This is a genomic window from Scandinavium sp., assembly GCF_032012665.1.
Taxonomy (GTDB): domain Bacteria; phylum Pseudomonadota; class Gammaproteobacteria; order Enterobacterales; family Enterobacteriaceae; genus Scandinavium.
The window spans coordinates 1-42,270 of record NZ_DALZVG010000033.1 but is presented as its reverse complement, the minus strand read 5'-3'; the positions used below and the strand labels follow the sequence as shown (position 1 = coordinate 42,270).

General features: G+C 57.0%; 31 protein-coding genes. 12 read left to right on the top strand and 19 right to left on the bottom strand.

The annotated features are described in order from the left end of the window. Positions 1-28 precede the first annotated feature (28 nt). Both livH and livK read right to left on the bottom strand, forming a co-directional pair. Positions 29-955 (bottom strand): high-affinity branched-chain amino acid ABC transporter permease LivH, encoded by a 927-nt coding sequence (gene livH, locus RTU33_RS19790; RefSeq protein ID WP_312629650.1) that lies wholly within the window; start codon positions 953-955, stop codon positions 29-31. Positions 956-1,139: 184 nt separating this feature from the next. Then, positions 1,140-2,249: a high-affinity branched-chain amino acid ABC transporter substrate-binding protein LivK gene (livK, locus tag RTU33_RS19785; protein ID WP_312629655.1), complete on the bottom strand. Its 1,110-nt coding sequence runs from the start codon at positions 2,247-2,249 to the stop codon at positions 1,140-1,142. Positions 2,250-2,671: 422 nt separating this feature from the next. Between livK and panM the strand changes: the two genes are divergently transcribed. Further along, on the top strand, positions 2,672-3,055 hold the full coding sequence (gene panM, locus RTU33_RS19780; protein ID WP_312629648.1) for an aspartate 1-decarboxylase autocleavage activator PanM: 384 nt from the start codon (positions 2,672-2,674) through the stop codon (positions 3,053-3,055). 186 nt (positions 3,056-3,241) lie between these two features. On the opposite strand, the gene RTU33_RS19775 is transcribed toward panM, so the two are convergent. Next, positions 3,242-4,339 carry a branched-chain amino acid ABC transporter substrate-binding protein gene (locus RTU33_RS19775; protein ID WP_312629646.1) on the bottom strand — a complete coding sequence of 366 codons (1,098 nt, stop codon included), beginning with the start codon at positions 4,337-4,339 and terminating at the stop codon, positions 3,242-3,244. A 205-nt stretch (positions 4,340-4,544) separates the two neighbouring features. Beyond that, entirely contained in the window at positions 4,545-5,810 is a 1,266-nt protein-coding gene (locus tag RTU33_RS19770; RefSeq protein WP_312629645.1) for a 4-aminobutyrate--2-oxoglutarate transaminase, read from the bottom strand. Between the two features lie 114 nt (positions 5,811-5,924). On the opposite strand from RTU33_RS19770, the gene RTU33_RS19765 reads away from it, so the two are divergent. Next, complete coding sequence (locus tag RTU33_RS19765) at positions 5,925-7,406, top strand: PLP-dependent aminotransferase family protein (protein ID WP_312629644.1); 1,482 nt, start codon at positions 5,925-5,927, stop codon at positions 7,404-7,406. Positions 7,407-7,474: 68 nt separating this feature from the next. On the opposite strand, the gene envZ is transcribed toward RTU33_RS19765, so the two are convergent. After that, positions 7,475-8,827 (bottom strand): two-component system sensor histidine kinase EnvZ, encoded by a 1,353-nt coding sequence (envZ, locus tag RTU33_RS19760; protein ID WP_312629642.1) that lies wholly within the window; start codon positions 8,825-8,827, stop codon positions 7,475-7,477. Continuing rightward, positions 8,824-9,543: a two-component system response regulator OmpR gene (gene ompR / locus RTU33_RS19755; RefSeq protein ID WP_001157751.1), complete on the bottom strand. Its 720-nt coding sequence runs from the start codon at positions 9,541-9,543 to the stop codon at positions 8,824-8,826. Before ompR ends, envZ begins: the two co-directional genes overlap by 4 nt. Before the next feature lie 226 nt (positions 9,544-9,769). Between ompR and greB the strand changes: the two genes are divergently transcribed. The 5 genes from greB to feoC all read left to right on the top strand — a co-directional run bounded on the left by greB (position 9,770) and on the right by feoC (position 15,852). Further along, the gene (gene greB / locus RTU33_RS19750) at positions 9,770-10,243 is read left to right on the top strand and encodes a transcription elongation factor GreB (RefSeq protein WP_097163422.1); all 474 of its coding nucleotides are present in this window, start codon (positions 9,770-9,772) and stop codon (positions 10,241-10,243) included. Between the two features lie 100 nt (positions 10,244-10,343). After that, entirely contained in the window at positions 10,344-12,674 is a 2,331-nt protein-coding gene (locus RTU33_RS19745) for a Tex family protein (protein WP_312629641.1), read from the top strand. Between the two features lie 352 nt (positions 12,675-13,026). Continuing rightward, positions 13,027-13,254: a ferrous iron transporter A gene (feoA, locus tag RTU33_RS19740; RefSeq protein WP_312629639.1), complete on the top strand. Its 228-nt coding sequence runs from the start codon at positions 13,027-13,029 to the stop codon at positions 13,252-13,254. 29 nt (positions 13,255-13,283) lie between these two features. Further along, the gene (gene feoB / locus RTU33_RS19735; protein ID WP_312629638.1) at positions 13,284-15,605 is read left to right on the top strand and encodes a Fe(2+) transporter permease subunit FeoB; all 2,322 of its coding nucleotides are present in this window, start codon (positions 13,284-13,286) and stop codon (positions 15,603-15,605) included. A 10-nt stretch (positions 15,606-15,615) separates the two neighbouring features. Then, a complete protein-coding gene (gene feoC, locus RTU33_RS19730) occupies positions 15,616-15,852 on the top strand; it encodes a [Fe-S]-dependent transcriptional repressor FeoC (protein WP_312629637.1) in 237 nt (78 codons plus the stop codon). Between the two features lie 57 nt (positions 15,853-15,909). On the opposite strand, the gene RTU33_RS19725 is transcribed toward feoC, so the two are convergent. Together RTU33_RS19725 and bioH are read right to left on the bottom strand one after the other, a co-directional pair. Then, positions 15,910-16,179 (bottom strand): YdgH/BhsA/McbA-like domain containing protein, encoded by a 270-nt coding sequence (locus RTU33_RS19725; RefSeq protein ID WP_312629653.1) that lies wholly within the window; start codon positions 16,177-16,179, stop codon positions 15,910-15,912. Between the two features lie 133 nt (positions 16,180-16,312). Continuing rightward, complete coding sequence (gene bioH, locus RTU33_RS19720) at positions 16,313-17,077, bottom strand: pimeloyl-ACP methyl ester esterase BioH (RefSeq protein WP_312629636.1); 765 nt, start codon at positions 17,075-17,077, stop codon at positions 16,313-16,315. 38 nt (positions 17,078-17,115) lie between these two features. Between bioH and gntX the strand changes: the two genes are divergently transcribed. From gntX to gntT, 3 genes are all read left to right on the top strand, one after another. Continuing rightward, positions 17,116-17,790: a DNA utilization protein GntX gene (gene gntX / locus RTU33_RS19715; RefSeq protein WP_312629635.1), complete on the top strand. Its 675-nt coding sequence runs from the start codon at positions 17,116-17,118 to the stop codon at positions 17,788-17,790. Positions 17,791-17,848: 58 nt separating this feature from the next. Then, positions 17,849-18,424 (top strand): Fe-S biogenesis protein NfuA, encoded by a 576-nt coding sequence (nfuA, locus tag RTU33_RS19710; RefSeq protein ID WP_312629633.1) that lies wholly within the window; start codon positions 17,849-17,851, stop codon positions 18,422-18,424. A gap of 335 nt (positions 18,425-18,759) precedes the next feature. Further along, the gene (gntT, locus tag RTU33_RS19705; protein ID WP_312629631.1) at positions 18,760-20,076 is read left to right on the top strand and encodes a gluconate transporter; all 1,317 of its coding nucleotides are present in this window, start codon (positions 18,760-18,762) and stop codon (positions 20,074-20,076) included. Between the two features lie 152 nt (positions 20,077-20,228). On the opposite strand, the gene malQ is transcribed toward gntT, so the two are convergent. Both malQ and malP read right to left on the bottom strand, forming a co-directional pair. Continuing rightward, on the bottom strand, positions 20,229-22,310 hold the full coding sequence (gene malQ, locus RTU33_RS19700; RefSeq protein ID WP_312629629.1) for a 4-alpha-glucanotransferase: 2,082 nt from the start codon (positions 22,308-22,310) through the stop codon (positions 20,229-20,231). A gap of 9 nt (positions 22,311-22,319) precedes the next feature. Further along, a complete protein-coding gene (gene malP / locus RTU33_RS19695; RefSeq protein ID WP_312629627.1) occupies positions 22,320-24,710 on the bottom strand; it encodes a maltodextrin phosphorylase in 2,391 nt (796 codons plus the stop codon). 570 nt (positions 24,711-25,280) lie between these two features. On the opposite strand from malP, the gene malT reads away from it, so the two are divergent. Further along, a complete protein-coding gene (malT, locus tag RTU33_RS19690) occupies positions 25,281-27,986 on the top strand; it encodes an HTH-type transcriptional regulator MalT (protein WP_312629625.1) in 2,706 nt (901 codons plus the stop codon). Positions 27,987-28,076: 90 nt separating this feature from the next. On the opposite strand, the gene RTU33_RS19685 is transcribed toward malT, so the two are convergent. The 3 genes from RTU33_RS19685 to glpE are packed head-to-tail and all read right to left on the bottom strand — an operon-like array spanning position 28,077 to position 30,068. Continuing rightward, positions 28,077-28,835: a DeoR/GlpR family transcriptional regulator gene (locus RTU33_RS19685; RefSeq protein ID WP_312629623.1), complete on the bottom strand. Its 759-nt coding sequence runs from the start codon at positions 28,833-28,835 to the stop codon at positions 28,077-28,079. A 31-nt stretch (positions 28,836-28,866) separates the two neighbouring features. Beyond that, complete coding sequence (gene glpG / locus RTU33_RS19680; protein ID WP_312629621.1) at positions 28,867-29,697, bottom strand: rhomboid family intramembrane serine protease GlpG; 831 nt, start codon at positions 29,695-29,697, stop codon at positions 28,867-28,869. Positions 29,698-29,741: 44 nt separating this feature from the next. Then, positions 29,742-30,068, bottom strand: coding sequence for a thiosulfate sulfurtransferase GlpE (gene glpE, locus RTU33_RS19675; protein ID WP_312629619.1), 327 nt, complete (start codon positions 30,066-30,068; stop codon positions 29,742-29,744). 233 nt (positions 30,069-30,301) lie between these two features. On the opposite strand from glpE, the gene glpD reads away from it, so the two are divergent. Continuing rightward, positions 30,302-31,810, top strand: a complete 1,509-nt coding sequence (glpD, locus tag RTU33_RS19670; RefSeq protein WP_312629651.1) for a glycerol-3-phosphate dehydrogenase — start codon at positions 30,302-30,304, stop codon at positions 31,808-31,810. 111 nt (positions 31,811-31,921) lie between these two features. Here glpD and glgP read toward each other — a convergent pair whose 3' ends face one another. From glgP to asd, 6 genes are all read right to left on the bottom strand, one after another. Further along, positions 31,922-34,369: a glycogen phosphorylase gene (gene glgP / locus RTU33_RS19665; protein ID WP_312629617.1), complete on the bottom strand. Its 2,448-nt coding sequence runs from the start codon at positions 34,367-34,369 to the stop codon at positions 31,922-31,924. A gap of 17 nt (positions 34,370-34,386) precedes the next feature. Continuing rightward, the gene (gene glgA, locus RTU33_RS19660) at positions 34,387-35,820 is read right to left on the bottom strand and encodes a glycogen synthase GlgA (RefSeq protein WP_312629615.1); all 1,434 of its coding nucleotides are present in this window, start codon (positions 35,818-35,820) and stop codon (positions 34,387-34,389) included. An 11-nt stretch (positions 35,821-35,831) separates the two neighbouring features. Further along, positions 35,832-37,115, bottom strand: a complete 1,284-nt coding sequence (gene glgC / locus RTU33_RS19655; RefSeq protein ID WP_312629613.1) for a glucose-1-phosphate adenylyltransferase — start codon at positions 37,113-37,115, stop codon at positions 35,832-35,834. Between the two features lie 22 nt (positions 37,116-37,137). Further along, on the bottom strand, positions 37,138-39,126 hold the full coding sequence (gene glgX, locus RTU33_RS19650; protein ID WP_312629611.1) for a glycogen debranching protein GlgX: 1,989 nt from the start codon (positions 39,124-39,126) through the stop codon (positions 37,138-37,140). Then, entirely contained in the window at positions 39,123-41,309 is a 2,187-nt protein-coding gene (gene glgB, locus RTU33_RS19645) for a 1,4-alpha-glucan branching enzyme (protein ID WP_312629609.1), read from the bottom strand. The genes glgX and glgB overlap by 4 nt, the downstream gene beginning before the upstream one ends. Positions 41,310-41,557: 248 nt before the next feature. Continuing rightward, on the bottom strand, positions 41,558-42,270 hold a 713-nt coding region (gene asd / locus RTU33_RS19640), incomplete at its 5' end, for an aspartate-semialdehyde dehydrogenase (RefSeq protein ID WP_312629607.1).

The window sequence follows — 42,270 nt, the reverse complement described above, 5'->3', positions numbered from 1 at the left end:
AGCAGCGCCATCGCAAAATGCATCGGTTTCATACTTTCTCTACCTCCGGACGACCCAGGATCCCGGTCGGCATCACCAGCAGCACCACGATCAGCAGCGCGAACGACACCACGTCTTTGTATTCGGTACTCAGGTAAGCGGAGGACAGCGCTTCGGCGACGCCCAGAATCAGGCCGCCAATCATCGCACCAGGAATGCTGCCGATACCGCCAAGAACCGCGGCGGTGAAGGCTTTCATCCCGGCCATAAAGCCGATGTACGGATTAATCACGCCATAGAACTGACCGAGCAGCACGCCCGCGACCGCCGCCATTGCCGCACCGATAACAAACGTCAGGGCGATAACGCGGTCGGTGTTGATGCCGAGCAGGCTCGCCATTTTCAGATCTTCAGCACAGGCGCGGCACGCGCGGCCCATGCGGGAGTAGCGGATAAACAGCGTCAGCGCCAGCATCGCCACGAAGGTGACAATCCAGATAACCAGCTGCATGGTGGTAATAGAAGCCGAGAAGTTATCGCTCGCGCCCACAATCCACTGGCCGTTGAAGAGGCTCGGCAGTGCGATGTCGCGCGAACCTTCCGTCAGGCTGACGTAGTTTTGCAGGAAGATGGACATCCCGATGGCGGAGATCAGAGCAATCAGGCGCTTGGAGCTGCGCACCGGGCGATAGGCTACCCGTTCGATGCTCCAGCCGTAGGCGCTGGCGATGACAATCGCGCCCACGAACCCGGCGCCGACCAGCAGCCAGCTGGTGTCGATGCCCATCATCATTAAGGCGGCGATGATCATGAACGACACGTAGCTGCCAATCATATACACCTCGCCATGGGCGAAGTTGATCATCCCGATAATGCCGTAAACCATGGTGTAGCCAATGGCAATCAGCGCGTAGGTGCTGCCCAGCGTGACGCCGTTGAACATCTGCTGGAGAAAATAAAGAAACTGCTCTGACATAAGGTAACCTTTTCATATCCACCCGGCAGGTAATCGGGCGGAGGGATTAGCCGTTATTCTTCAAGCCACAGATGCGTTGGCTGCGTGAGCTCACCCCAGTCACTTACTGTGGTAAGCTCCTGAGGACTCACTCTCTTGCCGCCTTTCTGCGACTCGAATTATTTAGGCTAAACTCGTCTTCTTCTTATTTAGCCACGGTGGACGAACCGTCCGCGTGCCACTGGAAGACACCAAACTCAAATCCCTTCAGATCGCCTTTCTCATCCCAGTTCAGCGGCCCAATCACGGTTTTTGCTCCGTGTTCTTTCAAATCTTTGATCAGCGCCAGTGGATCCTGGCTGCCGGTGCGGTCCATAGCGGTCGCCAGAGACTGCACGGCGGCATAGGTGATCCACACGTACGGGCCGCTCGGATCTTTCTTCTCGGCTTTCAGCGCATCGACGATGCCTTTGTTTGCCGGATCCTGGTCATAGCGTTTCGGCATTGTCACCAGCATGCCTTCACCCGCTGCGCCCGCGATGTTGGAGAGTGACGCATTACCCACGCCTTCCGGACCCATAAACTGGGTTTTCAGGCCAACGGAACGAGCCTGACGCAGGATCTGCCCCATTTCCGGGTAGTAGCCGCCGTAGTAAACGAAGTCGATATTTTCTTTTTGCAGACGCGCCACCAGCGCGGAGAAGTCTTTCTCCCCGGCGGTAATGCCGTCGAAGAACACCACGTTGGCGCCTGCTTTCTTCAGGTTGTCCTGAACGGAGCGCGCCAGGCCTTCGCCGTACTGCTGTTTGTCATGGATGATAGCGATGCGCTGTGGCTTCACTTTATCGAGGATGTATTTCGCAGCAGTCGGCCCCTGGGAGGAGTCGAGGCCCGCGGTACGCATGATGTACTGGTAGCCGCGCTGGGTCAGCTCTGGGTTGGTTGCGCCCGGCGTGATCATCAGAATGCCTTCATCTTCGTAGATGTCAGAAGCAGGCTGCGTTGAGGAAGAGCAGAGGTGGCCGATCACGTATTTAATGCCGTTATTAACCACTTTGTTGGCAACCGCCACGGCCTGTTTTGGATCGCAGGCGTCGTCATATTCCACGGCAACCAGCTTGTCGCCTTTGATCCCACCTTTGGCGTTGATGTCCTTGATCGCCTGGCGCGCGCCGTTGAATTCCATGTCGCCCCACTGTGCGACCGGGCCGGACATCGCGCCAATCACCGCAACCTTAATGTCTTTTGCGAAAGCAGACTGCGTCATTGCCAACGCAACCATTCCCGCAATCAATGTTTTTGCATTCCGTTTCATCATTCAGTCCCCACTCGTGATGTAATTTGTATAAATTTTGTATTTTTCTGGTTAAAAAGCATTCTGTACTTTTATCGCACTTCGCTATTTTTGCCAGTCTCTTTAATGGTTTAGCGATGCTTTTTGCCATCAATCTGACTAAAATCTCTATTTTTCAGTCGATTAAGCAAAGATAATATTCTGTATTTTGTCGGAGATAAACAAAAATAAGCGCGGTTTTTAGCATAAAATAAGGGTACAAAGAGCCGAATAAATCACTACCTTTCAGGGTAAAATCCTGCCTGTTTTTCGATCCCTGATGCATTGCTCTGCTACCGTTTGGCGATGAAAACGAATCCCCTGTCATTCAGCATGAAAATAGAAATCGGTTGATCGAGAAATTCGATAAACTCAGGGCAAAATATTTTTAAGGATGGCTTCACATGAAACTGACGATCATCAGACTGACGGCACTCAGCGAACAGGACATTATCGATCTGGGTAAGATCTGGCCGGAGTACACCGCCGCGTCTTTGCAGATGGATGAGGAACACCGGATCTACGCCGCACGCTTTAACGAAAGGCTGCTGGGCGCGGTACGCGTCACGATGAAAGAAAATCAGGGCGCACTGGATTCCCTGCGCATTCGGGATATTACGCGCCGCCGTGGCGTTGGGCAGTATCTGATAGAAGAAGTGCTCCGGACAAACCCTGACATCAGCAGCTGGTGGATGGCGGACGTCGGCGTTGAAGACCGCAACGCGATGGCGGCTTTTATGCAGGCGATCGGCTTTACGGCCCGGGGAAATGGATGGGAAAAGCGGTAAAAAATGCCGGATGGCGCTGACGCTTATCCGGCCTACATGTCCAGGGGGAATACCTAATCAGCTCCGCCCGGTTCCCTCTCCCTGCGGGAGAGGGGTTCTGAGTTGTCTGATGCCCTCACCCCGGCCCTCTCCCACAGGGAGAGGGTGCAAACACTAAAACGGCAACCAGAGGTTGCCGTTTGCTGTTTATTTCGCGTCGGTCGCGGTGCCGTTGGCATGCCAGGTAAACACGCCGAACTCAAAGCCCTTCAGGTCGCCTTTCTTATCCCAGGTCAGCGGCCCCATGACGGTGTCGACTTTATTCGCCTTCAGCCACTCGGCGATTTTCGCCGGATCGTCGCTCTGGTTCAGACCGGCAGACAGTGACTGCAGCGCCGCATAGGTGGTCCATACGAACGCACCGCTTGGATCCTGTTTCTTCGCCTTAATCGCATCCACAACAGGTTTGTTCGCCGGAACCTGATCGTAGTTCTTCGGCTTGGTCACCAGCAGACCTTCGGCAGAATCACCCGCGATGTTAGACAACGATACGTTCGCCACGCCTTCCGGGCCCATGAACTGGGTTTTCAGGCCTGCTGCACGAGACTGGCGCAGGATCTGACCCATTTCCGGGTGATAACCACCGTAGTAAACGAAATCGATGTTCTCTTTTTTCAGGCGCGCCACCAGCGTGGAGAAATCTTTCTCACCCGCGGTGATACCGTCAAAGAACACCACGTTGGCTTTGCCCTTCAGCGCATCCTGAACGGAGCGGGCCAGGCCTTCGCCGTACTGCTGTTTGTCATGAATAATCGCGATGCGCTTCGGCTTCACGGTATTCAGAATGTATTTCGCGGCGGTTGGGCCCTGGTCGGAGTCCAGACCGGTGGTGCGCAGGATCAGGTTGTAGCCGCGGGCGGTCAGCTCTGGCGCCGTCGCCGCCGGGGTGATCATCAGAATGCCTTCGTCTTCGTAGATGTCAGACGCAGGCTGGGTGGAGGAGGAGCACAGGTGGCCGATCACGTATTTGATACCGTCGTTAACCACTTTGTTCGCTACCGCTACCGCCTGTTTCGGGTCGCAGGCATCGTCATATTTTACGATCTGGATTTTTTCGCCTTTGATGCCACCCTTAGCATTAATATCGGCGACGGCCTGTTCAGCCCCGGTGAATTCCTGATCGCCATACTGCGCTACCGGACCGGACATTGCGCCGACAACGGCCACTTTAATGTCGGCCTGTGCCATTGAGCTGAACGCCAGCGCAATACATCCTGCCAGTAATGCTTTACCCTTCATTTTCATCCTGAGATTCCCCATTGTTATGGTGAGTGCTTTTGTTGTGATGTTGTTATATAGCGCTTTATGTCAGTTTTCGGTCTGCTGTGCGCGCCATGGCAGCATACTCTGCTAAAAACATACCCGATTTTTTTGCTTTTGGAACCAGAAATTTGAGGGCTATGTAACAGATTCGTGACAAAAAAAAGGCGCTCCGAAGAGCGCCGAGCCATTAGCGGCTGAGGGAGTGTCGAATAATCTCCAGCGCCTTACGGAACTGGGCTTCAGGGATGGTCAGAGGGTAAAGGAAGCGGATAACGTTGCCGTAGACGCCACAGCTCAGCAGCAGCAGGCCTTCTTTCAGGGCTTTCTCCTGCACCTGTTTGGTAAACTCCGGCGACGGCGCGCCGGTCTGCGGATCGTTAAACTCCACCGCCACCATCGAGCCCTGAGCGCGTACGTCAACGATATAAGGGCAATCAGCTTTAGCGTTGTTCAGCACTTCCACCAGGTGGTGACCCAGTTCGGATGCGCGGGAACAGAGTTTTTCTTCGTCAATGATGTCGAGCACCGCGTGCGCAGAAGCGACCGCCAGCGGGTTCCCCGCGTAGGTGCCACCCAGGCCACCCGGGGCTGGCGCATCCATCACTTCCGCACGGCCCGCGACGGCAGAAAGCGGCATTCCGCCCGCCAGGCTTTTCGCCATGGTCATCAGGTCTGGCTTCACATCGTAATGCTCCATCGCAAACAGCTTGCCGGTACGGGCAAAACCGGTCTGCACTTCGTCAGCAATCAGCAGAATGCCGTGGGTATCGCACAGCTTACGCAGGCCCTGCATGAAATCGGCAGGTGCGACGTTGAAGCCGCCTTCACCCTGTACGGGCTCGAGAATAATGGCCGCAACCTGATCCGGTGCGATGTCCGCTTTAAAGATACGATCCAGGCTTTTCAGCGCGTCTTCCGTGGTCACGCCATGGGCCGCATTCGGATACTGGCCGTGATACACAGAACCCGGGAAAGGACCAAAGCCGATTTTGTACGGCGCCACTTTGCCGGTCAGCGCCATCGTCATAAAGGTACGACCGTGGAAGCCGCCGCCGAAGGTGATGAGCCCCGGGCGTTTGGTGTATGCGCGGGCAATCTTCACCGCGTTTTCAACGGCTTCCGCACCCGTTGAGAAGAATGCTGTTTTCGCCGGGCCGTTCACTGGCACACGATCGTTAATGCGCTCGGCCAGCGAGACGTAGCTTTCGTAAGGGACAATCTGGTAGGCCGTGTGGGTAAACGCCCGCAGCTGCTTTTCAATCGCGGAGACGATTTTTGGATGGCGATGACCGGTGTTCAGCACCGCGATCCCGGCCGCGAAATCAATCACTTCGTTGCCTTCCACATCCCACAGCGTGGCGTTTTCCGCTTTCTCGGCATAGAAGCCACACATGACGCCAATACCACGCGGTGTCGCCTGTAAACGGCGCTGATTCAGTTCATTGTTTTTCATCGACCTTACCCCATCACAGATTCGTTTGTGTTAACAACTTTGAAACATGCAATAGTTTTACTGCCTGAGCGGTCCTATAATCGAGTACCAGTTTTGAATAATTGAGGGATCCAATTGCGCTCTTTAGTGTGCGATCTCCTGCAGTTGCGTCTGGATGAACAACCCGACGATAAATTGCACAAGAAGTTGTATAACGCCGTGCGCCTGTCAATCCTGGACGGCAGCCTGCCGCCGCAAAGTCGACTGCCGCCATCGCGCGATCTCGCCAGCCAGCTGCGGATGTCTCGCAACACGGTGCTGACGGTGTATGAGCAGCTGCTGGCGGAAGGCTACATTGTTTCACGCTCCGGCAGCGGCACCTTTGTGGCGAAAACCGTGCCGGATGCCCTGCTTTTCGCCACCGGCATGCATGAAGAGCACCGCAGCGCCCCGGCCAGCGCCAGCTTCTCTGAACGGGGTCAGGCGCTTCTGGCGCACAGCAGCGCCAGCCCTCGCCAGTGGGGCGCATTTTTACCGGGCGTGCCGGACGTCAACGAGTTTCCCCACGCGCTGCTGCGCAAAATCCACACCCGCGTCAGCCGTAAACCTCAGGCGATGCAGCTCTCCTATAGCCCTTCCGGCGGCAGCCTGGCGCTGCAACAGGCGCTGATGGAGTACCTTCGCGTGGCCCGCTCGGTGCGATGCAGCCCGGATCAAATCCTCATCACCGAAGGGATCCATCAGGCTATCGATCTGGTGTCGCGGATGCTGTGCAACCCCGGCGACAGCGCCTGGATTGAGGAACCCGCCTACTGGGGAATTCGCAACGTATTGCAGATGAACGGCGTGAATTTGCGGGCGATCGATGTCGATCTCAGCGGTATGAATCCGCCCGAGCCCGGCGACAACCCGCCGCGCCTGATGTTCGTCACGCCGTCGCACCAGTACCCGCTCGGCTGCGTGATGAGCCTCGAGCGTCGCCAGCGCCTGCTGGCCCTCGCCCGCCAGACAGGCAGCTGGATTGTGGAAGACGATTACGACAGTGAGTTTCGCTTCTCCGGCCAGCCGATTCCGGCGTTGCAGGGGCTGGTGGAAGATGCGCCGGTGATTTACATCGGCACCTTCAGCAAAACCATGTGGCCAGGCATGCGCCTGGGATACGTCGTTCTCCCGCGTCCGCTGGCGCAGGCATTGCGCACCGCCCATGCCGAGCTCTATCGCAGCGGGAGGTTGCTCGATCAGGAGGCGCTGGCGCTGTTTATCCGCGAAGGGCATTACACCGCGCACATCCGCCGCATGCGGTTGCTCTACGCCCGGCGGCGTCAGCGGCTGGCGGGGCTCATCACGGATTATCTCGGCAAGGAAGCGCTCAGCGAATTTAATGATAACGCCGGGCTACATCTGGTGCTGAAGCTCGCCGTTGACTGTGACGACGTGGCGCTGGCAAAAAAGGCAAATGAAAAAGGCGTGCTGGTAAGGCCTTTGTCACGCTATTACCTGAACGCAGCCACCCAGCGCGGGCTGTTAATGGGCTTTGCCGCAATGCGTGAAGAGGAGATGGAAGGCGCATTCAAAGTGCTGATGGCATGTATAAAAGACGAAAGCCCGACGGAATAAATGGTCGGGCTTTCCTTTACGTGTCGGGCGGCGGCGATACCTTACCCGACTTACAGTTCGGCAGGGCGTTAACTCTCTTTAGTGCTACCGGACGTCCGCATCACCGGTACAGGCAGCCATGCGCGAATCAACAACCCGCCGCGCTTGCTGGTATCAATCTCCAGCAGGCCGTTATGGTTGTCGATAATACGCTGCACGATGGCCAGCCCCAGCCCGGTGCCGCTGGTGCTGCGCGCGCTGTCGCCGCGCACAAACGGCTGGAACAGGTGCTTGCGCTGCTCCGGCTTGATGCCAGGGCCGTCATCCTCCACCTGGAACCACACGCGGTTTTGTTCGCTGCCGCTGCTGACCTTGATCCAGCCGTTGCCGTAGCGGGCGGCGTTGACCACCATGTTGGCAAGCGCACGTTTAATCGAAAGCGGGTGCATCCGCACAGGAATTTCACCGGGCTGCATATCGGTTTCAATTTCACGCTCGTAGCCGCTTTCCGCCGCCACCACTTCGCCGAGCACCGCGTTCAGGTCGGCCAGCTCCATCGGCATCTCCTGCCCGGTGCGCAGGTAGTCGATAAACTGCTCGATGATGGCGTTGCACTCTTCGATATCCTTGTTGATGGACTCGGCGAGATAACCATCTTCCTCGCCCATCATCTCGGTAGCGAGGCGAATACGCGTCAGCGGCGTACGCAGATCGTGGCTCACCCCCGCCATCAGCAGCGTGCGGTCATCGGCAAGCTGCTTCACGCCCGCCGCCATATGGTTGAAGGCCCTGGTCACTGAACGCACTTCCGACGCGCCGTATTCGCGCAGCGGCGGCGGAATAATCCCTTTGCCCACCTGTAAAGCGGCATGTTCGAGGTCGACAAGGGGTCGGTTCTGAATACGAATAAACAGCCACGCCCCCCCGATAGCCAGCAGCATAATCGCCAGGGTGTAGCGGAACAGCGGCGAGAAGTCGCCCTGATGGATTTCAGTCAGCGGCACGCGCACCCAGATATTGGGTGACAGCCAGGTTTTCAGCCAGACGACCGGCGAGCTTTTGTTGACCTCAACGCGCACTTCCGTTGGGCCACCCAGCTGCTGCGCCATCTGCTGGCTTAAGAATTCGTAATGCTGCGCCCAGCGCAGCCCGGCATCTTCTGCCGCTTCATCGGAATAAAGCGAAATGCCAAGCTCGCGGTAAATCTCACGCCGAAATGCCGGTGGCACCACCAGCTGAGTGCCGTCTTCAAGCTGCAGTTTATCGGTCATCAGCATACGGACTTCGTACGCCAGTACCTTATTAAACTGCTGGAGGCTCGGCAAAATCGCAAAGTTCAGCACCACAAGATACGTCGTCACCAGGCTGACGAACAGCAAGGTGACGATTAAGAGCAGCGTGCGGGCAAACGAACTTCGGGGCGAGAAGCGCATTCGCCTCATGCTTTAGAGCCGTCCGGCACGAAGACGTAGCCCAGACCCCACACGGTCTGAATGTAGCGAGGGTGCGCCGGATCTTCTTCCACCATGCGACGCAGGCGGGAAATCTGCACGTCGATGGAACGTTCCATTGCGGAATACTCACGACCACGCGCCAGATTCATCAGCTTATCGCGAGAGAGCGGCTCACGCGGATGGCTGACCAGCGCTTTCAGCACGGCGAATTCACCGCTGGTGAGCGGCATTGGCTCATCTTCGCGGAACATTTCACGGGTGCCGAGGTTCAGCTTAAACTTACCGAAAGCGATCACCGCTTCTTCCTGAGAAGGCGCGCCCGGCAGTTCATTCGCCTGACGACGCAGCACGGCGCGGATACGAGCCAGCAGCTCACGCGGGTTGAAAGGTTTTGGAATGTAGTCGTCGGCGCCGATCTCCAGGCCCACGATACGATCAACTTCTTCACCCTTCGCCGTTACCATGATGATCGGCATTGGGTTGCTCTGGCTGCGAAGGCGGCGGCAGATCGAAAGACCATCTTCGCCAGGCAGCATGAGATCCAGCACCATCAGGTGGAAGGATTCACGGGTCAGCAGGCGGTCCATTTGTTCGGCGTTAGCGACGCTGCGAACCTGGAAGCCTTGCTCGGTCAGATAACGCTCGAGCAGCGCACGCAGGCGCATGTCGTCATCCACAACAAGAATCTTATAATTCTCTTGCATTGTTTTTACTCCCAGAAGGTTCGTAACAATATGAGTGCGTATTCTCAAAAAAGCCCGGGCCAGGCTCCAGTGAAATCTGGTATAAATTCTAGCCGAAATTGTTACAAAGCATATTTAACAGCAGCTTATCTGTACATTTCATCACAGAATACGCTTTTTTAACCCCCTGTGATGTTCTGTGAGGCAAAATGTGCGCAAGCTCAGGTAGTCACAAGGTAGCATCACAATGAAAACGCCGCTAATCACCCGTGAAGGGTACGAGAAGTTAAAGAAAGAGCTGGATTATCTCTGGCGCGAAGAACGTCCTGAAGTCACCAAAAAAGTCACCTGGGCGGCAAGCCTCGGCGATCGCAGCGAAAATGCTGATTATCAGTACAACAAAAAACGCCTGCGCGAGATCGACCGTCGGGTTCGTTACCTGACCAAGTGCCTGGAAAATTTGAAAATTGTCGATTATTCGCCGCAGCAGGAAGGCAAGGTGTTCTTTGGTGCCTGGGTCGAAATTGAAAACGACGACGGCGATACCAAGCGCTTTCGCATCGTTGGCTATGACGAGATCTTTGGCCGCAAAGATTACATCTCTATCGACTCGCCGATGGCCCGCGCGCTGCTGAAAAAAGAGGTCGGCGACCTGGCGCTGGTACAGACGCCCGGCGGGGAAGCAACCTGGTACGTCAACGAGATCGAGTACGTCAAATAACTCGCCCGGAACACTCTGATTACGGGTTGAGGGATGGCATTTTCGCCCCTCAATCCGTATAACTATCCCCTGTTTTTTACTCCACCAGATGAATATTGCCATGATGAAAGATTCGCTCTGCCGCATTATTGCGGGTGAACTTCAGGCCAGAAACGAACAGGTAGAAGCTGCCGTTCGCCTGCTTGATGAAGGGAACACCGTGCCATTTATTGCACGCTATCGTAAGGAAGTCACCGGCGGTCTTGATGACACGCAGCTGCGTAACCTGGAAACCCGTCTGGGCTACCTGCGCGAGCTGGAAGAGCGTCGCCAGTCGATTCTGAAGTCGATTGATGAGCAGGGCAAACTGACCGACGACCTGGCTAAAGCCATCAACGGCACGCTCAGCAAAACCGAGCTCGAAGACCTTTATCTGCCCTACAAACCTAAACGCCGCACCCGCGGGCAAATTGCGATTGAAGCAGGCCTGGAGCCGCTGGCCGATCTGCTGTGGAACGAGCCGTCGCATTCGCCGGAAGACGAAGCCGCGAAGTTTATCAATGCCGACAACGGCGTTGCCGATACCAAAGCCGCCCTCGACGGCGCGCGCTACATCCTGATGGAACGCTTCGCGGAAGACGCACAGCTGCTGGCAAAAGTGCGTGATTACCTGTGGAAGAACGCCCATCTCGTCGCGACCGTGGTCAGCGGCAAAGAGGAGGAAGGTGCGAAATTCCGCGACTACTTTGACCACCACGAGCCGATTGCCACCGCCCCTTCCCACCGCGCGCTGGCAATGTTCCGTGGCCGCAACGAAGGCATCCTGCAACTGGCGCTGAATGCCGATCCGCAGTTCGATGAACCACCAAAAGAGAGCCACTGCGAACAAATTATTGCTGACCATCTCGGCCTGCGCCTGAACAATGCCCCGGCGGACAGCTGGCGCAAAGGCGTGGTGAGCTGGACATGGCGTATCAAAGTGCTGATGCACCTTGAAACCGAACTGATGGGCACCGTGCGCGAACGCGCAGAAGATGAAGCGATTAACGTTTTTGCCCGTAACCTGCACGACCTGCTGATGGCGGCACCTGCTGGCCTTCGCGCCACCATGGGCCTCGATCCTGGCCTGCGTACCGGCGTGAAAGTCGCCGTTGTAGACGGCACCGGCAAGCTGGTTGCCACCGACACCATTTACCCGCACACCGGCCAGGCCGCAAAAGCCGCGGTTGCTGTGGCAGCGCTATGTGAAAAACATAACGTCGAACTGGTGGCAATTGGTAACGGCACCGCGTCACGTGAAACTGAGCGTTTCTACCTCGACGTGCAGAAGCAGTTCCCGAAAGTGACCGCGCAGAAAGTGATCGTTAGCGAAGCGGGCGCTTCGGTTTACTCCGCTTCTGAACTGGCAGCACTGGAGTTCCCGGACCTGGACGTCTCCATTCGTGGTGCAGTGTCCATTGCCCGTCGCTTGCAGGATCCGTTGGCCGAACTCGTTAAGATCGATCCGAAATCCATCGGCGTGGGCCAGTATCAGCACGACGTCAGCCAGTCACAGCTGGCGCGCAAGCTGGATGCGGTAGTAGAAGACTGCGTGAACGCCGTTGGCGTGGATCTGAACACCGCTTCCGTGCCGCTGCTGACCCGCGTGGCGGGCCTGACGCGCATGATGGCGCAGAACATCGTGGCCTGGCGTGATGAAAACGGTCAGTTCCAGAACCGCCAGCAGCTGCTGAAGGTGAGCCGCCTCGGGCCGAAAGCCTTTGAGCAGTGCGCGGGCTTCCTGCGCATCAACCACGGCGACAACCCGCTCGATGCCTCAACCGTTCACCCGGAAGCCTATCCGGTGGTGGAACGCATTCTCGCCGCCACGCATCAGGCGCTGAAGGATCTGATGGGTAACAGCAGCGAACTGCGCAACGTGAAAGCCGTCGATTTTACCGACGAGCGTTTCGGCCTGCCGACGGTCACCGACATCATCAAAGAGCTGGAGAAGCCAGGCCGTGACCCGCGTCCTGAGTTCAAAACGGCGAAGTTTGCCGACGGCGTGGAAACGATGAACGATCTGCTGCCGGGCATGGTGCTCGAAGGTGCGGTCACCAACGTGACTAACTTTGGCGCCTTTGTGGACATCGGCGTGCATCAGGACGGCCTTGTTCATATTTCGTCACTGGCCGACAAATTCGTTGAAGACCCGCACACCATCGTGAAAGCGGGCGACATCGTGAAGGTCAAAGTGCTGGAGGTCGATCTGCAGCGTAAGCGCATCGCGCTGACCATGCGTCTTGATGAGCAGCCGGGCGATACCAACGCTCGCCGCGGTAATGGCGGCAGCAATCGTGAACAAAACGGCCGTCCGGCAGCGAAAGCTGCGAAGCCTCGCGGGCGTGACGCGCAGCCTGCCGGCAACAGCGCGATGATGGACGCTCTCGCGGCGGCAATGAAGAAAAAATAAGCCTGATATTATCTGGCCCTCTTATTTCAGAGGGCCTTTTTATTTCAACTCAGGAACACCCTAATTTTTTACCCTTTGGTGAATTATCAAAGCATTTATTTTCACTTTGGTAACAATTCTGCATTTTGCAAAACACTTTCCGCCGCAATAAATATTGAGCCATGTCAACACCGGATGAATTATTCACGTCCTGAACATCTGTTGACATTTTATTGATTGAAGGTGGAAACCATTCTCATTATCATCGTCACTGTAGATATTTTATCCTTTTCCTGTTCGCATCATCGTTGGTTTTACGCGCTGCCCCCGCACGCGTGAATGAATTTTTCGGTTAACGACACAAGCAGGCTTTATGCAATTCACTCCAGACAGCACGTGGAAGATCACCGGGTTTTCGCGCGATATCAGCCCGGCCTATCGGCAGAAACTCCTTTCGCTCGGCATGCTGCCGGGTTCGTCCTTTCATGTCGTACGCGTCGCCCCGCTCGGCGATCCGGTTCATATTGAAACGCGTCGCGTCAGCCTCGTATTACGTAAGAAAGACCTTGCGTTAATTGAAATTGAAACGCTGCCCCGTTAATTCCTGCCAGACACCGAGAGTCCTGAAAAATGAAGAAATTAACCATCGGATTAATTGGCAACCCGAATTCCGGGAAGACCACCTTATTTAATCAGCTGACCGGCGCACGCCAGCGTGTAGGTAACTGGGCAGGCGTAACGGTCGAGCGTAAAGAAGGCCAGTTTACCACCACCGATAATCAGGTGACGCTGGTCGACCTGCCGGGAACTTATTCTCTCACGACAATTTCCTCACAAACTTCGCTCGATGAACAGATTGCCTGCCACTATATTCTGAGTGGCGATGCCGACCTGCTGATTAACGTGGTCGACGCCTCCAACCTGGAGCGTAACCTCTACCTGACGCTGCAGCTGCTGGAGCTCGGCATTCCGTGCGTCGTCGCGCTGAACATGCTCGATATTGCTGAAAAGCAGCAAATCCGCATTGAAGTGGACGCGCTGGCAAAACGTCTGGGCTGCCCGGTTATTCCGCTGGTGTCCACGCGCGGACGCGGTATCGAGGCGCTGAAAATGGCGATTGACCGCCACCAGCGCAATGACGATGTAGAACTGGTTCAGTACGCGCAGCCTTTGCTGCGTGAATCCGCTGAACTGGCCGAAATGATGCCGCAGGCCATGCCGTCCAGGCAGCGCCACTGGCTGGGCCTGCAAATGCTGGAAGGCGATATCTACAGCCTGGCCTACGCCGGCGGCGCCGCGCAGCAGCAGCTTGCCGAAGCGATACAGCGCCTGAATACGGAAATGGACGACCCGGCATTGCACATTGCAGACGCCCGCTATCAGTCCATCGCTGCGGTGTGCGACGTGGTGAGCAACACGCTAACCGCCGAACCAAGCCGTTTCACCACCGCCGTCGACAAAGTCATTCTTAATCGTTTCCTGGGCCTGCCGATTTTCCTGTTCGTCATGTACCTGATGTTCCTGCTGGCGATCAACATCGGCGGTGCCCTTCAGCCGATTTTCGATGCCGGCTCGGTGGCGATTTTCATCCACGGCATTCAGTGGCTCGGTGCGACGCTGCACTTCCCGGAGTGGCTGACGATTTTCCTCGCCCAGGGGCTTGGCGGCGGCATCAACACCGTGCTGCCGCTGGTACCACAAATTGGGATGATGTATCTGTTCCTCTCCTTCCTTGAGGATTCCGGCTACATGGCCCGTGCGGCCTTCGTTATGGATCGCCTGATGCAGTCGCTTGGCCTGCCGGGCAAATCATTCGTCCCGCTAATTGTCGGCTTCGGCTGTAACGTGCCGTCGGTAATGGGCGCACGCACGCTCGATGCACCACGTGAACGCCTTATGACCATCATGATGGCGCCGTTTATGTCCTGTGGCGCTCGCCTCGCGATTTTCGCGGTCTTCGCGGCGGCGTTCTTCGGGCAGGAAGGCGCGCTGGCCGTGTTCTCGCTTTACGTTCTCGGCATCGTGATGGCTATCCTCACCGGGCTGATGCTTAAGCACACCATCATGCGCGGCGAAGCGTCGCCGTTCGTGATGGAGCTGCCGGTTTACCACGTTCCGCATCTGAAAAGCCTGATAATCCAGACCTGGCAGCGCCTGAAAGGCTTCGTCCTGCGCGCCGGTAAAGTCATCGTTATCGTCAGTATTTTCCTTAGCGCACTGAACAGCTTCACGCTGAGCGGTAAAGCCGCGGATAACATTAATGATTCAGCGCTGGCCTCCGTCAGCCAGGTGATTACCCCGCTGTTTAAACCCATTGGCGTTCACGAAGATAACTGGCAGGCCACCGTCGGCTTGTTCACCGGCGCGATGGCGAAAGAAGTGGTTGTGGGTACGCTGAACACCCTCTACACCGCTGAAAACATCCAGCAGGAAGAGTTCAACCCTGCGGAGTTTAACCTGTTCGATGAACTGGGCGGCGCCGCACAGGAAACCTGGCAGAGCCTGAAAGATACCTTCAGCCTGAGCGTACTGGCCAACCCGATTGAGGCCAGTAAAGGCGACGGTGAAATGGCAACGGGCGCAATGGGCGTGATGAGCAGCAAATTCGGCAGCGCAGCGGCAGCTTACAGCTACCTGATTTTCGTCCTGCTCTATATTCCGTGCATCTCGGTGATGGGCGCAATTGCCCGCGAATCGAGCCGCGGCTGGATGGGCTTCTCCATCCTGTGGGGGCTGAATATCGCTTATTCGCTGTCCACGCTGTTCTATCAGGTATCGAGCTTCCAGCAGCATCCGCGCTATAGCCTGGTCTGCATTCTGGCGGTGGTCTTGTTTAACGTAGTGGTGCTTGGCATGCTGCGCCGCGCCCGCAGCCGCGTGAATGTGAATCTGCTGGCAACGCGTAAAACCGTCGAAAGCTGCTGCAGCAGTCCGGCTGGCGACTGCCACTAAGGAGCATACGATGGCCTCAATGATTGAACTGCGGGATATATTGGCTTTACAGGGCCGCATGGAGGCACAACAGCTGAGTCGCGTGCTGCACACGCCGCAGCCGATGATTGACGCCATGCTGATGCGCATGGAAGCCATGGGTAAAGCAAAACGTGTGGCCGAAGAGCCGAATGATTGTCTGAGTGGCAGTTGCAGAAGCTGCCCGGAAGGCAAAGCCTGCCTGCGTGAATGGTGGGTGTTGCAGTAAGTCAGAAATGAAGAAGCGGGCCAGAGGCCCGCTTTTTACTTATCTGTGCTCGCTGACTTATTTGTAAACGTCGGCGTTCGCGTGAACGGTTTTCTCATTCTTTTCGCCAGCAATGACGACAAAATATTGGCCGCCCAGCTCATCGGCTTTCTTCGACAGATCTCTCTTCGCATCCATCGGCGAGGTTGTTCTGGACGTCGTGATTGAACCAATTTTAGTCAGGTTCATTTTGGCTACATCGTCCTTCTGAATCTCCTTTGCGGCAAATGCACCAAAAGAGATCGATCCCATAACCAGAGCAGTAACAATACCCTTAACAAGTTTCATAGCCATACTCTCCATAGATTTTATTGGTCATTTCATACCTGCATCCAGTTCGGCAGGCAACCTGCCGCAACCTGAAATGAGTATTGTTGAGGATGCAGACTTTTGCCAACTGAGAAGGAAAAATTCAGATTTTCTATGATGTTAAGGTTAACAATGAATTAACAAAGAGGGACGAATGCGAAATAAATGGGGCATGCGCCGCTTTAGGAAAAACGATTGAACGGCTCTGAGGCCACAGCTCGTCAAGCAGCGGGACCACCCTTCGCGGCACCAGCCCGTCAAAGTGACCATAGAGCCGCAGGAACGGCAACGTCAGGCCGCTTAATGCCTCACGCAGGTCGGCGGTTTTCAGGATCTCCAGCCCACCATTCAGCACCTCCACCGAAGGCATTGGCAGTGCCAGCACGGCACTTTTCAACCTGCGGGCGTCCTGCCGGGCACTTTCGGTTCCCAGCGTTTGCAAGGCCAGAAAACGCTCCACCGTGCGCTGAAAATCTTCGCTAAGCTGGCGCTGAAAACCCGACAGCACATCAGGCTTGATGCCCGGCCAGTTATCGTGAGCGGTAAAGCACGGGGACGACGCGACGGTAACCAGCGCCTGCACGCGATCGGGTGCCGTCAGCGCTGCCTGGCTCGCAACCAGCCCTCCGAGGCTCCAGCCTAGCCATATCGCTTTTTCGGGGGCTTTCGCCAGAACCAGACGGGTCATCTCTTCAAGAGATAACGCCCCAAAACCAGTGCTTCGCCCGAAGCCCGGCAAGTCCACCAGATGTAGCGTGAAATGCGAGCTCAGTTCCGGCGTTATGCAATCCCACACCTCCGCGTTCAGCCCCCATCCGTGCAGCAGCACAAGATGACTCTTTCCTTCGCCTTTGGTTTGCCACCAGATGTCTTTCATCCGTTATTGTTCTCATTCTTCGAATCAGGAGGGAAAACATGCTAACAGCCCACGGCTTATGCTGGCTATGCCAAATGCCGCTGAAGCTCCCACACTGGGGTCTCTGCTCCCGCTGCACCCGTGCCGTTAGCCCTTGCCTGTCCCTTTGCCCCCAGTGCGGGCTGCCCGCGGCTCACAGCAAAATGCCCTGCGGGCGTTGCCTGCGCCATGAACCGCCGTGGCAGTGGCTGGTCACGGTGAATGATTACGTTGCTCCGCTTTCGCTACTGGTGCAAAGGTGGAAGTTTAACAATCACCCTGAGCTGGCGAAGGCGCTTGCCCGACTGCTGCTGTTGCGCCTGAAGCAGACGCAACGGCGACCCAAACCGGATTTGCTGATTGCCGTACCGCTCTGGCAAAAGCGCCGCTGGCGACGAGGCTACAACCAGGCCGATGAGCTGTGTCGCCCGCTTGCCCGCTGGCTGGCAATTCATTATGCCCGTGAAGCAATCCGCCGTATCCGGCCCACGGCCACCCAGCACCAGCTTTCGGCGAAGCGGCGCAAACAGAACCTGAAAAATGCGTTTCAGCTTGAATTCCCGGTGGCAGGGCTCCATATCGCTCTGGTGGACGATGTCGTCACGACCGGCAGTACCGTAGCCGAACTTTCCCGCCTGCTTTTGCGAAACGGCGCGGCGTCAGTTCAGGTATGGTGCCTGTGTCGCACCTTGTAGACCCTCTGTGATGGGCGTATTATAACCGACTAAAGTAGTCAACTATTAGGCCAAAGCTATGATCCGTATTTCCGATGCTGCACAAGCGCACTTTGCCAAACTGCTGGCAAATCAGGAAGAAGGGACACAAATCCGCGTATTTGTGATTAACCCGGGCACCCCAAATGCTGAATGTGGCGTATCTTACTGCCCGCCGGATGCGGTGGAAGCCAGTGACACTGCCCTGAAATTTGACCTGCTGACCGCGTATGTCGATGAGCTAAGCGCGCCCTATCTGGATGATGCGGAAATCGACTTTGTGACCGATCAGTTAGGTTCCCAGCTGACGCTGAAAGCGCCGAACGCCAAAATGCGTAAAGTCTCTGACGATGCGCCGCTAATGGAACGCGTGGAATATCTGCTGCAGTCGCAGATTAACCCTCAGCTCGCCGGCCACGGCGGTCGCGTATCGCTGATGGAAATCACCGAAGACGGCCTCGCCATTCTGCAGTTTGGCGGCGGCTGTAACGGTTGTTCAATGGTAGACGTGACGCTGAAAGAAGGGATCGAGAAGCAGCTGCTGAACGAATTTCCTGAGCTGAAAGGTGTTCGCGATCTGACCGAACACCAGCGCGGCGAGCACTCCTACTACTGATTTCCTCCGGCCCGCTCGTCGGGCCGATATTTCCTCCCCCACGCACGCGCCGATAATCCTCACGTTCTTCTGCCCTTACCCTGCCATTCCCACCCAAAGAGTATGACTTAAGTCTCACAATTGAAATTTTCACACTTCAGGTGATTCTCATTCCGGCAATGTTACCCGTATCATCACCGGCAAGCACTGCTGCCATAATTAAGGTCAGCTATCCTGGTTCAGGAAAACCCTCAACGTTCACAGTGCCGTAATATCTCTGTTCCCGGCCAGGAAAAAGCTAACAGAAACGTTGGCATTACAACGTTACCCATAACAAATAAAAGGTCAGATAAATCATGCCATTAGTCATTGTCGCTATCGGTGTTGCGTTATTACTGCTCCTGATGATCCGCTTCAAGCTGAACGGATTTATCGCTCTGGTACTGGTCGCGCTTGCAGTCGGTCTGATGCAGGGCATGCCGTTAGTTAAAGTCATCGGCTCTATCAAAACCGGCGTGGGCGGTACGCTCGGCAGCCTGGCGCTGATCATGGGCTTCGGCGCAATGCTCGGCAAAATGCTGGCAGACTGCGGCGGCGCTCAGCGCATCGCCACGACGCTTATCGCGAAGTTTGGTAAAAAGCACATTCAGTGGGCCGTGGTGTTAACCGGCTTCACCGTTGGCTTTGCGCTGTTCTATGAAGTGGGCTTTGTGCTGATGCTGCCTCTGGTGTTCACCATTGCCGCTGCGGCCAATATTCCGCTGCTGTATGTCGGCGTGCCGATGGCGGCTGCACTCTCCGTGACCCACGGCTTCCTGCCGCCGCATCCGGGCCCAACCGCTATTGCCACCATCTTCCACGCTGATATGGGGAAAACCCTGCTGTTCGGCACTATTCTGGCCATCCCGACCGTGATCCTCGCCGGGCCGGTATTTGCCCGCTGCCTGAAGGGCATTGACAAGCCGATCCCGGAAGGCCTCTACAACGCGAAGACCTTTACGGAAGAAGAGATGCCGAGCTTCGGCGTCAGCGTCTGGACTTCCCTGGTGCCGGTAGTGCTGATGGCGATGCGTGCCATTGCAGAAATGGTGCTGCCACAAGGCCACGCCTTCCTGCCGGTAGCGGAATTCCTTGGCGACCCGGTCATGGCAACGCTCATCGCGGTGCTGATTGCCCTGTTCACCTTTGGTCTGAACCGCGGTCGCTCTATGGATCAGATTAACGATACTCTGACTTCAGCGATTAAAATCATTGCGATGATGCTGCTGATCATCGGCGGCGGCGGCGCCTTCAAGCAGGTTCTGGTCGACAGCGGCGTGGATAAATACATCGCCTCCATGATGCATGAAACCAACGTCTCCCCCATCTTCATGGCCTGGTCGATTGCTGCTGTTCTGCGTATCGCACTCGGTTCAGCGACGGTGGCGGCGATCACGGCGGGTGGTATCGTAGCACCGCTTATCGCCACGACCGGCGTCAGCCCTGAGCTGATGGTTATCGCTGTCGGCTCCGGCAGCGTTATCTTCTCTCACGTGAACGATCCGGGCTTCTGGCTGTTCAAAGAGTACTTCAACCTGACTATCGGCGAGACCATCAAATCCTGGTCGATGCTGGAAACCATTATCTCCGTCTGCGGCCTCATCGGCTGTCTGCTGCTCGGCATGGTGGTTTAAGCGCTGATTGCCAGGTGACGGCTGATGCCTTACCTGGCCTACAAATCAGGCCTGAGGGATGGGTAAATTTTGTAGGCCGGATAAGGTGTTTACACCGCCATCCGGCAAAATAAATGAACGAGCCTTGCGGGCAAAGCGCCCCCAGGCTCGTTTTACTTCTGTTTCCCCGCGGCTTTCCTGCGCTTATCCAGATCCTTGATCAGCTTGTTCACGGTTTCATCGGCAAACATCGCCTCAAGCGAAGTGGAGAGCTTGCGCCGCCAGTTTTTGTACTGATAGCTGGTGCCCGGGATGTTCACCGGGGCAGCCATATCCAGCCAGTCTTCCGGCTGCAGGCCAAGCAGCGCGCTATGGCTGTCGGCAATATAGCGCTGCATCCCACGGCTCAGCGTGCTGGTCATGCTCATCAGCGACGCCTTATGTCCGGCACGCTTTGGCAGACAGCCATAGTTATGCAGGGCGTCCAGCAGCCCTTGTTTCGCCAGTTCACGATCCTGATACAGGCCGCACAGAATCACCTCGTCAGGGTACAAGCCCAGCGTTTTGCCAAGCGTCAAATCGCCGCTTTCCCAGTAGCCACGCAGCGTGGGCAGATCGTGAGTAGTGGCAACCGCCATCGACTGTTCCGGATACGCCTTTGGCGCGCGGAAGGTCTTCTCATGATCGCTTTCGAAATAGAGCACCTTGTAAGAGTACACGCCGCTTTTGCGCAATTTGCCGACGATTTCTACCGGCACCGTCCCCAGATCTTCGCCGATTACCATGCACTGGTGACGCTTACTCTCCAGCGCCAGAATCGACAGCAGATCTTCTACCGGATAGTGCACATAAGCACCGTGATCCGCCGTTTCGCCGTATGGGATCCACCACAGGCGCAGGACCGACATCACGTGGTCGATACGCAGCGCGCCGCAGTTTTGCATATTGGCGCGCAGCAACTCGATAAAGGGTTCGTAGGCTCGCGCGGCAATGATGTGCGGATCCATCGGAGGCAGGCCCCAGTTTTGCCCCAGCGGCCCCAGAATATCCGGCGGTGCCCCCACGGAGGCCTTCAGGCAATAGAGTTCGCGATCGCACCAGGTCTCGGAACCGCCCTCAGCGACGCCTACCGCCAGGTCACGATACAGGCCAATCGGCATTTCGTGCTGCTGACAGACGTTCCAGCAGGCCGCGAACTGGCAATACGCCAGCCATTGCAGCCAGAGGAAGAAATCCACTTCGTCTGCATGCTTCTGGCAAAACGCCTTCACTTCCGGACTGTCGATAGTCTGGTATGCCTCCGGCCAGGCCGGCCAGCCCCAGCGCATTTCGTCCTCTTTCACCTGATACGCGTGCAGGGCATCAAACGCCGCCTGCCAGTACAGGCTTTCGCCCCCGTTGAGCGCGAACTGGCGAAACGCCGCCATCCGGTCGTCATCACGCTTCGAGAAACCTTTCCACGCCATGCGCAGCGCGGTCATTTTCAGCGCGGTAACGGTCGCATAGTCGACCCATTCAGCATCGCGTACCGATTTTAGCGCTTGCTGTGTGGTGGATAGCTTCCACCACGCCTGCGCCTCTTTGCTGAGGTTAAAATCTTCCACCGCAGTCACGTCGATATAAATCACGTTCAGCCAGCGGCGGGAAGACGGGCTATACGGGCTGGCGCTCTCCGGGTTCGCCGGGTAAAGCGCATGAATCGGGTTCAGACCGATAAACGACCCGCCGCGACGGGCGATTTCCGGTAGCATCGCCTGCAGATCGCCGAAATCGCCGATGCCCCAGTTATTTTTGGAACGCAGGGTGTAGAGCTGAACACAGCTGCCCCACAGCTTTTTCCCCTGCTTCAGTGCCTGCGGCTCGTAGCAACGTTCGGGGGCAATAATCACCCGGCAATGCCAGCGATGGTCGCTCTGCGTCAGCGTCAGAGTGTGATAACCCTCGGGAAGACGCGAAGGTAAATTCAGCGCTTTGCCTGCCGTCGCATTCCCCTGATGCTGCGCACCCTCTTCGGTCGTCAGCATCCATTGAAACGCGCCGCTGCCTTCAACTGGCAGGGACATTTTCTTACCGTGCGTGAACACCTGCACGTTCGGGACTGGCGTGACGGCCACTTTCGTAGCCGTGTGATGCATTGCATCCAGCAAACGCCGCTTGGTGTCAGCACCAATAGACTGTGGTTTGCCGTGGGCATTAATGTAGCTTGGACTGATGCCCGCCGCCTGCGCGGCAGCGTCCAGACGTTTGCTCTCCATAGCGCTCCCTTAACGTTTTGCCTGCCAGATGCGGCTCTGATAATCGCGGATTGAACGGTCCGAGCTGAACATACCGCAGCGCGCGCTGTTGAGGATCGCCGCGCGGGTCCAGGCTTCCTGGTCACGGTACAGCACGTCCACCTGCTTCTGCGCTTCCACGTAGGCCGCGAAGTCCGCCAGCACCAGATACGGGTCGCCGCCCTGCTTACCGATGCTGTGCAGCATCTGGTCAAACGCGTGCTTGTCGCCGCCGCTGTATTTACCGCTTTCCAGCTCCTTCAGCACCGCATCCAGCACTTTGTCCTTCTTGCGCCATTTCACCGGGTCGTAGCCTTTAGCTTTCAGCGCCTTAACCTCTTCCACGGTATGGCCGAAGATGAAGATGTTCTCATCGCCAACCTGCTCAGCGATTTCGACGTTAGCACCGTCGAGCGTGCCGACCGTCAGGGCGCCGTTCAGCGCGAGCTTCATGTTGCCGGTGCCGGAGGCTTCTTTCCCCGCCGTTGAAATCTGCTCGGAGACATCCGCCGCCGGGATCAGCAGCTCTGCCGCCGATACGCAGTAGTCCGGCAGGAACACCACCTTCAGCTTGTCACCCACCTTCGGATCGTTATTGATCGCTTCCGCCACTTTGTTGATGGCAAAAATGATGTTTTTTGCCAGGTAATAGCCCGGTGCGGCTTTCGCGCCAAACAGGAACACGCGCGGTACGCGATCCGCTTTCGGGTTCTCGCGGATCTCTTTGTAAAGCGCGAGAATATGCAGCAGGTTCAGGTGCTGGCGTTTGTACTCGTGCAGGCGTTTAATCTGAATATCGAAAATGGCTTCCGGGTTGATATCAATACCGGTGCGCTGCTTCACAAACGCCGCCAGGCGCTGCTTGTTGGCAAGCTTAATGTCGCGCCAGGTTTTGCGGAACTTCGCATCGTCGGCGTGTTTTTCAAGCTTAATCAGCTGGTCGAGATCGTTGGCCCACTCTTTTTTCAGCGTCTTGTCGAACAATGCGGCAAGCTGCGGGTTACATTGTTTAATCCAGCGGCGCGGCGTGATGCCGTTGGTGACGTTGTGGAACTTGTTCGGCCAAAGCTGGTGATATTCCGGGAACAGATCTTTCACCACCAGATCGGAGTGCAGCGCGGCCACGCCGTTCACTGCAAAGCCGCTCACCACACACATGTTCGCCATACGTACTTGTTTATCGTGCACCACCGCCAGTTTCGCCCAAACGGCTTCGTCACCCGGCCAGGTTTTGTCGACCAGCACTTTAAAGCGCTTGTTGATTTCGTTGATGATCTGCATATGGCGCGGCAGCAGCACCTTCACCAGCTTCTCATCCCAGCACTCAAGCGCTTCCGGCATCAGGGTGTGGTTGGTGTAGGCGAAGGTTTTGCTGGTGATGGCCCAGGCGTCGTCCCAGCTTAGCTGGTGCTCATCGAGCAGCACGCGCAGCAGTTCAGGAATGGCAATAGTCGGGTGAGTATCGTTAAGCTGAATGACTTCGAACTTTGGCAACTCCGCCAGCTTGCGGCCCGCCAGATGATGGCGATGCAGAATATCCGCTACCGAGCAGGCACACTGGAAATACTGCTGCATCAGGCGCAGCTTTTTACCCGCCAGATGGTTGTCGTTCGGGTAAAGCACTTTGGTCAGCTTGTCGGCATCGATGCCCTGCTGTTCGGCACGCAGGAAATCGCCGTCGTTGAATTTGGTCAGGTTGAACGGATGCGCGTGGGTCGCCTGCCACAGGCGCAGCGGCTGCGCCACGCCGTTGCGGTAGCCGAGCACCGGCAAATCCCAGGCCTGACCGACCATCGTGAACGCAGGCTGCCAGTCACCTTTTACCACTTTGCCGCCGATACCGACCTGCACATCCAGCGCTTCATTGTGGCGGAACCACGGATAGCTGCCGCGGTGCCAGTCGTCCGGCGCTTCGATTTGCTGGCCGTCCTCAAAGGTCTGACGGAACAGGCCGTACTGATAATTGAGGCCATAGCCAATGCCTGCCTGTCCAACTGTCGCCATCGAATCGAGGAAACAGGCCGCCAGACGCCCCAGACCGCCATTTCCAAGCCCGGGGTCACGCTCCTGTTCCAGTAGGTCCGTCAGGGAAACATCATGCGCCTTCAGCACGTCGCTCACTTCCTGATACCAGCCGAGGTTCAGCAGGTTATTACCGGTCAGACGACCAATCAGGAACTCCATTGAAATGTAGTTCACGTGGCGCAGCCCTTTTTCCGGCTTCGCTACCGGTTGAGCCGCCAGCAGTTCGGCCAACGCACCACTCACCGCCTGCCACCACTGATGTGGGGTCATGTCGTTTGCGGCCTGCAGGCCAATACGCTGCCACTGACGCGTCAGGGCTGCCTGAAACTGTGCTTTATCGAAGGTCGGCTGTGACATAAGGATTCCAGTCCTGTTAGCTAAAACGTTGGCGCTAGTGTGCCGGGGAGCCTGTTTACCGTCCTCATCCCGCCAGGGATTAGCCGGGGAGGAGTAGCAGGGATGAGCAAAAAGTGTGATCGTTGCCACTATAACGTTAGCCGTTAACGGCGTTTCTGCTCACTTTATACCCGTCCCGTAAGTGAAATTGAAAAGACGTTTTGTAAAATACAGGAAGGCGGGGAAATCATTACTTACGCGTAATAACAATTCGTGAATCCCTTTCATTTGAAAAGCGTATTTACCGACAAATGTTTTGCTGAAAAAAAGAAAAATAAGATTCTGCGTGTTCCTAAAAAATAGATGAAACGCACACTTTAACAATTTCACGAAACCAGCATTCATGCGCACTGGCACCGGTTTCAGCGATACCGTTTATGCTTCATTGATATTTGTGACAGAGTGCAAAATCATAAGCATAAAAATCGGACATAACTTGCAATAATTAAGCATATGCCTGACCTTAACAGACATTAATTACGAAGCGCGAAAAAAAACAAACTCTTACTCGCACAGTGAAGTGATAATCCTATGTTGATTCCGTCTAAATTAAGTCGTCCCGTCCGTCTTGAACACACCGTGGTTCGCGACCGGCTACTGGCGAAACTTTCCGGCGCGAACAATTACCGTCTCGCGCTGGTAACCAGCCCGGCAGGTTACGGAAAAACCACACTCATTTCACAGTGGGCAGCAGGGAAAAGCGATCTGGGATGGTTTTCTCTCGATGAGGGGGATAACCAGCAGGAACGTTTTGCCAGCTATCTGATTGCCGCAATCCAGCAGGCAACGGACGGTCATTGTGCCGCCAGCGAAACCATGGTGCAGAAGCGACAATACGCCAGCCTCACCTCGCTGTTTGCACAGCTGTTTATCGAGCTTAACACCTGGCAGCGTCCGCTGCTGCTGGTGATTGATGACTACCATCTCATCACGAACCCGGTCATCCACGACGCCATGCGCTTCTTCCTGCGACATCAGCCGGAAAACATGACGCTGGTCGTCCTGTCGCGCAACCTGCCACAGCTTGGCATCGCTAATTTACGGGTGCGCGATGAGCTGCTGGAAATCGGCAGCCAGCAGCTGGCGTTTAACCATCAGGAAGCGAAGCAGTTTTTTGACTGTCGCCTGACTTCCCCGATTGAAGCCACTGAAAGCAGCAGGATATGCGACGACGTCGCGGGCTGGGCCACCGCGCTTCAGCTGATTGCGCTCTCCGCGCGGCAAAACACCAGCGCTGCGCATCACTCCGCACGTCGCCTCTCGGGCATCAACGCCAGCCATCTCTCCGATTATCTGGTGGATGAAGTGCTGGATAACGTTGATCTTCCCACCCGCCATTTCCTGCTGAAAAGCTCGCTGCTGCGTTCAATGAACGATGCGCTGATCGTTCGGGTTACCAACGAAGAGAACGGCCAGATGCGGCTCGAAGAGATCGAACGCCAGGGTCTGTTCCTGCAACGCATGGACAACACCGGCGAATGGTTCAGCTTCCACCCGCTGTTCGGTAGCTTCCTGCGCCAGCGCTGTCAGTGGGAGCTGGCGACTGAACTACCGGATATCCATCGCGCCGCCGCGGAAAGCTGGATGGCGCAGGGCTTCCCGAGCGAAGCCATTCATCACGCGCTGTCGGCGGGTGACGCCAGCATGCTGCGCGATATCCTGCTTAATCATGCCTGGGGCCTGTTCCACCATAGCGAGCTGACGCTGCTTGAAGAGTCGCTGGCGGCCCTGCCGTGGGACAGCCTGCTGGAAAACCCACGGCTGGTGCTGTTGCAGGCCTGGCTGATGCAAAGTCAGCACCGCTACAGCGAGGTAAATACCCTGCTCGCTCGCGTGGAAGAAGAAGTCAGCGGCGAGATGGATGCTACCCTGCACGGCGATTTCAATGCCCTGCGCGCACAGGTGGCCATTAACGACGGCGATGCTGAAGAAGCTGAACGTCTTGCCATGGTCGCTCTCGATGAACTGCCGCTCGCCAGCTTCTACAGCCGTATTGTCGCGACCTCCGTTCACGGCGAAGTCCTGCACTGCCAGGGCAAGCTCAGCAAATCTCTGGCGGTCATGCAGCAAACCGAGCAGATGGCGCGCCGCCATGAAGTATGGCATTACGCGCTCTGGAGTCTGATTCAACAAAGCGAAATCCTGTTCGCGCAGGGCTTCCTGCAGGCCGCCTGGGAAACTCAGGAAAAAGCGTTCCAGCTCATTCGCGAGCAGCATCTCGAACAGCTGCCAATGCACGAATTCCTGCTGCGCATCCGCGCACAGCTACTCTGGGCCTGGGCTCGTCTTGATGAAGCGGAGCTGAGTGCGCGCCATGGTATGGACGTGCTCGCCACCTATCAGCCACAGCAGCAGCTGCAGTGCCTGGCGCTGCTGGTACAAAGCTCACTGGCGCGTGGCGATCTTGATAACGCCCGCAACCACCTGAATAGACTGGAAAACCTGCTCGGCAACGGCCAGTACCACAGCGACTGGGTGTCCAACGCCGATAAGGTACGGGTGATTTACTGGCAGATGATTGGCGATAAGAAATCCGCCGCCAACTGGCTGCGCCAGACGCCAAAACCCGCCTTCGCCAACAACCACTTCCTGCAAAGCCAGTGGCGCAACATTGCCCGTGCACAGATCCTGCTCGGCGAATTTGAGTCGGCGGAAATGGTGCTGGAAGAACTGAATGAGAACGCCCGCTCGCTGCGGCTGATGAGCGATCTCAACCGCAACCTGCTGCTGCTTAACCAGCTCTACTGGCAGGCAGACAGGAAGAATGACGCCCAGCTCGCACTGATAGAGGCGCTAACGCTTTCCAACCGCACCGGGTTTATCAGCCACTTTGTGATTGAAGGCGAGGCGATGGCACAGCAGCTGCGTCAGCTGCTGCAGCTCAACACGTTACCGGAGCTGGAGCAGCATCGCGCCCAGCGCATTCTGCGTGAGATCAACCAGCATCACCGGCATAAGTTTGCGCATTTTGACGAAAACTTCGTCGAACGGCTGTTAACGCATCCGGAAGTGCCGGAGCTGATTCGCACCAGCCCGCTGACTCAGCGCGAGTGGCAGGTCCTGGGGCTAATTTATTCCGGCTACAGCAACGATCAGATTGCAGGCGAGCTGGACGTGGCCGCCACAACCATTAAGACGCATATCCGTAACCTGTATCAGAAACTCGGCGTGGCCCACCGTCAGGATGCCGTACAGCATGCCCAACAGCTGCTGAAAATGATGGGATATGGGGTTTAATTCTTAAGGCATTGCCCGGCGGCGCTGCGCTTGCCGGGCCTGCTCACGCCAGGTCGGGTAAGGCGTAGCCGCCACCCGACATTCTGTTAATCAGCACAGCTCCAGCTGAATATTATTCTCTGCAATCACCTGCATCACGCCCGCAGGCGGCATCACGTCGGTGTACACCGCGTCAACCATGCTAATGCTGCCCATGTTCACCATCGCGTTCCGGCCAAACTTGGAGTGATCCACCACCAGCATCACGTGGCGCGAGTTTTCAATGATCGCCCGTTTGGTGCGCACTTCGTGATAGTCAAACTCCAGCAGCGAGCCGTCGCTGTCGATCCCGCTGATGCCGAGAATGCCGTAGTCCAGGCGGAACTGGGAGATAAAATCGAGGGTAGCTTCGCCGATAATGCCGCCATCGCGGCTGCGCAGCTCGCCGCCTGCCAGAATCACGCGGAAATCCTCTTTCGCCATTAGCGTATTGGCGACATTGAGATTATTGGTGACGATACGCAGATCCGAATGCTCCAGCAGCGCGTGCGCCACCGCTTCCGGCGTGGTGCCAATATCAATAAACAGCGCGGCACCGTTGGGGATCTGGCTTGCCACTTTGCGGGCAATTCGCTCTTTCTCCGCCGCCTGCGTCGTTCGCCTGTCCTGCCACGAGGTGTTGACCGCGCTCGATGGCAGCGCCGCGCCGCCGTGATGGCGCAGGATCATCTTCTGTTCGGCGAGGTCGTTGAGATCGCGGCGAATGGTTTGCGGGCTGACGGAAAACTGCTCCACCAGCTCTTCCGTGCTGACATAACCCTGTTTTTTTACCAGTTCAATAATCGCGTCATGACGTTGTGTTTGTTTCATGCAAGATCCCTGGAATCCGTTAAATCAATAGCTATGTTCGTTTTCGCACATTCTGCGTGTCGGCGAACGCCATCACCAGCCCGACGGCCAGGCCCGCGACGTGAGCGCCATTGGCAATCGACATCCCGAAAAGATCCAGCCAGCCGACCACCAGCCACAGCAGCGAGAAAATAATCAGACCGCGCTGGAGGTAAATGCCGCTTTGCGGATCGCGCTCACCTCGTAGCCATGCATAGCCCATCAGGGCGTATACCACGCCCGACAAACCGCCGAACCACGGGCCGCTGAACTTGTGTTGTACATACCCGCTCAGCAGCGCACTGATGACCGTAATCACCAACAGTTTGCCGCTGCCAACCCGCTTTTCCACCATCCCGCCGAGATACCACCACCATAGCAGGTTGAAGAGAATATGCATCAGCGAGAAGTGCATGAAGGCATGGGTGAAATAGCGCCAGAATTCAAACTGCTGAGATGCATCGTACGGCCAGGCCAGCCACAGCATGACCGCCTGATCGCCCGCCACGTTCATCACAATAAACACCAGAATGCAGGCGCAGAGAATGAGCCAGGTCAACGGCCCGGCATTGTTTTTCAGCGTTGCCAGAAAAGGATAGCGCTGGTAGTGCAGGCCGCTATTGGTGTGGCCTGACTGCCAGCTCGCAGCCAGATAGCGAGGATCGGCCGGGTTCTCCAGAAAGCGGGCCAGCTCAGCCTCGACCCGCGTAGCCTGACTTTCGTCGGCAAGCCAGACGTCCGTTTGGGTATGTTGCTGAATCGTCAGGATAATGCCCTGCGTTGCCATGTAGTCAACAAACGCCTGGGCGACGCGCGGGTTGGTAAAAGAGGTAATCATCAGCATACGGGACGTCGCTTATTCCACACAAAAGGGGACAGTATACCTGCTCAGCTCCCGTGCGCCACTTCGGCCGGGAAATGGCGATGCCAGGCGTCAAAACCGCCGTCCACGCTGTAAACCCGATCGTAACCCTGCGTCAGCAGATACTGCGCCGCGCCTTTGCTGCTGTTGCCGTGATAGCACATCACCATCACCGGGGTGTCGAAATCAACGTCCTGCATAAATGCGTTGAGCGTATCGTTAGTCAGATGAAACGCATCCGGCGTGTGGCCCATTGCGTAGCTCTGCGGATCGCGAATATCCACCATTACCGCCTGCCCCTGATGCAGCTTCTGGTGCGCTTCTTCTACGTTGATACATTCAAATTGATCCATGGTGCTCTCTTTCTTTTGTCATTGTGCGGTGTGTTTCCCTCTCCCTTTGGAAGAGGGCCAGGGAGAGGGAAACATTTTACTCCGTAGTGTACGTCGCCGAGGCAGGGAAACGCTAATTTGTTACACGCATCACCCTGAAATGTTTTTTTGATGTTACCAAGTGCGCGTTTGTTTGCTATATTGAGCGATAACGAACATTTATGAACTTTAACGAAAGTGCACGAGGGCGCAGCATGGAAACCAAAGATCTGATTGTGATAGGCGGTGGCATCAACGGTGCCGGTATCGCGGCAGACGCCGCAGGGCGTGGTTTATCCGTGCTGATGCTGGAGGCGCAGGATTTAGCCTGTGCCACCTCCAGCGCCAGCTCTAAGCTCATCCACGGCGGGCTGCGCTACCTGGAGCACTACGAATTCCGCCTGGTGAGCGAAGCGCTGGCCGAGCGTGAAGTGCTGCTGAAGATGGCGCCACATATCGCTTTCCCGATGCGCTTTCGTTTGCCGCACCGTCCGCATCTGCGCCCGGCGTGGATGATTCGTATCGGCCTCTTTATGTACGATCACCTCGGCAAACGCACCAGCCTGCCGGGATCAGCCGGGCTGCGTTTTGGCGCCGATTCAGTATTGAAGCCGGAAATCGTGCGCGGTTTCGAATATTCCGACTGTTGGGTAGACGATGCCCGCCTGGTACTTGCTAACGCGCAAATGGTGGTGAAAAAAGGCGGTGAAGTATTAACCCGCACTCGCGCCACTTCCGCGCGCCGTGAAAACGGCCTGTGGATTGTCGAGGCAGAAGACATTGATACCGGCGAGAAATTCAGCTGGCAGGCGCGCGGCCTGGTGAATGCCACCGGCCCGTGGGTGAAACAGTTCTTCGACGACGGGATGCATCTGCCATCACCATACGGCATTCGCCTGATCAAAGGCAGCCACATCGTGGTCCCGCGCGTGCACACCCAGAAACAGGCCTACATCCTGCAAAACGAAGATAAACGCATCGTGTTTGTGATTCCGTGGATGGATGAGTTCTCGATTATCGGCACCACCGACGTCGAATACAAAGGCGATCCGAAGCATGTCGAAATCGACGAAAGCGAAATTAACTACCTGCTGAAGGTACATAACGCCCACTTTAAAAAGCAGCTTGGACGCGATGACATTGTCTGGACATACTCCGGCGTGCGTCCGCTGTGCGATGACGAGTCTGATTCCCCGCAGGCTATTACCCGCGACTACACGCTGGATATCCACGACGTAAACGGTCAGGCGCCGCTGCTGTCGGTGTTTGGCGGCAAGCTCACGACTTACCGTAAGCTCGCCGAGCACGCGCTGGAAAAACTGACGCCGTATTACAAAGGCATCGGCCCGGCGTGGACGAAAGGTTCGGTATTGCCAGGCGGCGAGATTGAAGGTGACCGCGACGATTACGCGGCGAAGCTCCGCCGTCGCTATCCGTTTATCAGCGAAGGCATGGCGCGCCACTTTGCCCGCACTTACGGCAGCAACAGCGAATGGATTCTGGGTGAGGCGAAAGAGATTACCGATTTAGGCGAGCATTTCGGACATGAGTTTTACGAAGCCGAGCTGCGCTATCTGGTAGAACATGAATGGGTGCGTCGCCTCGACGATGCTATCTGGCGTCGCACAAAACAGGGCATGTGGCTGAATGCCGAAGAGCAATCCCGCGTTGCGCAATGGCTGGTACAGCACGCGGGAAAGCGTGATCTGTCGTTAGCGTCGTAGTCGACGAAATGCCCGGCGGCGCTAATGCTTGCCGGGCCTACAAACCCACATAATCAAAGCATTGTGCGAATCCCGTAGGCCCGGTAAGGCGAAGCCGCCACCGGGCATTTTTTACAACCTCACCGGGTCAATATGCCAGATGTGATCCGCATACTCCTGAATGGTGCGGTCCGACGAGAAGTAGCCCATGTTGGCTATATTGCGCATCGCTTTGGTGGTCCACTCTTCCGGGTTGCGGTACAGCTCATCAACGTTGTCCTGACAGTCCACGTAGCTGCGGTAATCCGCCAGCACCTGATAGTGATCGCCAAAGTTAATCAGCGAATCCACCAGGTCACGGTAGCGGCCCGGCTCTTCAGGGCTGAACAGGCCAGTCGCGATTTGCGTCAGCACCTGATGCAGCTCTTCATCCTTATCATAGTAATCCCGCGGCTTGTAGCCCTGAGCGCGCAGCGCTTCAACCTCTTCCGCCGTGTTACCGAAGATAAAGATATTCTCCGCACCGACGTGTTCCAGCATCTCGACGTTCGCGCCGTCCAGCGTGCCGATGGTCAGCGCGCCGTTGAGGGCAAACTTCATGTTACTGGTGCCAGAGGCCTCCGTTCCCGCCAGTGAAATCTGCTCGGAGAGATCCGCCGCCGGAATGATCACCTGCGCCAGACTCACGCTGTAGTTCGGGATAAACACCACCTTCAGCTTGTCGCCAATCTGCGGGTCGTTATTGATGACCTTCGCCACATCGTTGATGAGATGAATAATGTGCTTCGCCATGTAGTACGCCGATGCGGCTTTCCCGGCGAAGATGTTTACGCGTGGCACCCAGTCGGCGTTCGGATCGGCCTTGATGCGGTTGTAGCGGGTGATCACATGCAGCACGTTCATCAGCTGACGCTTGTACTCGTGGATACGTTTAATCTGCACGTCAAACAATGACTTCGGACTCACCACCACGTTGAGCTGCTGGGCAATGTACTCCGCCAGCCGCTTTTTGTTCTCAAGCTTGGCGTGATGGACAGCCTGATTCACCAGCGGGTAATCAAGATGCTGCTCCAGTTCGCTGAGCTGGCTCAAATCGGTGCGCCAGGTTCGACCAATATTTTCATCCAGCACGTCAGAAAGCGACGGGTTGGCCAGCGCCAGCCAGCGGCGCGGCGTCACGCCGTTGGTCACGTTGGTGAAACGCATCGGGAATATCTTCGCAAAGTCCGCAAACAGCGACTGCACCATCAGGTTCGAGTGCAGCTCCGACACGCCGTTGACCTTGTGGCTAATCACCACCGCCAGCCACGCCATGCGCACCCGACGGCCGTTGGATTCGTCAATGATCGACGTGCGGCTCAGCAGGCCGGTGTCATTCGGATACTGCTCCTGAAGCGTCTTCAGGAAGTAATCGTTGATCTCAAAGATGATTTGCAGATGGCGCGGCAGAATTTTGCCGAGCATATCCACCGGCCAGGTTTCCAGCGCTTCACTCATCAGCGTGTGGTTGGTGTAGGAGAAGACCTGGCAGGTCACCTCGAACGCCTCATCCCAGCTGAACTTGTGTTCGTCGATCAGCAAACGCATCAGCTCAGGAATCGACAGCACCGGGTGCGTATCGTTGAGGTGAATGGCGATTTTAGCCGCCAGGTTGCTGTAGGTTTTATGCTGCTGGTAGTGACGACTGAGAATATCCTGCACGGTCGCTGAAACCAGGAAATACTCCTGGCGCAGGCGCAGCTCGCGCCCGGAATAGGTCGAGTCGTCCGGGTACAGGACGCGGGAAACGTTCTCGGAGTGGTTTTTATCCTCCACCGCCGCGAAGTAGTCGCCCTGGTTGAACTTCCCAAGGTTGATTTCGCTGCTGGCCTGCGCATTCCACAGACGCAGCGTGTTGGTGGCGTCGGTGTCATAGCCTGGAATAATTTGATCGTAAGCCACCGCCAGGATCTCTTCGGTTTCCACCCAGCGGGATTTCTTGCCTTCCTGCTGAATGCGTCCGCCGAAGCGAACCGCATAGCGGGTGTTGTGACGCTTAAACTCCCACGGGTTACCGTACTCCAGCCAGTAGTCCGGCGACTCCTTCTGCCGCCCGTCGACGATGTTCTGCTTGAACATGCCGTAGTCGTAGCGGATGCCGTAGCCGCGCCCCGGCAGGCCGAGCGTAGCCAGTGAGTCAAGGAAGCAGGCCGCCAGACGCCCCAGGCCACCGTTGCCAAGGCCAGGGTCATTCTCTTCGTCAATCAGCTCTTCAAGCTCAAGCCCCATCCCTTCCAGCGCGTTTTTGACATCCTCATAAATACCGAGAGATAACAGCGCATTGGAAAGGGTGCGGCCAATCAAAAACTCCATCGACAGGTAATAAACCTGACGGCCTTCCTGCGACAGCTGGGCGCGGTTAGAGCGCAGCCAGCGCTCCACCAGACGGTCACGCACCGCAAACAGCGTGGCGTTCAGCCATTCATGCTTGTTGGCAATGGCCGGATCTTTCCCGATGGTAAACATCAGCTTATAGGCAATCGAGTGTTTCAGTGCCTCAACGCTGAGTGTCGGCGATGCATAGGTAAACGGTGCATTCATAGAAATGGTTCCTGTGATTACATCAAGCGTTGATAAAGCTCGCGGTAGGACGTCGCCGCGACTTGCCAGCTAAAATCCATGCTCATCGCCTGGCGCTGAACGTAGCGCCAGAGCGAGGGGCGAGACCACAACACGAAAGCACGCCGGATAGCTCTCAGCAGCGACCAGGCATTACTGTCTTCAAACACAAAACCGCTGGCGACGCCGTCAGCCAGGTTTTCCAGCGAGCTATCGGAAACGGTGTCCGCCAGCCCCCCGGTGCGGCGCACCAGCGGCAGCGTGCCATATTTCAAGCCATACAGCTGCGTTAAGCCGCACGGCTCAAAGCGCGATGGCACCAGAATCACATCCGCGCCGCCCATGATGCGGTGCGAGAAGGCTTCGTGATAGCCAATCTGCACCCCAACCTGCCCGGGATGCTCGGCTGCGGCGGCAAGGAACCCTTCCTGCAACACCGGATCGCCTGCACCCAGCAGGGCCAGCTGACCGCCCTGTTCGAGCAGCCCCGGCAGCGCCTCAAGCACTAAATCCAGGCCCTTCTGATGGGTCAGTCGACTCACCACCGCAAACAGCGGCACTTTGTCATTGACCTTCAGCCCCATCGCAATCTGCAGCTGGCGCTTGTTCTCCGCCTTCTCTTCCAGCTTCTCGCGGTCATAGCGCGTCGCCAGCAGCAGGTCGTTTTCCGGGCTCCAGATCTGCGCATCCACGCCGTTCAGAATGCCGGAGAGTCGTCCTTCCTGATGGCGCTGGCGCAGTAAGCCCTCCATGCCATAGGCGAACTGCGGCTCGGTGATTTCACGCGCGTAGGTCGGGCTTACCGCCGTAATGTGATCGGCGTAATAGAGTCCGGCCTTCAGGAACGAAATCTGCCCGTTAAACTCAAGCCCGTGCATGTTGTAGAACGACCATGGCAGGTCAATCTCATTCATGTGGTGGGCGTAAAACAAGCCCTGATAGGCCAGGTTATGTACCGTAAAGACCGACTTTGCCGGGTGTCCACGCGCCGCAAGATACGCGGGGGCAAGCCCCGCGTGCCAGTCGTGGGCATGCACAATTTCCGGGCGCCAGAAGGGATCCAGCCCAACGGCCATTTCCGCGCCCACCCAGCCAAGCAGCGCAAAGCGCTTGACGTTGTCGGTGTAGGCGAACTGGTTCGTGTCGTGATACGGGCTCCCTGGGCGGTCATAAAGGTGGGGGGCATCAATCAGATAGATGCCCACCCCGTTGTAGCGACCGAACAGCAGCGTAATGGGGCCGGCGAAGGTGTCACGACGGGTCACGACCTGCGCATCCGTCACGCCGCGGCGAAGATCCGGAAACGCGGGCAGCAAGACGCGCGTATCCACCCCATCGGCAATTTGCGCCGCCGGTAACGCACCAATCACATCTGCCAGACCGCCGGTTTTCAACAGCGGGAACATCTCTGAACATACATGTAAGACCTGCATTATCGCTCCTGTCAGCCCTGCAGTTTGCGCAGCATTTCACGCGTGACCAGCACAATACCTTCCTCAGAGCGGTAGAAACGACGCGCGTCCTCTTCCGCATTCTCCCCAATAACCATGCCTTCCGGAATCACGCAGGCACGGTCGATAACGCAGCGACGCAGGCGACACGAACGTCCAACCCAGACGTCCGGCAATAACACTGCCGAATCAATGTTACAGAACGAGTTAATCCGCACGCGCGGGAACAGCACCGACTGCACCACCACGGAGCCGGAGATGATGCATCCGCCGGAGACCAGCGAGTTCAGGGTCATCCCGTGACTGCCCGAACGGTCCTGCACAAACTTCGCAGGCGGCAGCGATTCCATGTGGGTGCGAATCGGCCAGTTCTGGTCATACATGTCCAGCTCAGGCGTAACGGAGGCCAGATCAAGATTCGCCTTCCAGTACGCTTCCAGCGTCCCCACGTCGCGCCAGTAAGGTTCGGCCTCAGGATCGGACTGAACGCAGGACAACGGGAACGGATGTGCATAGGCCATGCCAGCTTTCACGATTTTCGGGATGATATCCTTGCCGAAGTCGTGGCTGGAGTTCGCCTCGGCGTCATCTTCAGCCAGCAGCTCATAAAGGTAATCCGCATCAAAGATATAGATGCCCATGCTGGCGAGGGATTTGGTGTCATCGCCCGGCATGGTCGGCGGTTTCGCCGGTTTTTCGACGAAATCGACAATCTTTTCTTCGTTATCCACCGCCATCACGCCAAAGGCCTTTGCCTCCTCAACGGGCACCGGCATGCAGGCCACGGTGCAACGTGCGCCTTTTTCGACGTGATCGATAAGCATGCGCGAGTAGTCCTGCTTGTAGATGTGGTCACCGGCGAGGATCACGATGTATTCGGCCTTGTAGCGGCGAATAACGTCGAGGTTTTGCGTGACCGCATCGGCGGTGCCGCGATACCAGTTTTCGCCGCTGACGCGCTGCTGCGCGGGCAGTAGATCGACAAACTCGTTCATCTCTTCACTGAAGAACGACCAACCGCGCTGAATATGCTGCACCAGCGTATGGGACTGATACTGCGTGATGACGCCAATACGGCGGATACCGGAGTTAATGCAGTTAGAGAGGGCGAAATCGATAATGCGGAATTTGCCACCAAAGTGCACCGCCGGTTTTGCGCGGGTGGTGGTCAGGTCTTTCAGTCGTGTTCCGCGACCACCAGCGAGGATCAGCGCCACCGATTTGATCGGTAACTGGCGCGCTAACATCAGAGGATCGTTCTTTTCAAGCCTAACCATGATTAACTCCTTTTCTCGCTCGTTACACGTCCGAGCGGACCTTTTCGAATACGCACACTCCGTGCGCGGGCCCATGCCAGACAGCCAGGATGACCGGATTATCCTCTCCGGCGAATGGAGGAATGGCGCGCCACTCCCCTTCAGGTAATGCCATATCTGCGACGTCCTGCGAGCCGTTTAAGGTGATAAGCCAGGTGCCTGAAAGCAGAATTTGCATTCGGGGACTGCCCTGCTGCCACGCTTCAAAGCTCAGAGGCTGCGCGTTCTCGTTCAGCCAGCAAACGCGACCGTCACCCTCCTGCCACCAGCAGTCTTCGGTCAAAGCCGGGATCTGCTGGCGCAGGCGAATAAGTGCTGCGGTAAATGCCGTCAGGCCAGCATTGGCCTTTTCCCAGTCGAGCCAGGTGAGGGCGTTGTCCTGACAATAAGCATTGTTGTTACCATGCTGGCTATGACCGTGTTCATCCCCGGCCAGCAACATCGGCGTCCCCTGCGACAAAAGCAGCGTGGTCAGCAGGGCATGGACGCTGGCGCGTCGCCGCTCAATCACATCGAGACTGCCGTCTAACCCTTCTATACCATGGTTGAAACTGTGGTTATTGTTAGTGCCGTCGCGGTTTTCTTCACCGTTGGCCTCATTGTGTTTCTGATTGAAACTGACGCAGTCCTGCAGGGTAAAACCATCGTGCGCCGTCACCAGATTTACCGACGCCGACGGCAGGCGTCCGTTGTAGTGGTACACGTCGCTGGAGCCCGCAAAACGACGGGCAAATTCACCAAGCGACAGGCTTTGCTGGAGCCAGAAGCGGCGCGTGGCATCGCGAAAGTGATCGTTCCATTCGGCAAACAGCGGCGGGAAGTTGCCGACCTGGTAGCCACCGTCACCAATATCCCAGGGTTCCGCAATCAGCTTTACCGCGCTGAGGTGAGGATCGTTTTTAATTGCCTCAAACAGCGGCGCGTCCTGACGAAACTCCGGCGTGCGCCCCATTACCGAGGCCAAATCAAAGCGGAAACCGTCCACGTGGCACTCATCAACCCAGAAACGCAGGCACTGACGGGCGTATTCCACCGAACCTGGCGTGCTGAGATTCAGAGTGTTACCGCAGCCGGTCCAGTTGTGGTAATCGCCGTCGTCCCTTATCCAATAATAGCTACGGTTGTCGATTCCGCGCAGGGAGAAGGTCGGGCCGTCGAGGTCAATTTCCGCGCTGTGGTTCAGCACGATGTCGAGAATCACCTCAATGCCCGCCGCATGCAGCGCCTTCACCGCATCACGAAACTCCTTGAGCGCCGTTTTCGGCGACGTGGCATAACGCGGCTCGACGGCAAACATTGCCAGCGGGTTGTAGCCCCAGTAGTTCGTAAGCCCCAGCCTTTGCAGGCGCGGCTCGCTGGCAAACTGCGCAACGGGCAGCAGCTCCAGCGCCGTAATACCCAGCTTTTGGAAGTAAGAGATCATCAACGGATGCGCCAGGGCTCCGTAGGTTCCAACCAGGTCTTTCGGAATACCGGGGTGCAGATACGTCAGCCCCTTGACGTGCGCTTCGTAGATGATCGTCTTGCTCCACGGCGTGCGCGGCGGCTCGTCGTCTTCCCAGTCATAGTGCAGATCCACCACCACCGAGCGCGGTGCAACGGCGGCGCTGTCGCGATCGTCGGGGCTGTCGTGGCCGCTGTGCAGAATGGGATCGTCAACTTCCTCGCCATCAACGCGGTGAGCGCAGGGATCTAGCAGCAGCTTCGCCGGGTTGTAGCGATGCCCCTGATGCGGATCCCACGGCCCGTGCACGCGATAACCATAGCGCAGTCCCGGACGTGCCTCTGGCAGATAGCCGTGCCACACGTCACCGGTACGTGCTGGCAAATCTGTACGGCTCTCGTTTCCCTGCTTGTCAAACACACAGAGTTCAACCCGCTCCGCATGGGCGGAGAAAAGGGTGAAGTTCACGCCTTTACCGTCATAGCTTGCGCCGAGCGGCGCGGGTTTCCCTGCCGTGAGTTTACTCATTCCCCCTCCCGAACCAGCCAGATGGTCGACAGCGGCGGCAGCGTGATGGAGAGCGAATTCGGACGTCCGTGGCTCTCGATGGCATCGCTATGAACCGCCCCACCGTTCCCGGCATTGCTGCCGTGATAGTGCATGGAGTCGGTATTGAGGATTTCGCGCCAGCGGCCCGCCTGATTGATGCCAAAGCGATAATGCTCGCGCGGCACCGGCGTGAAGTTGCTGGCGACGATAATTTCGTTGCCCTGGCGATCGCGGCGCACAAAGATAAACACCGAGCGCTCGCGATCGTCGACTACCAGCCATTCGAAGCCGTAAGGATCGTAATCCAGCTCATGCATCGCTTTGTGATGGCGATAGGTCAGGTTCAGATCGCGCACCAGGCGCTGCACGCCGTGGTGCCAGTTATCGCCGCCGCTCAGCAGGTGCCAGTCGAGGCTGGTGTCGTGGTTCCACTCACGGCCCTGGGCAAATTCGTTGCCCATAAACAGCAGCTTTTTGCCAGGGAAGGCGTACAGCCAGCCGTAGTAGGCGCGCAGGTTGGCAAACTTCTGCCAGGCGTCGCCGGGCATCCTGTCGAGGAGGGATTTTTTGCCGTGCACCACTTCGTCGTGCGACAACGGCAGCACGAAGTTTTCGGTGCCGTTGTAAAGCATGCCGAAGGTCAGCTTGTCATGATGGTACTGGCGATAAACCGGATCGAGCTTGAAATAGTCGAGGGTGTCGTGCATCCAGCCCAGATTCCACTTGTACCAGAACCCGAGCCCCCCCATCTCCGGCGGCCTTGAAACGCCGGGGAAATCGGTCGACTCTTCCGCCATGCTGACCGCGCCCGGCACCTGCTCGCCGAGAATGCGGTTGGTGCTGCGCAGGAACTCTATCGCTTCCAGGTTTTCGCGCCCGCCGTGCTCGTTCGGCACCCACTCACCCGCTTTGCGGCTGTAGTCGCGGTAGATCATCGATGCCACCGCATCCACGCGCAGGGCGTCAATGCCGAAGCGCTCAATCCAGTACAGCGCGTTGCCGACCAGATAGTTCTGTACTTCACGGCGACCATAGTTGTAAATCAGGGTATTCCAGTCCTGATGGTAGCCTTCACGCGGATCGCTGTGCTCGTAGAGCTCCGTGCCGTCAAACTTCGCCAAAGCAAAGTCATCTGACGGGAAGTGGCCCGGCACCCAGTCGAGGATGACGTTCAGCCCGGCGTTGTGCACAGCGTTAATGAAATAGCGGAAATCTTCGCGGGTGCCGAAGCGGCGCGTCGGCGCGTAAAGCCCCGTCGGCTGATAGCCCCAGCTGCCGTCGAACGGATGCTCATTAATGGGCAGCAGCTCAAGGTGGGTGAAGCCCATCCATTTGGCGTACGGCACCAGCTGGTCTGCCAGCTCGCGATAGCTCAGCCAGAAGTTGTTGTCGGTGTGGCGGCGCCAGGAGCCAAGATGCACTTCGTAAATCGCAATGGGCGCATCGAAATTATTCGCCTGCTTACGCGACTCCGGCTGCTCGATTTTTTCCGGCAGTCCGCAAATCAGCGACGCCGTATCAGGGCGCATCTGCGCTTCAAAGGCGTACGGGTCTGCCTTGATCCGCAGCTTGCCGTGGGCATCGATCATTTCGAATTTATAGAGCTGACCGTTGTGCGCACCGGGAACAAAAAGCTCCCAGATGCCCGATTCCGCCCGCAGGCGCATCGGATGGCGGCGGCCGTCCCAGTAGTTGAACTGCCCGACCACCGACACGCGGCGGGCGTTTGGTGCCCAGACGGAAAAGCGCGTTCCCGTTACGCCATCCATCGTATCGGCGTGTGCTCCCAGCGTTTCATAGGGGCGCAGGTGCGTACCTTCCGACAGCAGCCAGGCGTCCATCTCCTGCAGCAGCGGGCCAAAACGGTAAGGATCGTCAATCAGATTTTGCTGCCCATGCCAGAGTACGGCCAGCTGGTAGCGGAAAGGATTTTTACGCCGCGGCATGACGCCACAGAAGAAACCGCGCGAGTCGAGGCAGTCGAGCTGGCCGACTTTACGCCCGGTTTTCGGTTCAATGACCCACACTTCGGTCGCGTCAGGTAACAGTGCGCGGACTTCCAGCCCCGCCTCGGTGCAGTGCATGCCAAGCACGGAAAAGGGATCCGCAAAATGGCCGGCAATCAGAGCATTAACCACGTCTCTGTCGATACGTTCGGACATGCTATTCATCCTGTTATAAGTGTCGCTGTTTTGTTTCTCTGTAGCGACTTTTTTGACCTGAACGGCGCGGTAAAAACCCGCTTCCTTTTCGCGCCATCCCACCTTCGGGGCAAACCTCTCCCTTAAAGCATAGCCAAGGCTTTATCTGACTCCTGGTAAAAATTGATCCATACGCAATGACTCCTTGTTCTACGTATAAAGTGACAGACGTAAAAAAGGGGTGACTCAGCACCCCTTCTTTCATTTTGTTACGCTAATTGTCGCAGCATGCGACGTAGCGGCTCGGCGGCGCCCCAGAGGAGCTGATCGCCGACGGTGAAGGCCGAGAGGTACTCCGGCCCCATATTCAGCTTACGCAAACGCCCGACCGGCGTGGTCAACGTGCCGGTGACCGCCGCAGGCGTCAGCTCGCGCATGGTGATTTCGCGATCGTTTGGCACCACTTTGGCCCACGGGTTGTGCGCGGCCAGCATCTCTTCGATGGTCTGGACCGACACGTCCTTTTTCAGCTTCAGGGTGAACGCCTGGCTGTGGCAGCGCAGCGCGCCGATGCGCACGCACAGACCGTCAACCGGGATGACGTCACGAGTTGCGAGAATTTTGTTGGTTTCCGCCTGGCCCTTCCACTCTTCGCGGCTCTGGCCGTTGTCGAGCTGTTTGTCGATCCACGGAATCAGGCTACCGGCCAGCGGTACGCCAAAGTTATCGACCGGCAGATCGCCGCTGCGGGTCAGTTGGGTGACCTTGCGTTCGATGTCGAGAATGGCCGAAGCCGGGTTCGCCAGCTCGTCCGCAACGTAGTTATACAGGCCGCCCATCTGGCTCAGCAGTTCACGCATATGGCGTGCGCCGCCGCCGGAGGCCGCCTGATAGGTTGCCACAGACGCCCACTCAACCAGATCGTTAGCGAACAGGCCGCCCAGCGACATCAGCATCAGGCTGACGGTGCAGTTGCCGCCGA

What these genes read in the sequence shown, in the direction of transcription:
- livH (WP_312629650.1), bottom strand. Translation starts at nt 955, where the DNA reads ATGTCAGAGCAGTTTCTTTATTTTCTCCAGCAGATGTTCAACGGCGTC.
- livK (WP_312629655.1), bottom strand. Translation starts at nt 2,249, where the DNA reads ATGAAACGGAATGCAAAAACATTGATTGCGGGAATGGTTGCGTTGGCA.
- panM (WP_312629648.1), top strand. Translation starts at nt 2,672, where the DNA reads ATGAAACTGACGATCATCAGACTGACGGCACTCAGCGAACAGGACATT.
- RTU33_RS19775 (WP_312629646.1), bottom strand. Translation starts at nt 4,339, where the DNA reads ATGAAAATGAAGGGTAAAGCATTACTGGCAGGATGTATTGCGCTGGCG.
- RTU33_RS19770 (WP_312629645.1), bottom strand. Translation starts at nt 5,810, where the DNA reads ATGAAAAACAATGAACTGAATCAGCGCCGTTTACAGGCGACACCGCGT.
- envZ (WP_312629642.1), bottom strand. Translation starts at nt 8,827, where the DNA reads ATGAGGCGAATGCGCTTCTCGCCCCGAAGTTCGTTTGCCCGCACGCTG.
- ompR (WP_001157751.1), bottom strand. Translation starts at nt 9,543, where the DNA reads ATGCAAGAGAATTATAAGATTCTTGTTGTGGATGACGACATGCGCCTG.
- greB (WP_097163422.1), top strand. Translation starts at nt 9,770, where the DNA reads ATGAAAACGCCGCTAATCACCCGTGAAGGGTACGAGAAGTTAAAGAAA.
- RTU33_RS19745 (WP_312629641.1), top strand. Translation starts at nt 10,344, where the DNA reads ATGATGAAAGATTCGCTCTGCCGCATTATTGCGGGTGAACTTCAGGCC.
- feoA (WP_312629639.1), top strand. Translation starts at nt 13,027, where the DNA reads ATGCAATTCACTCCAGACAGCACGTGGAAGATCACCGGGTTTTCGCGC.
- feoB (WP_312629638.1), top strand. Translation starts at nt 13,284, where the DNA reads ATGAAGAAATTAACCATCGGATTAATTGGCAACCCGAATTCCGGGAAG.
- feoC (WP_312629637.1), top strand. Translation starts at nt 15,616, where the DNA reads ATGGCCTCAATGATTGAACTGCGGGATATATTGGCTTTACAGGGCCGC.
- RTU33_RS19725 (WP_312629653.1), bottom strand. Translation starts at nt 16,179, where the DNA reads ATGAAACTTGTTAAGGGTATTGTTACTGCTCTGGTTATGGGATCGATC.
- bioH (WP_312629636.1), bottom strand. Translation starts at nt 17,077, where the DNA reads ATGAAAGACATCTGGTGGCAAACCAAAGGCGAAGGAAAGAGTCATCTT.
- gntX (WP_312629635.1), top strand. Translation starts at nt 17,116, where the DNA reads ATGCTAACAGCCCACGGCTTATGCTGGCTATGCCAAATGCCGCTGAAG.
- nfuA (WP_312629633.1), top strand. Translation starts at nt 17,849, where the DNA reads ATGATCCGTATTTCCGATGCTGCACAAGCGCACTTTGCCAAACTGCTG.
- gntT (WP_312629631.1), top strand. Translation starts at nt 18,760, where the DNA reads ATGCCATTAGTCATTGTCGCTATCGGTGTTGCGTTATTACTGCTCCTG.
- malQ (WP_312629629.1), bottom strand. Translation starts at nt 22,310, where the DNA reads ATGGAGAGCAAACGTCTGGACGCTGCCGCGCAGGCGGCGGGCATCAGT.
- malP (WP_312629627.1), bottom strand. Translation starts at nt 24,710, where the DNA reads ATGTCACAGCCGACCTTCGATAAAGCACAGTTTCAGGCAGCCCTGACG.
- malT (WP_312629625.1), top strand. Translation starts at nt 25,281, where the DNA reads ATGTTGATTCCGTCTAAATTAAGTCGTCCCGTCCGTCTTGAACACACC.
- RTU33_RS19685 (WP_312629623.1), bottom strand. Translation starts at nt 28,835, where the DNA reads ATGAAACAAACACAACGTCATGACGCGATTATTGAACTGGTAAAAAAA.
- glpG (WP_312629621.1), bottom strand. Translation starts at nt 29,697, where the DNA reads ATGCTGATGATTACCTCTTTTACCAACCCGCGCGTCGCCCAGGCGTTT.
- glpE (WP_312629619.1), bottom strand. Translation starts at nt 30,068, where the DNA reads ATGGATCAATTTGAATGTATCAACGTAGAAGAAGCGCACCAGAAGCTG.
- glpD (WP_312629651.1), top strand. Translation starts at nt 30,302, where the DNA reads ATGGAAACCAAAGATCTGATTGTGATAGGCGGTGGCATCAACGGTGCC.
- glgP (WP_312629617.1), bottom strand. Translation starts at nt 34,369, where the DNA reads ATGAATGCACCGTTTACCTATGCATCGCCGACACTCAGCGTTGAGGCA.
- glgA (WP_312629615.1), bottom strand. Translation starts at nt 35,820, where the DNA reads ATGCAGGTCTTACATGTATGTTCAGAGATGTTCCCGCTGTTGAAAACC.
- glgC (WP_312629613.1), bottom strand. Translation starts at nt 37,115, where the DNA reads ATGGTTAGGCTTGAAAAGAACGATCCTCTGATGTTAGCGCGCCAGTTA.
- glgX (WP_312629611.1), bottom strand. Translation starts at nt 39,126, where the DNA reads ATGAGTAAACTCACGGCAGGGAAACCCGCGCCGCTCGGCGCAAGCTAT.
- glgB (WP_312629609.1), bottom strand. Translation starts at nt 41,309, where the DNA reads ATGTCCGAACGTATCGACAGAGACGTGGTTAATGCTCTGATTGCCGGC.